The 55,376-nt window shown below is 61.8% G+C and carries 56 protein-coding genes and 4 tRNA genes (2 of these 60 running past the window's edge); 21 read left to right on the plus strand and 39 right to left on the minus strand.

Annotated features, from left to right (window positions below; genetic code table 11):
• The 3 genes from glpX to ACN0SC_RS12135 all read left to right on the plus strand — a co-directional run.
• Positions 1–129: the 3' end of a class II fructose-bisphosphatase gene (gene glpX, locus ACN0SC_RS12125; protein ID WP_417249939.1), read on the plus strand. 849 nt of this gene lie to the left of the window's left edge; only the last 129 of its 978 coding nucleotides appear in the window; the start codon falls outside the window, past its left edge; its stop codon occupies positions 127–129.
• Positions 130–269: 140 nt separating this feature from the next.
• Complete coding sequence (gene recJ / locus ACN0SC_RS12130) at positions 270–2,033, plus strand: single-stranded-DNA-specific exonuclease RecJ (protein ID WP_417249940.1); 1,764 nt, start codon at positions 270–272, stop codon at positions 2,031–2,033.
• 99 nt (positions 2,034–2,132) lie between these two features.
• Positions 2,133–2,207: transfer RNA gene (locus ACN0SC_RS12135), tRNA-Glu, on the plus strand.
• Between the two features lie 253 nt (positions 2,208–2,460).
• Here the strand turns inward: ACN0SC_RS12135 and ACN0SC_RS12140 are convergent.
• From ACN0SC_RS12140 to ACN0SC_RS12155, 4 genes are all read right to left on the minus strand, one after another.
• Positions 2,461–3,483, minus strand: coding sequence for a diguanylate cyclase (locus ACN0SC_RS12140; protein ID WP_417249941.1), 1,023 nt, complete (start codon positions 3,481–3,483; stop codon positions 2,461–2,463).
• Complete coding sequence (locus ACN0SC_RS12145; RefSeq protein WP_417249942.1) at positions 3,480–4,079, minus strand: heme NO-binding domain-containing protein; 600 nt, start codon at positions 4,077–4,079, stop codon at positions 3,480–3,482. Before ACN0SC_RS12145 ends, ACN0SC_RS12140 begins: the two co-directional genes overlap by 4 nt.
• A gap of 92 nt (positions 4,080–4,171) precedes the next feature.
• Entirely contained in the window at positions 4,172–4,867 is a 696-nt protein-coding gene (locus ACN0SC_RS12150) for an HAD family hydrolase (protein WP_417249943.1), read from the minus strand.
• Between the two features lie 4 nt (positions 4,868–4,871).
• Positions 4,872–5,153 (minus strand): DUF3572 domain-containing protein, encoded by a 282-nt coding sequence (locus ACN0SC_RS12155; protein WP_417249944.1) that lies wholly within the window; start codon positions 5,151–5,153, stop codon positions 4,872–4,874.
• Between the two features lie 238 nt (positions 5,154–5,391).
• On the opposite strand from ACN0SC_RS12155, the gene ACN0SC_RS12160 reads away from it, so the two are divergent.
• Positions 5,392–6,777, plus strand: coding sequence for a diguanylate cyclase (locus ACN0SC_RS12160; RefSeq protein WP_417249945.1), 1,386 nt, complete (start codon positions 5,392–5,394; stop codon positions 6,775–6,777).
• 67 nt (positions 6,778–6,844) lie between these two features.
• On the opposite strand, the gene ACN0SC_RS12165 is transcribed toward ACN0SC_RS12160, so the two are convergent.
• The 4 genes from ACN0SC_RS12165 to ACN0SC_RS12180 all read right to left on the minus strand — a co-directional run bounded on the left by ACN0SC_RS12165 (position 6,845) and on the right by ACN0SC_RS12180 (position 9,138).
• Complete coding sequence (locus ACN0SC_RS12165) at positions 6,845–7,420, minus strand: periplasmic heavy metal sensor (protein ID WP_417249946.1); 576 nt, start codon at positions 7,418–7,420, stop codon at positions 6,845–6,847.
• A 3-nt stretch (positions 7,421–7,423) separates the two neighbouring features.
• On the minus strand, positions 7,424–7,879 hold the full coding sequence (locus ACN0SC_RS12170; RefSeq protein WP_417249947.1) for a hypothetical protein: 456 nt from the start codon (positions 7,877–7,879) through the stop codon (positions 7,424–7,426).
• Between the two features lies 1 nt (position 7,880).
• Complete coding sequence (locus ACN0SC_RS12175; protein WP_417249948.1) at positions 7,881–8,456, minus strand: RNA polymerase sigma factor; 576 nt, start codon at positions 8,454–8,456, stop codon at positions 7,881–7,883.
• Between the two features lie 154 nt (positions 8,457–8,610).
• The gene (locus tag ACN0SC_RS12180; protein WP_417249949.1) at positions 8,611–9,138 is read right to left on the minus strand and encodes an EF-hand domain-containing protein; all 528 of its coding nucleotides are present in this window, start codon (positions 9,136–9,138) and stop codon (positions 8,611–8,613) included.
• 355 nt (positions 9,139–9,493) lie between these two features.
• Here ACN0SC_RS12180 and ACN0SC_RS12185 point away from each other — a divergent pair, with 355 nt between their 5' ends.
• Complete coding sequence (locus ACN0SC_RS12185; RefSeq protein ID WP_417249950.1) at positions 9,494–9,904, plus strand: DUF983 domain-containing protein; 411 nt, start codon at positions 9,494–9,496, stop codon at positions 9,902–9,904.
• 98 nt (positions 9,905–10,002) lie between these two features.
• Here the strand turns inward: ACN0SC_RS12185 and ppk2 are convergent, their stop codons facing one another.
• Positions 10,003–11,079, minus strand: coding sequence for a polyphosphate kinase 2 (gene ppk2 / locus ACN0SC_RS12190; RefSeq protein WP_417249951.1), 1,077 nt, complete (start codon positions 11,077–11,079; stop codon positions 10,003–10,005).
• Between the two features lie 130 nt (positions 11,080–11,209).
• Positions 11,210–11,728, minus strand: a complete 519-nt coding sequence (locus ACN0SC_RS12195) for a redoxin domain-containing protein (protein WP_417249952.1) — start codon at positions 11,726–11,728, stop codon at positions 11,210–11,212.
• A gap of 277 nt (positions 11,729–12,005) precedes the next feature.
• Between ACN0SC_RS12195 and ACN0SC_RS12200 the strand changes: the two genes are divergently transcribed.
• The 5 genes from ACN0SC_RS12200 (at position 12,006) to ACN0SC_RS12220 (ending at position 16,157) form a co-directional block, all read left to right on the plus strand.
• Positions 12,006–12,761, plus strand: coding sequence for a hypothetical protein (locus ACN0SC_RS12200; RefSeq protein WP_417249953.1), 756 nt, complete (start codon positions 12,006–12,008; stop codon positions 12,759–12,761).
• A gap of 111 nt (positions 12,762–12,872) precedes the next feature.
• Positions 12,873–14,828: a DNA topoisomerase IV subunit B gene (gene parE, locus ACN0SC_RS12205; RefSeq protein ID WP_417249954.1), complete on the plus strand. Its 1,956-nt coding sequence runs from the start codon at positions 12,873–12,875 to the stop codon at positions 14,826–14,828.
• 14 nt (positions 14,829–14,842) lie between these two features.
• Positions 14,843–15,232 (plus strand): hypothetical protein, encoded by a 390-nt coding sequence (locus tag ACN0SC_RS12210; RefSeq protein WP_417249955.1) that lies wholly within the window; start codon positions 14,843–14,845, stop codon positions 15,230–15,232.
• Positions 15,233–15,631: 399 nt separating this feature from the next.
• Positions 15,632–15,889 carry a hypothetical protein gene (locus ACN0SC_RS12215; protein WP_417249956.1) on the plus strand — a complete coding sequence of 86 codons (258 nt, stop codon included), beginning with the start codon at positions 15,632–15,634 and terminating at the stop codon, positions 15,887–15,889.
• A gap of 109 nt (positions 15,890–15,998) precedes the next feature.
• On the plus strand, positions 15,999–16,157 hold the full coding sequence (locus ACN0SC_RS12220) for a hypothetical protein (RefSeq protein WP_417249957.1): 159 nt from the start codon (positions 15,999–16,001) through the stop codon (positions 16,155–16,157).
• Between the two features lie 119 nt (positions 16,158–16,276).
• Here ACN0SC_RS12220 and ACN0SC_RS12225 read toward each other — a convergent pair whose 3' ends face one another.
• From ACN0SC_RS12225 to proS, 5 genes are all read right to left on the minus strand, one after another.
• Entirely contained in the window at positions 16,277–16,957 is a 681-nt protein-coding gene (locus ACN0SC_RS12225; protein WP_417249958.1) for an ABC transporter ATP-binding protein, read from the minus strand.
• A complete protein-coding gene (locus tag ACN0SC_RS12230) occupies positions 16,950–18,263 on the minus strand; it encodes a lipoprotein-releasing ABC transporter permease subunit (RefSeq protein WP_417249959.1) in 1,314 nt (437 codons plus the stop codon). The genes ACN0SC_RS12225 and ACN0SC_RS12230 overlap by 8 nt, the downstream gene beginning before the upstream one ends.
• A 171-nt stretch (positions 18,264–18,434) precedes the next feature.
• Positions 18,435–19,154, minus strand: coding sequence for a ThuA domain-containing protein (locus ACN0SC_RS12235; RefSeq protein WP_417249960.1), 720 nt, complete (start codon positions 19,152–19,154; stop codon positions 18,435–18,437).
• A gap of 164 nt (positions 19,155–19,318) precedes the next feature.
• Positions 19,319–19,831 carry a DUF2937 family protein gene (locus ACN0SC_RS12240; protein WP_417249961.1) on the minus strand — a complete coding sequence of 171 codons (513 nt, stop codon included), beginning with the start codon at positions 19,829–19,831 and terminating at the stop codon, positions 19,319–19,321.
• Between the two features lie 247 nt (positions 19,832–20,078).
• A complete protein-coding gene (gene proS / locus ACN0SC_RS12245) occupies positions 20,079–21,416 on the minus strand; it encodes a proline--tRNA ligase (protein ID WP_417249962.1) in 1,338 nt (445 codons plus the stop codon).
• Between the two features lie 144 nt (positions 21,417–21,560).
• Between proS and ACN0SC_RS12250 the strand changes: the two genes are divergently transcribed.
• From ACN0SC_RS12250 to ACN0SC_RS12275, 6 genes are all read left to right on the plus strand, one after another.
• Complete coding sequence (locus tag ACN0SC_RS12250; protein WP_417249963.1) at positions 21,561–21,866, plus strand: hypothetical protein; 306 nt, start codon at positions 21,561–21,563, stop codon at positions 21,864–21,866.
• Positions 21,859–23,592, plus strand: a complete 1,734-nt coding sequence (locus ACN0SC_RS12255; RefSeq protein ID WP_417249964.1) for a methyl-accepting chemotaxis protein — start codon at positions 21,859–21,861, stop codon at positions 23,590–23,592. The genes ACN0SC_RS12250 and ACN0SC_RS12255 overlap by 8 nt, the downstream gene beginning before the upstream one ends.
• 135 nt (positions 23,593–23,727) lie before the next feature.
• On the plus strand, positions 23,728–24,852 hold the full coding sequence (locus tag ACN0SC_RS12260; protein ID WP_417249965.1) for an AI-2E family transporter: 1,125 nt from the start codon (positions 23,728–23,730) through the stop codon (positions 24,850–24,852).
• Between the two features lies 1 nt (position 24,853).
• Positions 24,854–25,540 (plus strand): AAA family ATPase, encoded by a 687-nt coding sequence (locus ACN0SC_RS12265; protein ID WP_417249966.1) that lies wholly within the window; start codon positions 24,854–24,856, stop codon positions 25,538–25,540.
• 55 nt (positions 25,541–25,595) lie between these two features.
• The gene (locus ACN0SC_RS12270; RefSeq protein ID WP_417249967.1) at positions 25,596–27,773 is read left to right on the plus strand and encodes an RNA degradosome polyphosphate kinase; all 2,178 of its coding nucleotides are present in this window, start codon (positions 25,596–25,598) and stop codon (positions 27,771–27,773) included.
• Between the two features lie 89 nt (positions 27,774–27,862).
• Positions 27,863–29,446: an exopolyphosphatase gene (locus ACN0SC_RS12275; protein ID WP_417249968.1), complete on the plus strand. Its 1,584-nt coding sequence runs from the start codon at positions 27,863–27,865 to the stop codon at positions 29,444–29,446.
• Here ACN0SC_RS12275 and ACN0SC_RS12280 read toward each other — a convergent pair.
• The 5 genes from ACN0SC_RS12280 to scpA all read right to left on the minus strand — a co-directional run bounded on the left by ACN0SC_RS12280 (position 29,427) and on the right by scpA (position 34,761).
• Positions 29,427–30,509, minus strand: coding sequence for an endonuclease/exonuclease/phosphatase family protein (locus ACN0SC_RS12280; protein ID WP_417249969.1), 1,083 nt, complete (start codon positions 30,507–30,509; stop codon positions 29,427–29,429). The genes ACN0SC_RS12275 and ACN0SC_RS12280 overlap by 20 nt on opposite strands.
• Before the next feature lies 1 nt (position 30,510).
• On the minus strand, positions 30,511–31,194 hold the full coding sequence (locus ACN0SC_RS12285) for a TerB family tellurite resistance protein (RefSeq protein ID WP_417249970.1): 684 nt from the start codon (positions 31,192–31,194) through the stop codon (positions 30,511–30,513).
• Positions 31,195–31,271: 77 nt separating this feature from the next.
• Positions 31,272–31,763, minus strand: coding sequence for a GNAT family N-acetyltransferase (locus ACN0SC_RS12290; RefSeq protein ID WP_417249971.1), 492 nt, complete (start codon positions 31,761–31,763; stop codon positions 31,272–31,274).
• Positions 31,760–32,413, minus strand: coding sequence for a VOC family protein (locus ACN0SC_RS12295; RefSeq protein WP_417249972.1), 654 nt, complete (start codon positions 32,411–32,413; stop codon positions 31,760–31,762). The genes ACN0SC_RS12290 and ACN0SC_RS12295 overlap by 4 nt, the downstream gene beginning before the upstream one ends.
• 224 nt (positions 32,414–32,637) lie before the next feature.
• Positions 32,638–34,761, minus strand: coding sequence for a methylmalonyl-CoA mutase (gene scpA, locus ACN0SC_RS12300; RefSeq protein WP_417249973.1), 2,124 nt, complete (start codon positions 34,759–34,761; stop codon positions 32,638–32,640).
• Positions 34,762–34,863: 102 nt separating this feature from the next.
• Between scpA and ACN0SC_RS12305 the strand changes: the two genes are divergently transcribed.
• Complete coding sequence (locus ACN0SC_RS12305) at positions 34,864–35,388, plus strand: DUF4174 domain-containing protein (protein ID WP_417249974.1); 525 nt, start codon at positions 34,864–34,866, stop codon at positions 35,386–35,388.
• A gap of 62 nt (positions 35,389–35,450) precedes the next feature.
• On the opposite strand, the gene ACN0SC_RS12310 is transcribed toward ACN0SC_RS12305, so the two are convergent.
• The 7 genes from ACN0SC_RS12310 to ACN0SC_RS12340 form a co-directional block, all read right to left on the minus strand.
• Positions 35,451–37,448: an acetyl-CoA carboxylase biotin carboxylase subunit gene (locus ACN0SC_RS12310; RefSeq protein ID WP_417249975.1), complete on the minus strand. Its 1,998-nt coding sequence runs from the start codon at positions 37,446–37,448 to the stop codon at positions 35,451–35,453.
• Between the two features lie 200 nt (positions 37,449–37,648).
• On the minus strand, positions 37,649–37,843 hold the full coding sequence (locus tag ACN0SC_RS12315; RefSeq protein WP_417249976.1) for a hypothetical protein: 195 nt from the start codon (positions 37,841–37,843) through the stop codon (positions 37,649–37,651).
• A 357-nt stretch (positions 37,844–38,200) separates the two neighbouring features.
• Positions 38,201–38,599, minus strand: coding sequence for a hypothetical protein (locus ACN0SC_RS12320; RefSeq protein WP_417250058.1), 399 nt, complete (start codon positions 38,597–38,599; stop codon positions 38,201–38,203).
• Positions 38,600–38,614: 15 nt separating this feature from the next.
• Positions 38,615–39,022, minus strand: a complete 408-nt coding sequence (locus tag ACN0SC_RS12325) for a RidA family protein (RefSeq protein ID WP_417249977.1) — start codon at positions 39,020–39,022, stop codon at positions 38,615–38,617.
• Positions 39,022–39,441 carry a DUF6497 family protein gene (locus ACN0SC_RS12330; RefSeq protein WP_417249978.1) on the minus strand — a complete coding sequence of 140 codons (420 nt, stop codon included), beginning with the start codon at positions 39,439–39,441 and terminating at the stop codon, positions 39,022–39,024. The genes ACN0SC_RS12325 and ACN0SC_RS12330 overlap by 1 nt, the downstream gene beginning before the upstream one ends.
• A complete protein-coding gene (locus ACN0SC_RS12335; protein WP_417249979.1) occupies positions 39,434–39,796 on the minus strand; it encodes a hypothetical protein in 363 nt (120 codons plus the stop codon). Before ACN0SC_RS12335 ends, ACN0SC_RS12330 begins: the two co-directional genes overlap by 8 nt.
• Positions 39,797–39,815: 19 nt before the next feature.
• Positions 39,816–41,348, minus strand: a complete 1,533-nt coding sequence (locus ACN0SC_RS12340) for an acyl-CoA carboxylase subunit beta (protein ID WP_417249980.1) — start codon at positions 41,346–41,348, stop codon at positions 39,816–39,818.
• A 281-nt stretch (positions 41,349–41,629) separates the two neighbouring features.
• Between ACN0SC_RS12340 and ACN0SC_RS12345 the strand changes: the two genes are divergently transcribed.
• Positions 41,630–42,802, plus strand: a complete 1,173-nt coding sequence (locus ACN0SC_RS12345) for a multidrug effflux MFS transporter (RefSeq protein WP_417249981.1) — start codon at positions 41,630–41,632, stop codon at positions 42,800–42,802.
• 204 nt (positions 42,803–43,006) lie between these two features.
• Positions 43,007–44,407, plus strand: coding sequence for a helix-turn-helix domain-containing protein (locus ACN0SC_RS12350; RefSeq protein WP_417249982.1), 1,401 nt, complete (start codon positions 43,007–43,009; stop codon positions 44,405–44,407).
• 3 nt (positions 44,408–44,410) lie between these two features.
• Here ACN0SC_RS12350 and ACN0SC_RS12355 read toward each other — a convergent pair whose 3' ends face one another.
• From ACN0SC_RS12355 to ACN0SC_RS12370, 4 genes are all read right to left on the minus strand, one after another.
• A complete protein-coding gene (locus tag ACN0SC_RS12355) occupies positions 44,411–45,268 on the minus strand; it encodes a DMT family transporter (protein ID WP_417249983.1) in 858 nt (285 codons plus the stop codon).
• Positions 45,269–45,406: 138 nt separating this feature from the next.
• A tRNA-Asp gene (locus ACN0SC_RS12360) sits at positions 45,407–45,483 on the minus strand.
• A gap of 53 nt (positions 45,484–45,536) precedes the next feature.
• A tRNA-Asp gene (locus ACN0SC_RS12365) sits at positions 45,537–45,613 on the minus strand.
• A 104-nt stretch (positions 45,614–45,717) separates the two neighbouring features.
• On the minus strand, positions 45,718–46,197 hold the full coding sequence (locus ACN0SC_RS12370; protein ID WP_417249984.1) for a CoxG family protein: 480 nt from the start codon (positions 46,195–46,197) through the stop codon (positions 45,718–45,720).
• A 116-nt stretch (positions 46,198–46,313) separates the two neighbouring features.
• Between ACN0SC_RS12370 and ACN0SC_RS12375 the strand changes: the two genes are divergently transcribed.
• Positions 46,314–46,389: transfer RNA gene (locus tag ACN0SC_RS12375), tRNA-Val, on the plus strand.
• A 19-nt stretch (positions 46,390–46,408) separates the two neighbouring features.
• On the opposite strand, the gene ACN0SC_RS12380 is transcribed toward ACN0SC_RS12375, so the two are convergent.
• The 8 genes from ACN0SC_RS12380 to mgtE form a co-directional block, all read right to left on the minus strand.
• On the minus strand, positions 46,409–47,422 hold the full coding sequence (locus ACN0SC_RS12380; RefSeq protein WP_417249985.1) for a glycosyltransferase family 10 domain-containing protein: 1,014 nt from the start codon (positions 47,420–47,422) through the stop codon (positions 46,409–46,411).
• A 60-nt stretch (positions 47,423–47,482) separates the two neighbouring features.
• Positions 47,483–48,352 carry a DMT family transporter gene (locus ACN0SC_RS12385; RefSeq protein ID WP_417249986.1) on the minus strand — a complete coding sequence of 290 codons (870 nt, stop codon included), beginning with the start codon at positions 48,350–48,352 and terminating at the stop codon, positions 47,483–47,485.
• Positions 48,349–48,951: a LysE/ArgO family amino acid transporter gene (locus ACN0SC_RS12390; protein WP_417249987.1), complete on the minus strand. Its 603-nt coding sequence runs from the start codon at positions 48,949–48,951 to the stop codon at positions 48,349–48,351. The genes ACN0SC_RS12385 and ACN0SC_RS12390 overlap by 4 nt, the downstream gene beginning before the upstream one ends.
• A 91-nt stretch (positions 48,952–49,042) precedes the next feature.
• Positions 49,043–49,783, minus strand: coding sequence for a YebC/PmpR family DNA-binding transcriptional regulator (locus ACN0SC_RS12395; RefSeq protein WP_417249988.1), 741 nt, complete (start codon positions 49,781–49,783; stop codon positions 49,043–49,045).
• A 77-nt stretch (positions 49,784–49,860) separates the two neighbouring features.
• Positions 49,861–51,642: an SLC13 family permease gene (locus ACN0SC_RS12400; protein ID WP_417249989.1), complete on the minus strand. Its 1,782-nt coding sequence runs from the start codon at positions 51,640–51,642 to the stop codon at positions 49,861–49,863.
• A 145-nt stretch (positions 51,643–51,787) separates the two neighbouring features.
• On the minus strand, positions 51,788–52,600 hold the full coding sequence (locus ACN0SC_RS12405; protein ID WP_417249990.1) for a TIGR00282 family metallophosphoesterase: 813 nt from the start codon (positions 52,598–52,600) through the stop codon (positions 51,788–51,790).
• 52 nt (positions 52,601–52,652) lie between these two features.
• The gene (locus tag ACN0SC_RS12410; RefSeq protein WP_417249991.1) at positions 52,653–53,222 is read right to left on the minus strand and encodes a 5-formyltetrahydrofolate cyclo-ligase; all 570 of its coding nucleotides are present in this window, start codon (positions 53,220–53,222) and stop codon (positions 52,653–52,655) included.
• Positions 53,219–54,610 carry a magnesium transporter gene (gene mgtE / locus ACN0SC_RS12415; RefSeq protein WP_417249992.1) on the minus strand — a complete coding sequence of 464 codons (1,392 nt, stop codon included), beginning with the start codon at positions 54,608–54,610 and terminating at the stop codon, positions 53,219–53,221. Before mgtE ends, ACN0SC_RS12410 begins: the two co-directional genes overlap by 4 nt.
• Before the next feature lie 135 nt (positions 54,611–54,745).
• Here mgtE and guaD point away from each other — a divergent pair, with 135 nt between their 5' ends.
• Positions 54,746–55,376, plus strand: the 5' portion of a protein-coding gene (guaD, locus tag ACN0SC_RS12420) for a guanine deaminase (protein WP_417249993.1). It continues 662 nt past the right edge of the window; 631 of the gene's 1,293 nt are visible here — the first part of the coding sequence; the start codon lies at positions 54,746–54,748; its stop codon lies beyond the right edge, outside the window.

Genomic DNA, 55,376 nt, shown 5'->3' on the forward strand with positions numbered 1-55,376 from the left:
GGCTCCATCGTGCGCGGCATCGTCCGCACGCCCACGCATCTGACGACCGAAACCATCCTGATGCGCTCCAAAACGGGATCGGTGCGGCGCATGACCTACACCAACCCGATCGGTGGCTCCGCCGCCTAGGCGCAACACGCTTGCGAAAGACTACAAAGGCGGCCCCACGCGGGTCGCCTTTTTCTTTTGCCTCACCCCTCCGCGCGATCCTGCCCCGCGCGCAACATTCCGCGATTGCCCTCCCCCGCGCTGGCAGTCCATAAGAAGGCATGAGTGATTTTCTTGACGTCTCCGCCTCGCTGACGGGCCGCCGATGGGTCGGGCCTGCGGGCGAGATCATCCGCCATGCCGAAGCCATGGCCCAACTCACCGACCTGCCGCTTGCGCTGTGCCAGATCCTTGCGCGTCGTGGCATCGAGGCGCAGGACGCCGAGTCCTTCCTCGCGCCCACGCTCAAAGACTTGCTGCCCGATCCCGCCACGCTCAAGGACATGACCGCCGCGGCCACGCGATTCCTTGCGGCCTTCGAGCGGCGCGAACGTATTGCGGTCTTTGCCGATTACGACGTGGACGGGGCCACCTCCGCCGCGCTGCTGATCACATGGCTGCGCGAGATGGGCCATCGCGCCACGCTCTATATCCCCGACCGCATCGACGAGGGTTACGGCCCCAACGAACCTGCAATGGAGGCGCTCGCCCGCGACCACGACCTGATCGTCTGCGTCGACTGCGGCACGCTCAGCCACGGGCCGATAGCCGCAGCAACGGGCGCCCCCGATCCTGCCGATGTGATCGTCCTCGACCACCACTTGGGCGGCGAAACCCTGCCCGAATGCACCGCCGTGGTGAACCCCAACCGTCAGGACGAAACAGGCGATCTGGCGCATCTGTGCGCGGCGGGTGTGGTCTTCCTGATGCTGGTGGAGACGGGCCGCCAGTTGCGCGAAGCGGGCAAACGCGGCCCCGACCTTATGAGCTACCTTGACCTCGTTGCCTTGGGCACCGTGGCCGATGTCGCGCCCCTGATCGGCGTCAATCGCGCGCTGGTACGTCAGGGGCTGCGCGTTATGGCAGGGCGCAAACGGATCGGCATCGCCAAACTCGCCGATGTCGCCCGCATGGACGGGCTGCCCTCGGCCTACCACCTCGGCTTCCTCCTCGGCCCGCGCATCAACGCGGGCGGGCGGATCGGGGCGGCGGACCTCGGCGCACGGCTGCTGTCCACAACCGACCCGCACGAAGCCCAAGCCCTCGCCGAACGCCTCGACATGCTCAACACCGAGCGCCGCGAGATCGAGAATACCGTGCGCGATCTGGCCACCGAACAGGCGCAAGAACGCGGCCTCGACGGTCCTCTGGTCTGGGCCGCGGGCGATGGCTGGCACCCTGGTGTGGTGGGCATCGTCGCCTCCCGCCTCAAGGAATCCACCAACCGCCCCGCGATTGTGATCGGCTTTGACGAGGACGGCATCGGCAAGGGGTCGGGGCGTTCCATCACCGGCGTCGATCTCGGTGCCTCGATCCAGCGCCTCGCGGCCGAAGGGCTTTTGGAAAAGGGCGGTGGTCACAAAATGGCGGCAGGCCTGACCGTGACCCGCGACAAACTCGACGCAGCCATGGAACGCCTGTCCGAACTGCTCGCCAAGCAAGGCGCTGGTGAGGCTGGTCCTGCCGACCTCAAACTCGACGGGCTTCTCATGCCTGGTGCGGCCTCCGCCGACCTCATCGAACGGTTCGAAGCCGCGGGCCCCTATGGTGCCGCCGCCCCCGCGCCGCGCTTCGCTTTTCCCGATTGCGCCATCCACTTCGCCAAACAGGTCGGCGCGAACCACCTCAAACTCTCCTTTTCCGATGGTATGGGGCCACGGATCGACGCGATTTCCTTCGGCGCATTCGACGGCCCGCTCGGTTCTGCGCTGCAAAATCATGGCGGCGCGCGATTCCATTTGGCGGGTCGGCTGGAAATCAATCACTGGGGCGGGCGGAAATCGGTGCAATTGCGTCTCGACGATGCCGCCGAAAGCCGCGGCTGACAGGGTTTTTCGGGTCTGCAGAATTTTTTTTCATTTTCTTGCAGAATTCCTCTTGCGCCCGCCCGCCGCTTTTCTTAAACACCGCCACACGCCAAGCGCGGCCCGTTCGTCTATCGGTTAGGACGCCAGGTTTTCAACCTGGAAAGAGGGGTTCGATTCCCCTACGGGCTGCCACTTTTCCCGCACCTCTGCCCGCTTGTCGCACCGCCCCTCAGGGCCCGCGAGATCGCGACCGCATTCGCGGAATGAGCATTCAACCCAATCCCGATTTTGCCCTGCTCCGTTTCCCGCACGGTTAATTCTGCGCACTCCCTTCCGTGCTGAACCTCGTCGCAGGGAGTTTTTCCGCGAACAGTTTCATAGCGCTGACATGCGAAACGAGAGCACTGGCGCACGTGGCAAGCCTCCCGCACCCACACCACGCCTCCTAACCCGACATGCCATCCCCCACGGCAACACGCTGCGGCGGTGCTGCGTGAATTGCAGGGTCAAAGATCGTCGCCGTCGCGCGACCCGCGTGTTTGGAGGCGTAAAGCGCCAGATCGGCGTCGTGCATCATCTGGTCGGCATCAAGTGTTTCGTAGATTTCGCTCGTGGTGATCCCAATCGACCCCGAAATGCGGCACAGGACATCGTTAAAGGGCATCGGCTCCTCCAGACGCCCGATGATCCTGTAGGATATGCGCATGAGCCTCTCGTGGTCCACAAGGCGGCTGAACACCAGAATGAACTCATCCCCGCCCACACGCGCGACCATGTCCTCGTGGCGGGTCTCCTCAACGAGAATCGCCGCCACCCGTTCGAGCACCGCATCCCCCGCCGCGTGACCGTGGGTGTCATTGACCGACTTGAAAAAATCCAGATCGAGATGCATCAGCGAGAAGGGCACGCGGCCACGGATCATTCGCGCCATGATCTGATCCATCGCGCGACGGTTTTTCAGCCCCGTCAGCGTGTCGGTAAAGGCCTGCTCCTCCGCCGCCATTTTCGCACCTTGGAGGCGCAGGTTGAGCTGCTTGATCTCGTCGAGCACCGCCGATTTCGCCTCGACCAGATAAAGCATCTCGATAGCCAGATCGGTATGGGCGAAATCCGCAACAGACAGCCCGAATTCCGCCACCGCATCCACGACCGACAGGCCGAATGACAGGTTGAGCAACTCGCCGCTTCCATCGGCCAGCGGCACCGTAATCCCTTTGAGCGCGATTGGCGCGCCGTTTGTCAATGTCAGGAACAGCTTGGTAAAATGCGGCAAGGCACTGGCGGAATCGGCACGTCCCAACCCGTTGTCCCGTACATCGAAAACATCGCGCACATGGCGTCCGATCAACTCCTCGACCTTGAACATCTTGCCCAGTGTCGGACCGACATGGCGCACACGGCCCGCCGCGTCGAGGCGGACGTGCATCGGCATGACCAGATCCAGAGCACCTGTGTCCAAGGTCATCATGCCGTGGCCCCCTCGGTCTCCACCAGATTGAAGGCCCGCCCCTCGGAGAAGGCCGCCTCAAGCAGATGCACCTTGATCACCTCGTCGCCAGAATCCTTCCACCCCTGATGTTCGAGAAAGACCAAAGCGCCATAATCATCCGCCATCGCCCGTAACACGCCGAGCATGGCATAGCCGAACCCAGGCATGGCGTGCGAACAGGTCAGTTCGAACACGCCGTCGCCATCGGGCTTTACCGTCATACGCGGCAATTCCAGATCAGGCAGGGCCAGACGTGCCCGCCCCTGCAATTCGTTCAGCGAGAACAGGAACTCCGCAAAACTCTCTCCCCCGAATCGCAACAGCCGACGGATCGCCTCCACATTGGGATGGGATACGAGATAGGTGCCTAGATCTTCCAGAAGGCTCTCGACAGGCTTTCTGAAATGGCGCGCCGTGGCCGCCAGCACATCAAGGGTCACGGTGTCAGGATAGCCAAGCATGGCTTCAAAATTATCTAAGCCGAGCCCCGCTTCGTCCACGATGTCAGACCACGTTTGCGCGCCATAAGTATCGCGCAAAAAACACTGGATGGCGCGATTGATCATGCCATGCATTTCGGCCGCCCCTTTCATTCGTATGGGGCAGTGTTACGCAGACAATCTTAAAAAAGTGCCAATGCGCGTGGCGATTTATCGTCAGCGCACGCTCACAGCACCAGCCACGCGGGCAGACCCGCAATCGACGGCATCACCGTGTCGGCATGGGGGGTGAGGTTCTCGCGCCCCGCGATCCCCGTCAGCACGCCCACCGACACCATCCCCGCCGCGCGTGCGGCATGAAGATCGTGAAGCGTATCGCCCACCATCACCGTGTCCTCTGGCCGCGCGCCCAAGGCCCGTGCGGCGGCAAGGCAGCCGTCAGGCGCGGGTTTCGCACCGTGGCCGCTGTCGTAGCCGATCACCACATCAAAGGCCGACGCAATGCCCATTTCGGCCAGCTGCACCTCCGTTTGCGCCGCGAAGTCATTGGTCACGACACCGAGCCTGATCCCCGCCGCGCGCAGCCCGTCGAGGCATCGCTCCAGCCCCTCAACAGGCACGGGAACAACCACCCCCTCGGGTGGCGTCACACGGGCGATAATCTCTTTCGGTTCAAGATCGGGATAGTAGGTCGCAAGCACAGGCACGACCTCCTCGGGCGTCCCCGCAATCAGGGGGCTGTGCGGCTCGAACCGCGCCCCCGCCAGATCCAGCCCGAAAGACCGCGCGATCTCCTCGACCGCGTGCCCTGTCTCATCCGCCACGAGATGCGCGGCCTCAACGGACCACGGCCACCACGTCGCCTGAAAATCTACCAAAGTGCCGTCCTTGTCGAAGAGCACCGCTTTGATCTCGCCCGTCATCATCTCACGTCCAGTTCACTTGCGCCCCACCGGGCAGGGCCATGCGCGCTTCCATCGGTGCCGTTGGCGCGCCGCCCGTCTCCTCGGCCCAACGCAAAACCCACGCATCATCCATCGTCACGAAATCCAGCACCGCGGCCAGCACCTCCGCCTCGCCGGCGCGCTGCGCCAACTCCTGCGCCGACATGCCCGAACTGCCCATGAATATCGCGAACAAATCGTCATCTCCCGCCAGCCACGTCAGCACGTTGAGCGCGATTGTCTGGGCGGTCGCCTCGTTCATCATTTCTTCAACATCCTTATCGTCAGAAACGCTTTATTAACCAATCTCCAGCAAAGTGAACGCAATGAACACCCCCGAAACGGGCCCACGCCCCTGATCCGCGAAAAGCGGACCCTAGAAGGGGAGATCCATGACAGGCCCACCCCCATGGGCCGAAAGTGTAGACGGTTGAATTGCGTGCATTTTTGCTGACGGGAGTCGCCCCCGACCCGCACGCGCAACAGGAAGTCGAGGAACTCCAATGGCAGGACGCATTCTGCTCGCGGACACGGTGCCAACCAACCGCATCTCGCTCAAGGTCAAACTCTCCGCCGCACGCTACAGCGTCGAAATGGCCGCGGGCGGGAAGGATGCCATGGCCAAGGCCAAATCGTTCCAGCCCAACGTGATCCTGCTCGACGCGGAAATTGACGATGGCAAGGCCGCCGCCCTCTGTGCATCGTTGAAATCCGATCCTGATCTCGCCCATATCCCCGTCGTCATCATCGGCCACGATAACGCCGAAACCCGCCTGTCTGCTCTACGTGCGGGGGCCGAGGACTTCTGGCCCCGTCCAGTGGGCACCGAGGCGCTTGGCATCCGTATCCGCGCCCTTATGCGCACTGCGGCCACCGCCGAAGAACTGCTGCATCGCAAGGATACCGCCTGCGCCATCGGCATGGCCTCCGCCGATGGGCACCCGACCACCATCCCGCGCATCGTGCTTGCAGGGCGCGGGCTCGAAGAGGCGATGAAATGGCGCGCAGGGCTTTCGGGGCTGATCGGCGCGGAGTTCGAAATTGCGCGCCGCGCGTCGCTCGCGGAGACCCTGACGGGAGAGCGGCCTGCCGATGCCATCGTCATTGCCGCCGACCTTTCCGACATCGGGGAGACCGCACGCACGCTTTCGGAGTTGCGCTCCCGCGCGGGTGCGCGCTACGCCGCAATCCTCGTCCTCTACCCGCGCGGGCAGGAAACGAAGGCCCTGACAGCCCTCGACATGGGCGCAAGCGATGTGCTGGCACTGGGCGCCGACCCTGAGGAGCTGGCCCTGCGACTCACGACCCAGATCATGCGCAAACGCGAGGCCGACCGCCTGCGCGAGACCATCGACCACGGGCTGCGGCTGGCCTCCGTGGACAGCCTCACAGGCCTCTACAACCGCCGCTACGCCCTGCCCCATCTCGACGCCATCGCCACCCGCGCCGCCCGAAAGGGCGCGGCCTTCTGCGTGATGCTTGTGGATATCGACCAGTTCAAGGCGGTCAACGACACCTTCGGCCACGCCACGGGCGACGCCGTTCTGGTCGAAGTGGCCAAGCGGCTACGCAACAACCTGCGCGCGCGCGACATGGTGGCGCGCATTGGTGGCGAGGAGTTTCTAATCGCGCTTCCCGACACCTCGCTCGTGGAAGCCCGCAACGCCGCCGAACGGCTGCGCAGGGCGGTCTGCGCCAGCCCTGTGGCGCGTTCAAGCGAGGGAGCGCGTGTCTCCACGTCGATCTCAATTGGCATGGCTATGGGCGTGGGCGAGATGGCGGGCGAAAGCGGCGTGGTCGATCACCTCATCTCCATCGCCGATAATGCGCTCTACGCCTCGAAAGCCGAGGGGCGCAATCAGGTCACGCTTGGCTCACACGCGGCCTGAGGCATTGGCCCCAAACGAAAACGGGCCGCATAATGCGACCCGTCTCAATCCACTTGGCACAACGCCCTCACCGCTTGCGCGGGGGGCGCTGCAAAATCTGTTCCAGACGTTCCGCATAGGCGGCACGATCCTCCTCCGACATCTCCGCCACATGCTCCGCGAGAAGCTGCGCGCCGATCTCCTGACGGGCGGCCAGATCACGCTGACGCTCGGTAATCAACTCTGCAAAGGCAGCGGCGTCAAAGGGCTCGGCCCGAAGCGTGGAAACAACCTGTTCAAAATGCACCCGCACGCGTTCGCGTGCTGACTCCCGATCGCCCATCTGGCGCATGAATTCCAGCGCCAAGGCCCGCCGCCCCTTGCCCTCGATCGCGTCGATAAAGGGCGCAAAGCCGACGTCGCGGTTGCGCATTCCTTCGCCCTGCCCGTCGCGCGCTTCGGTCATCTCACCGCCATCGCGCGGGGTTGGACCCCTGTCAGGATGCCTCAGCGCCGTGCCAACAACCATCCCGACCACCGCCAGATTAAGCGCCAATGAAACCGCGAGGATCACACGGCTCCACCGCACACCGCCCTTGGCCGGCGCGGCCCCCGTGGCCCCCTCGTCAGTGGTGGTTTTCGGATCGTTGATCTCGTCACTCATGCCTTATCCTTCCAGTGCCAGATCGTAAAAGCTCGGCACCATGTCGTCGAGCGTATAGGTAATTTCGTCACTCGCAGTGTCCTGCACATCCCATGCGCCCGAGGTCAGCGCGGACACGGTCGTGGGTGAGGACAACCCCAGCGCCAACCCCGTCACCGCAGCCAGCCCCATGCCGCCCACCGAGCGCCAACCGCCCACCGCGCGGATCATCGCCTCGATCAGAGGATGACGGCTGCGCGGGACTGCCATACGTGCGGCACGTTCCTGTGCCGCCTGCGCGTCACGCTCGTCTGCCACCGCTTCGGCATCGCCCGCGATCCGCGTCATCAAGGCAATCATCGCCTCATCAGAGGCATCGGCCCGCACACGCGCCTGCGCAAACAGCCCGTCCAGCATCGCTTCCGCCTCCGCATCAAGCGGCTCGGGCGTGGTGTTCCATTTGTCTTTATCCGTGGTCATATCAGACCCCCAATTCATCGCGTCGGCCAGCAAGCCGCTTGGCCAGTGAGCGTTTGCCCCGTGCGGTCAGACTTTCGACCGCCTCTACCGAGACATCCAGAATGTCGGCGATTTCAGGGTTCGCCAACCCTTCGATATGGCGCAGCGTCACCGCCTGCCGTTGCCGTTCGGGCAATTCCGCCAAAGCGGCATCCAACGCATTGATCCGTTCACGCTCGATCATCCGTGCCTCGATACTTGGCGTATCATCGGCCAGCTCGGGTGCTTCGTCCAACCCCGTCCCGCGCCGCTTTCGCAGACGATCGGTGCAAAGGTTGGTCACAACACGGTAGAGCCACGTTGTTACCTTGGCCTCACCCTGCCGCCACTCGGGCGCGATGCGCCACAGCCGCAACATGGCCTCTTGCGCCACATCCTCGGCCTCTGCTCGATCCCCCAACAACCGTGTCGCATACCCCAATACCACAGGGGTCAACCGCACGGTCAAAGCCTGTGCGGAGGCGCGGTCGCCGTTGGCGAATGCGGTGAGCAGCGCCTCGTCGGGCACCTCGCTCAAGGCGTCATAGGGCATGGTCATCGTGCCTCATGAGTAGCCCGTCCCATCGCCGCGGTCCATCGGATAGCAGCAACAGGGGGGGGGCGGGCGGATTGGCGGGTGTCGAAATGTCAGACATCACGTCGTCCATCGCGTCAGGTGTCGGGCGGGAGCGAACCCCCGCCCAAGCCGTCACTTATTGCTTCTGGCCTTTCATGCCGCCCTTGCCACCCGGGCCGCGCTTACCACCGCGCTCCTGGAATTTCTCCATGGCAGCTTCCAGTTCCTCTTGCGAGATTGCACCGTCACCGTCGGTGTCGATACGCTCGAACAGGCTCACTTTGGGAGCGGGCGCAAACTCTTCCGCGCTCAGCACACCGTCGTCATTAGTGTCACGGCGGTCGATCATTTTCTGAACACCCTTGAGCTGGCGCTCTTCGCGCATCTTCTCGTGATGGGCCGCCATCTCGTCGGCATCAATCGAGCCGTCGGAGTTCGTGTCGATCTCGGCAAACTTTGCGGCGCGGAACGCTTCAAGCTCGGCGTCGGTCACTTTGCCATCGCCGTCCGTATCTACAGCGGCGAAATCAAGCTTCGGCCCGAAAGCCCCACCGCGCTGCATACGGTCGCCGTGGTCGTGGCCGTTGCCTGCTGCGTAGGCCGACAGCGACCCGCCCAGAATTGCGACCAGTGCGACAGCGGAGATCATTGCTTTACGTTTCATCGGTTATATCCTTTCCGTGTTCCATAACCCGCGGGCGGGGCGCGTCACTGCGCCGTTGTCTTGCTCGCGTTATGGATATCAAACGGGCCACCTCCGCCTTTCCGTCGCATAAAGTGAATTTTTTTCGCAACCCGCCCGAATGAGCGCCAATCAGGGGCAAGGGTCGCGCACGAAAGAGGAGACAGGCGGTCGCGCGACAACGGGACGCGGAGACAGGCGAATGCAATACGTATTATAAGCAATACTTCTTATAAGGAATACTTCTTGGTCGTCGCATAGAAATGCTAAAGAGCATCGGACAAATCCGAGCCGCGATCCAGATGCAAGAAACCATGCACGAAACAAGGACTGTTTTATGACCGATCTGTCCCATTCCGGGAGCGCAATCCGCCTGACCGATGGCGAGCGCGAACTGCGGCCTGCATTGATGCGCGGCTGGAAACGGCGCTGCCCGTCCTGTGGGAGCGGCCCGATGCTCAAAGGCTACCTCAAGGTGCGTGACGAATGCCCCGTATGCGGCGAACAGTTCCACCACCACCGTGCCGACGACGGCCCCGCCTATCTCACGATCCTGATCGTGGGACACCTGATGGCGCCGCTGATGGGCTGGTTCTTCCTCGAATTCCGCCCTGATCCGCTCTTTGCCACCGCCGTGTTCTCCACCGGCGCTGTGCTGGCCATGCTCTACCTGCTGCCACGGATCAAGGGCGCACTGGTGGCCTTCCAATGGGCCAAGCGGATGCACGGCTTTAGACAGGAAACCTGACGCGCCCGCGCGCACCAGCCCCCCTGCCCGACATGAAGACGCCGCACCCTTTCGGATGCGGCGTTTCTTTTTTGAGTATTTGACCTGCGAAGAAGACCTCAGGCGTTCTTGCCGCGCCGTGTGCTGGGATGCAGCGCCGTGCCGAGGATATGGTCGGACCTGTGAACCACGTGGCTCGCGTGCCCCACGATCAACGGATCGGGCGTCCCGACGATCTCGTGATCCTTGTCGGGATAGTCCACCGTCGAGAGGAAATGGCGCATACAGTTGATCCGCGCGCGCTTCTTGTCGTTGGATTTAACAATCGTCCAAGGCGCATCTGCCGTGTCGGTGTAGAAGAACATCGCCTCCTTCGCCTCGGTGTAGTCATCCCATTTATCGAGCGACGCCTTGTCGATGGGCGAGAGCTTCCACTGTTTGAGCGGATCGGTTTCACGCGCCTCGAAGCGGCGTTGCTGCTCGGCCTGCGTCACCGAGAACCAGTATTTGTAGAGTTTGATGCCAGATCGCGTCAGCATCCGTTCAAGCTCGGGCGTCTGGCGCATAAATTCGAGGTATTCGTTGGGCGTGCAAAACCCCATGACCCGCTCCACGCCGGCGCGGTTATACCACGAGCGGTCATAGAGCACGAATTCACCCTCCGTCGGCAGATGACGCAAGTAGCGTTGGAAGAACCACTGGCCGCGCTCCTCGTCGGTCGGTTTGTTCAGCGCCACCACACGGGCATGGCGCGGGTTGAGATGCTCCATGAACCGCTTGATCGTGCCACCCTTACCTGCCGCATCGCGCCCCTCGAAGATCAGGACGAACTTCTCCCCCTGTTCCTGCGCCCATAGCTGTGCCTTGAGCAACTCCGCCTGAAGTTTGCGCTTCTCGCTCTCATAATCGGTGCGCGACATCTTCTTCTTGTAGGGATAGGCACCTGTCTCGAAAGCCTGCGCGATACTGTCGGGCGTCACCTTGGGAAAGGCCGAAGGGTTGCCAAGATCAGTGGCGGCAGGCGCATCCCCGTCCTGTGTCACAGGGCGCGGGGTTATGTCGGGCTTTGCGGCCACTTCGGGTTTGGTCACTTCAGGCTTGGCCACGGGGGACTTGGGCGCGGTCTTGGGCGCGGCATCCGAGGCGGGCTGCGTATTGGCAGGGCGTGAGGCAGTCGGTTTGGCAGGTGCGGTCATAAAGGCAATACTCCAGAGTTGGCAAAACGCAATTGCGCTGTCTTGGAGATATTACACCGAAACCACCCCTGTTTCATTGATCTGGGGCAAGGTCGACGCCGAGCTTTTGACCTGCCCCAGCATCAGTGCCTTATACCAAACCTCGTGTCGGACGGTCGTTGGTCTTGTTGAACACCATCCCGTCGAACAGCTCCGCAAGATCGGGCCGCGCAGCAGGGCCGTTGGAAATCGCCACCACAATCAAAGAGCCATCGGGACGCAGCACAAACACGCCAGGCTCTGCGAAATTCCCGTCCGCCTCCGAAGGAGACAAGGGCGCGGTGACATAGACGCCGAGCTGCGCCATTTGCGCCTCGGTGAGACCATAGCCGAGATCGAAACCCCAACCGAAGGCATCCACATCCTCCTGCGCCTTGGCCGCGCTATCGGCCGAAACCACCGCCACATCAAAGCCCGCCGCGTCCCACTGGTCGCGCATTTCATTGAGCACATTGAGGTATTTCTTGCAGCGCGGACAATGCTTGCCACGATACACCACGATCAGGGACCAACGTTCGCGCGGCCCGCCAAGGGTCAAGACCCCGCCACCAAGTTTGGGCACTTCAATCGGGCCTAGGATTTCTTCGGGGACAGGTTTGGGGGTGGGCATGGGCGATTCCTTCATGAGGATGATTTTTAGCGATCGCTCAACATTAGTCGTGACGCGCCTCAAAGACAACGCGGGCCTACGCACACCCGATCCGCATTCCTCGGCGGAGGGCATCATCCCGCCCGTCCACGGAAACTGCCCCTAGGACCGCCAAGCACGACGCATAGTGCAACCAACCCGCCACAGACCGCGAAAAAATGTTGCGCCCCAACCTCTTCCCGTTGTTGCTCCCACGCCCCTCGCGGCATGAACGTTTGACCATATAAGGACACATCCCATGCTCGACGCTTCCGATCTCCGAGCCGCCCTGCGCATCCTCATGACCCTGATGTGCGCGGCAATCGTAAGCGTTGTCATCGCCACCCCAAGCGCAGCACAAAGCAGCGACACCGAGCGCGGCTTCTTCCTGCACGCCGAAAAGCCGTGGGGCGCCTGTGACGGCAATTGTTCGTGGACGATCATGGGCGGCAAACAGGTCACAACGACAATGGCGCAGCTCATTGGCGTGGCCGACTTTACCCAAGGCGAATTCGGCTTTATCCCCCGCATCCCCTTCTCCGAGTGGGAATGGGAGGAAAGCTATTACATTGGCGGCGCCCTATCCCGCCGTTTGCTGACCTTCGGCCATCACCGCGTCGGCGAGGTGATCTCGCTGGAAGGGGAAATCGGGCTGGCCAAACGTTTTGGCACGCAAACCGAGTTTGAGACATGGGGCGCGCTCTACGCCCGCTGGCATCTCTTCCCGTGGGGCCGATGGGTCAAAACCTCCGTCGGCGTCTCCACGGGCCTGAGCTACACGCCGAGCATTTCCGATTGGGAAGTCGACCGCTCAGGCAACGGCGAAGGCTCCCGCCTGCTTCACTACCTCTCGCCCGAGATGACCTTCTCGCTGCCCGACACCCCGAACCAGGAGCTTGTCTTCCGTCTGGCACACCGTTCGGGCGGCTCGGATATGTTCGGCCCCAACTCCATCTTCAACAACACCAGCGGCGGGGCGCAGTATTTCGTGGTCGGGATGCGCTACAAGTTCTGACCCACACGCGCCGCCGCCCCGCGCACCCCACAACACCTTGCGCCCGCTCCGCTCGAATGGTCTAATCCTAGGCCAACGAGCAAACCCCAAGAATCGAGCGAAAGCGCCACCATGTCCGACGATCTCCTTGCAGGAAACGACACCTCCTACGACGCCTCCTCCATCGAAATCCTCGAAGGGCTGGAACCCGTGCGCAAGCGACCGGGCATGTATATCGGCGGTACCGACGAGCGCGCGCTCCATCACCTCGTGGCCGAAATCCTCGACAACTCGATGGACGAGGCCGTTGCGGGCCACGCCAACCGTATCGAGCTGACCCTGCACGCCGATCACTCCATCACCGTCACCGATAACGGGCGCGGCATCCCGATCGACCCGCACCCGAAATTCCCCGACAAATCCGCACTCGAAGTGATCTTCTGCACGCTCCACGCGGGCGGCAAATTTTCGGGCGACGCCTACGCCACATCGGGCGGGCTGCACGGCGTGGGCTCCTCGGTGGTCAACGCCCTCTCCGACCGCCTCACCGTCCAAGTCGCCAAGAACAAAGAGCTTTTCGAGCAGACCTTCGCCCGCGGCATCCCGCAGGGTCCGATTGCCAAGATCGGCGCCGCCCCCAACCGCCGCGGCACCTCCGTCACCTTCCACGCTGACGCCGAAATCTTCGGTGCGCTCAAGTTCAAACCCAAGCGCCTCTTCACACTCGCCCGCTCCAAAGCCTACCTCTTCTCTGGCGTCGAAATCCGCTGGAAATCCGAGATCGACGATGGCGAGACACCCACCGAGGCCACCTTCCACTTCCCTGGCGGTCTGGCCGACTACCTCACCGAAACGCTCGGAAGCTCCGCCACCTACGCCGACAAACCCTTCTCGGGCACCGTCGACTTCCAGTCCCGCTTCGGCGTGCCGGGCAAAGTCGAATGGGCAATCAACTGGACCCCTGCCCGCGACGGCTACATCCAGTCCTACTGTAACACCGTGCCCACCCCCGAGGGCGGCACCCATGAGCAGGGCTTCTGGGCCGCGATCCTCAAAGGCGTCCGCGCTTACGGCGAACTCGTCGGCAACCGCAAGGCCAAGGACATCAACCGCGACGACCTCGTGACAGGCGGCTGCGCACTCGTGTCCTGCTTCATCCGCGAACCCGAATTCGTGGGCCAAACCAAGGACCGCCTCGCCACCTCCGAGGCCGCGCGCCTCGTCGAGAACTCCGTGCGCGACCACTTCGACAACTGGCTCGCCGCCGACACCAAAGCCGCAGGCGCCATCCTCGACTTCCTCGTGCTGCGCGCCGAAGAGCGCCTGCGCCGCCGTCAGGAAAAAGAGACACAACGCAAATCCGCGACCAAGAAACTCCGCCTGCCTGGCAAACTCACCGACTGCACGTCGAAAGACCGCAGCGGCACAGAACTCTTCATCGTCGAGGGCGACTCTGCGGGCGGCTCGGCCAAGGGCGCGCGCAAACGCGAGACCCAAGCCCTCCTGCCCCTGCGCGGGAAAGTCCTCAACGTCCTCGGCGCAGCCTCCAACAAGCTCTCGTCAAACAACGAGATCAACGACCTGTGCGAAGCCCTCGGCACAGGCATGGGCACGCGCTTCAACATCGACGATCTGCGCTATGACAAGATCATCATCATGACCGATGCGGACGTGGACGGCGCGCATATCGCCTCGCTGCTCATGACCTTCTTCTTCATCCAGATGCGGCCGCTGATCGACCAAGGCCACCTCTACCTCGCCTGCCCGCCGCTCTACCGCCTGACGCAGGGCGCGAAACGGGTCTACTGCCTTGACGAAGCCGAGCGTGACGCGTGGCTGGAAAAAGGTCTTGGCGGCAAAGGAAAAATCGACGTGAGCCGCTTCAAAGGTCTTGGCGAGATGGACGCCAAAGATCTGAAAGAAACCACGATGGACCCCAAAACCCGCAAACTGATCCGCGTGACAATCGACGAAGACGAACCTGGTGAAACAGGCGATCTGGTCGAGCGGCTGATGGGCAAAAAGCCCGAACTGCGCTTCCAGTATATCCAAGAGAACGCGCGGTTTGTTGAAGATGTCGATGTGTAAAAATGGAGTAGAAAATGCGTCAGATAATTATCCCAATTGTATCGTTACTTTCCCTTGCAGCTTGTATGCCAACTGTCGAAGGTTATCAGGCTCTTGTTGACGGTTGGAAAGGTGCCCCTGAAAGCCAATTGGTAGCGCAGTGGGGCATCCCAGATTCGGTTTATCAAACTGGCGGCGTAAAATATCTCAAATACCAATCTAATCGAACAGTGATAATTCCAGGAACTGCACCGACCTACACCACCACAATGATAGGCAATACGGCCTACACTAACTCTTATGGCGGCTCGGCGCCCTCCGCTGTGGCAATGTCTTGCGAAACAACTTTCATGTTGCAGAATGGAAAGATCGTGGGAACCACGTTCCGAGGAAATGATTGCAAGGCAATGCTGCCTGAAGCCTAGCCCGAACCACAAGGGTGGGCGTGTAAGCGTCCTCCCTTGGTAGATGATGGTGAGCCGTGCTGCCAGTGACAGCGCGAAAGCCGACCGAATGCAGGCTTTCGTGATTTGCGCCGCAAATCACTCTGGCAGAGTTCCCACGCACAATCCCGGCACAACGCCCCCAAAAGCAAAGACCCCGCCGAAGCGGGGCCTCACAGCACTGGCTACAGGAATGCTATCTCCAAATCAGCCAGCGGCCCTTGGTAGGGTCTTAATGCGGATGCAAAAGCAGTGCCGCCACGCCCCCTTCACCTGTTCATAAATATCCGAAAATCCCGACCATCTCCCCCCGCAACGGCAGTGCGGGGTTAACTCCCGCGCCCCATTGCCCCGCGCCACAGGCCGCATTACGCTGCCCCCATGCGCATTCTCTTTATTCTCTGCCTTCTCGCCTTCCTCGCCGCGCTGGCGTGGTATGTCGGTCTGCAAGGCTATGCCTGCGGCTTCTCCCCCACGGGCAGCGCCAACTGCCCGCTACGGATGCCGTGGGAATTGAGCGACGAGGATTTCGGGGTGATCGCCGTGCCTCTGATCGTCGCGGGTCTCGCCCTGATCGCGAGCGGTTACGCCGCCTTTTTCCGCACGTCTCCCGAATCCGACACCTCCGCCGACGACTGACCTGCGATCACGCAATCGTCACCCCTCCTCACATCCCCGCGCGTCACCTTGGAAGTGCGGGCGGGCGCCCCCTTATTCAAAACAGTCATAAGAAAAGGGAGACGCCCTCATGCAGAATTTCTTCAATTCCCTCGCCCTCACCCTCGCTGCCTTGATGGCCTCGCCGGCTTTGGCGGAATCGGATGATCCGCTGCACACGCCGCAGGTACGCGCGAGCCAAGAGGCCGCCGCGCCCGTGGCAGACCCCACAGAAAAGCAAACCGACTGATGTGAGCCACGTGATTTCGGGCATGGGACGCGGCAGGGCTGCGTCCTGTCTCGGCCACGCGCTGCCCGACACGTGCCCGACAGATGTCCGACACAAGTCCGACGGATAGCCGACACCGTTTAAGCGGCCACGATCCGCCCTTGGTCCAGACGCACCACGCGATCCATCTTCGCGGCCAGTTCCATGTTGTGCGTGGCAATGAGCGCACTTAGGCCCTCGTCGCGCACAACATCCATTAAGCCATTGAAAACAATATCAGAAGTTGCGGGGTCAAGGTTGCCCGTAGGCTCGTCAGCAAGCAGCAAAGCGGGGCGATTGGCCAGCGCACGGCAGAAGGCAACCCGTTGCTGCTCCCCGCCCGAAAGCGCCGCAGGACGGTGATCCGCCCGCGCCTTCATCCCGACTTTCTCCAGCAATTTCAATGCTCTAGACTCCGCATCCCGCGCGGAGACCCCATCGACCAGTTGCGGCAGGACCACGTTCTCAAGGGCGGTAAATTCGGGCAGAAGGTGGTGGAACTGGTAGATGAACCCAACGCCTTGCCTGCGCAGGACAGTCCGTTTTTTGTCCGATAAATCAGTGACTTCCACGCCGTCGATCTTCACCGAGCCGCGCGTTGCCACGTCCAGTGTCCCCGCGATATGCAAGAGCGTCGACTTCCCCGCCCCCGAAGGTGCGATCAGCCCCACGACCTCGCCCTTGGCCACCGCGAGATCCACCCCGCGCAAGACGTTGACTTCGTTGTGTTTTCCAGAGTTGTAGACCTTCGTCACGCCGTCCAGATGCAACATGTCACTCATAGCGCAGCGCCTCCACAGGGTTCATCCGCGCCGCCCGTCGCGCAGGGAAAATGGTCACGATGAACGACAGACCCAAGGACAGGCTAACCGCTTTAAATACATCAATAAATCGCAACTCCGCAGGCAGCGCATAGATGCCGCGGATGCTCGGATCCCACGCCCCGCCACCGTTGAGATAATTGACGAAGGCCATGATGCTGTCGATGTTGAGCGAAAACAGCGATCCCAAGGCCACACCGCACAGCGTCCCCATCACGCCCGTCACCGCACCACAGATGAAAAACACCCGCATTACAGAGGCTTGGCTCAATCCGATGGTGCGCAGGATGCCGATGTCGCGGCCCTTGTTCTTGACCAGCATGATCAGCCCCGAGACGATATTCATCGAAGCGATCAGCACCAGAACCGAGAGGATCACGAACATCACGTTGTCCTCGATATCGAGCGCCCGCAGGAAATTCCCCGCCGACTGCCGCCACGTCCAAAGAACCGCGCGATCCCCGACCGCCTCATAGAGCGGCATGGCAAGGTCATCGACCGCTTCGGGATCTTCGACCATGACCTCGATCTCGTCGGCGGCACCTTCGGAATTGAAGTAGCGCTGCGCCTCCTCGAACGGGAGGTAAGCTCTTGTTTTGTCGATATCATAGCGCCCCGCGGTGAAGATATAGACCACCTCGAAAGACGACACGCGCGGGCTGGTGCCAAAGGCCGTTTTGGCCCCGTCAGGCGAGATCAGTTTGAGCCTGTCACCCACCATGACGCCCAGTTCCCGCGCCACGCCCGAACCGATGGCGATGCCTTCGGAGAAGCGCGAAATATCGCCCCACGCCTCGTCGGGTGTCTGCGCCACGCGGGGAATGGTCATCAGGTCGGCCTCGGAGATGCCGTAGACCTCGACGCCTGCGTTGGAGCCACTATGGGAGGCCATGACCTGACCACGCACCAAGGGCGCGGCACGGGTCACACCAGGGATTGCGGCAATGGCGTCCCGCCATTCCTCATAGCTCGGAATGTCGCGGGCGGTTTGTCCATTTTCATCAATGTAAACAGAAGAATAGACTGTCACATGCGCGTTGGAGCCAAGGATCGTATCGACGAATTCGCTGCGAAATCCCGTGCGCACGGCCAGCGTGATGATGAGCGCCGCCACGGCCAGCGTGATGCCGATAAAGGAAATCCACGTCATCACCGACACGCCGCCCTCTTCGCGGCGCGCGCGCAGGTAGCGCCATGCGATCATCCACTCGAAGCGGGAAAAGGGGCGGGTCGCGCCAGTTTCTGCGCCTTGTTCGGGGTTGGCCATGTGGCTTGTGCACTCGCAATTGTTAAGCTGCCCGACACTCCCTTGCGCGCGCCGAAAGGTCAAGGCTGCGCAGGCGGGTCAGGGCTGCGGCTCACGCAGGCGTGCAGCCGCGCGATGTAGAAAGGGCGACCCGTCAGGCCGCCCCGTCACGCGATCCACCAAATCAGGGGATCAGTAGTTGTTCAGATCAGAGGCATAATCGGCATGGGACTCCCCTGCCGCCTTCGCCGCTGCTCGCCCTTCCATCGCCCAGAGCAAACCGCGACGGATCATCTCGCGCGCAGGCCCGTGGTCAATCACGTCGGCATGGTGGCCGAGTGCATTGTAATAGACCCGCCCGATGCCCCAGCGACGAGTCCACGCCACGGGCATGTCCACCGCGCCGTTGGGCGTGTGATACCAAGTCACGGTCGGGAAACGGGTCGTGGCGAGAACCTCGTTGGCGGGATCGGTGTGCAGGTAATACTGCTCGCTCTCGACCTCGAAATCCTTGATCCCCGCGTTGAGCGGCGAGGAGGAATTGGCAATGTTGACCGTGTATTTCACCCCGTCACCACCTGGGTGGCTGACCCAGTTTGCACCCGTCATGAACTGCCACAGGACTTGATCTCGAAAGGCGTCGCACATGCCGCCATGCACGCCCGCAAGCCCCGTTCCGCGCGCGACGGCCTCGGAGACATTGACGACGTAATCCTTCTCGATCGTGCTCATGGTCCAGATCGGCACGATCAGGTCCAGCTCTTCGAGTGCCGCCTGATCGGCGAAACAGTCCAGATGGTCGACAACCTCGCAGGAGACCCCTTCGGCCTCCAGAATTTCGCGGCACAATGCGGCCACCTTGTCAGGCTCATGTCCGTCCCAACCACCCCATGTTATCAATGCCTTGGCCATAGTGTCCTCCCTGTGAACCTTGTTGGTATACCAAACTCAACTTGGCCCGCAAGGTGGGACGCGCGCGCAGGAAGGTCAAGCGCGCGACTTCTGCATCCACGGACAGGCCACTTGCATGCGCGCAGCAAGTGTGTGCGGGAAAAAAGCGCCTTGGTCGCGCGGCGTCAGAACTGGAGTTTGGCTTTGCGACGACGCCCGCGGCGGAAGGGCCATGTAAGGAAATGCAGGAGTGCGGCAACCACCCCGTAACCCCCCAGAAATCCAGCGAGCGCCGAAATCCCGCCCTCGACCGAGATTGGCATGGCAGGCACAAAATCATCCCACGTGGCGCGCGCGGTCTCGGTATCAGCGACACGATGCGGCATGGTCAGGCGCTCCATCGGGGAGGCCGCGCGAAGTTCGGCCAGATCCTCGGTCAGTTTCTCATGGCGCGCGATGGTGCGGCGCATGTCACTGCGGCGGTTCTCCAGAAACACCGACCCGCCCAAGGATGCCAGTGCCTCCTCGCGCGTCATCTCGGCACGCTCCGCCGAGCGATCAAAATCGGCAATCACAGTATCGAGCGCCTCGACCTGCCCGCCCAGACGTTGCAGGTATTGTTGGGTAAACTCGGGGTATTGCGACACGGTGGCGGCTCCGAGGAGCCCACCGACAAGAGTGAGCGTTTTGACGATCATTGCGTATTCTCTGCCTCCTGCCCGTCTGACGCGGGCCTTCGACAAAAACCTAACGCAAGAGGCGGGGGAGCTTCAATGAAACCACGCGAGACATGGCGGAATCTCGCGCGGCGGGCGCCCACATCGTGCCACGGCAAACATTGAGGAAAGGTGAAGGCCCGCAGCACAGGTAACGAAAAAGCCCGCTGGATCACCAACGGGCTTTCAAGGTCAATGACCTGACTTTCAGTCGAGCAAAGCGGGCGGCTTAAAGCTCGGCGTAAATCTTCGCGATCTTTGCCACGGCCTCTTCGGGCGGTAGCTCCTCGCTCTCGCCCGTGCGGCGGCTGGTCACTTCGACCACGCCGTTCTTGAGCCCGCGCGGCCCCACCGTGATCCGCCACGGCAGACCGATGAGGTCCATCGTCGCGAACTTGCCCCCTGCCCGCTCCTTGCGATCGTCATAGAGCGGCTCAAGGCCGAGCGCCTCGAAGGACTTATAGAGCGCCTCGCAAGCCGCATCCGCCTCATCGTCACCCTGCTTGAGGTTGACGATGCCGACGTGGAACGGTGTAACCCCTTCGGGCCAGATGATGCCGTTCTCGTCGTGGCTGGCCTCGATGATCGCACCGAGAAGGCGCGAGACACCGATGCCGTGACTGCCCATGTGGACGGGCACAGGCTTGCCATCGGGCCCCTGAACCGTCGCGCCCATGGCCTCGGAATACTTCGTGCCGAAGTAGAAAATCTGACCGACTTCGATCCCGCGCGCGCGGCGTTGACGCTCGGCGGGCACCTTAGCGAACTCCGCCTCGTCATGGGTCTCGTCGGTGCGCGCGTAGCGGGAGGTAAACTCGTCCAGCACCGCTTGACATTGCTCCACGCTATCGAAGTCCACTTCGCGGTCGCCAAAGCTCAGATCGGTGATCTCGCTGTCGTAGAACACTTCGCTCTCGCCCGTTTCGGCCAGAACAAGGAACTCGTGCGTGTCGTCACCACCAATCGGTCCCGAATCCGCGCGCATCGGGATCGCTTGCAGCCCCATCCGCTCGTAGGTGCGCAGGTAGCTCACCAGATGGCGGTTATAGGCATGCATCGCGTCCTCATAGGACAGGTCGAAGTTATACCCGTCCTTCATCAGGAATTCGCGCCCGCGCATCACGCCGAAGCGCGGACGGATCTCGTCGCGGAACTTCCACTGTACGTGGTAGAGCGTCATGGGCAGGTCTTTGTAGGACTTGACGTAGGACCGGAAGATGTCGGTGATCATCTCCTCGTTCGTCGGGCCATAGAGCATGTCGCGGCCATGACGGTCGGTAATGCGCAGCATCTCCTCGCCGTAGTCGTCATACCGTCCGCTTTCACGCCACAGGTCCGCCGATTGCAGCGTGGGCATCAGCATCGGGATGTGGCCCGCACGCTGCTGCTCTTCATGAACGATACGCTCGACGTTTTTCAGCACCTTGTAGCCCAGCGGGAGCCACGAATAGATGCCCGCGGCCTGCTGACGGATCATGCCCGCACGCAACATCAAACGGTGTGAGACGATCTGCGCCTCGGATGGGGTTTCTTTGAGAACGGGAAGAAAATAGCGCGAAAGACGCATCGGGAAGCCTCGCAGCGGTGAACATTTCGTCCCGTCTATGCCATCGCGCGCGCGCGTACAAGACGGGGCCACAGGACGCCCCCTTAAGCAGATCGAAAGAATTCACCTTTAGATCAGGTCACAGAACAAAGGAATCGGGGGCCAATGTCCGTGAAAGACCGCGTGATAATCGCCAGCGTTGTGCTGGCCTGTCTGGCCATGGCGCCTCTTGCCGTGCTGAGCGCGCCCTATCGCGACGGCCCCGCACTGGCCGTGATTGCGCCGTGGAACAACATGGATGCCGTTCTGGTCGATGCAGGCCTGCGCGAGATTGCCCCGCTGCGTGCGCCTTTCGGCGCGCTGGTGCTCCCCGACCCCGATGACACGCGGGCCGACCTGAGGTCGCACGGCGTCTGGACGCTTCTGGATGGCGCCCTGATTGCCGCAATTTGTGGAGTAGACAATGCCTGACACCCCAGAAACCTTCGAGCAGTCGCGCGCGGATGCGACGCGCTACCTTGGATTGGTTAACGCGGCGATGGCATGTGCTATCGCGGCTTTTGTGACCGCCACAGGCGGCAACGCCATGCTGGCAAGCGCTGGCGGCGCCGTCTTTGCCGTGATCGGCCTTCTCGCGCCACGGCTCGCGCCACGCGCCTCGCGGATCGTCACCGCGCAGGCTCTCGTCGGCACGACGATTGTCTTCAACGCATCGCTGCTCGGCCACCCGATGCAAATCGACAGCCATATGCTCTATTTCGCCGCTCTCGCGATGATCGTGCTGATGTCGGGCATCCGCCCGCTTCTGGCGGCAGCGGGCACGATTGCCATTCACCACCTCGTCCTCACCTTCGCCATGCCCGCACTGGTCTACCCCTCTGGCGAGTTGGGTTTCAACATCATGCGCACGTCGGTTCATGCGCTGATCGTAGTCATGGAAACCGCCGTATTGGGCTACATGATCCATAAGCGGCACCAACTTAACGCCATAGTGGAAGAACAAAAAGTTCAGGCGCAGAAGGCCACAGAGGAAGTGCGCGCGGCACTTGAAGACGCCCGCCACGAGAAAGCCCGTGCCGAGGCCGCTCTTGCCGAGGCCCAAACCGCCTCCGCGCGCGCCGCCGAGGCCCAACGCACAGCGCAAAGCGCCCTGCGTGAGAACGAAGAAGCACAGCAGGAACGCGCCGAGGCCCGCGCTCGCGAGGAGGAAAAACGCGCCCTGCACGATGAGGCGCTCAAAAACCTGCTCGATATTTTCTCGGTCCACCTCGACCAGCTGTCCTCGGGCGATCTCAGCACCCGTATCACCGAAAACCTGCATCCTGACTACGAGAGCCTGCGCACGCTTTTCAACGAGACCGCCGAACGCCTTGGTGCCACCATGGCCGAGGTCCGCGCGCAATCGGCGGCCATGCAAACGCAATCGGGCGAGATTGCCGCCTCCGCCAACGATCTGGCCACGCGCACCGAACGCCAGTCCGCCGCTCTGGCCAATATCGCCGAGTCGGTGAAGGAGCTGAACACCTCCCTCGCCTCGGTCGTCGAGGACAGTTCGGACGCACGCAAACTTGCCGAAACCACATCGCGTGAGGCCGCCGAAGGATCGGAGATCATGGAACAGGCAGTCACCGCCATGCGCGGAATCGAAGACGGATCACGCGAGATCAACAAGATCACCACCGTGATCGACGACATCGCCTTCCAAACCAACCTTCTCGCACTCAACGCGGGTGTCGAGGCGGCACGCGCGGGCGAGGCGGGACGCGGCTTTGCCGTTGTCGCCTCCGAAGTGCGCGCTCTGGCGCAACGCTCTTCCGATGCGGCCCGCGAGATCAACCAGTTGATCGACCGCTCGACGCAGCAGATTTCGGATGGCGCAAATCTCGTCGACCGCACGGGTCAGGCGCTCGGCGGGATCAAGACCTCAATCGACCTGATCGCCACGCGGCTGTCCTCCTCGGCCACCGCGATGGAAGCACAGGCCAACCAGCTCTCCGACGTCAACACTTCGATTTCCGAGCTGGAAGGCGTCACCCAGCAGAATGCAGCCATGTTCGAGCAAACCAATGCCGCGAACACCCTGCTTTCCAACTCCGCCAAGGCGCTCAGCGATATGGTTGCCATCTTCGTCACGGATGCGGGGACGGCCACATATACGCAAGCACCCGACGAACCTCTGCTTGCCGAAGCCTCATAGGCACCCCCACGCCCGCTAGCCTCTCTAGCCGCACGCGAGCTAATCGTGCCTTGATCAATTCACCCGCAGGTGACGCGCGGCCTTGAAACCCCCGTCCGAACGGGCGATATGTTAGGGAAACATGAGAGGGGCAACATGGCACTGCCAGTCCGCGACCAAGTCAAATACTGGGGCGTCACCGCAGCCGTGTTCCTCGGCGCGCTCTATATCCTTGGCGATGTGATTCTCCCCTTCGTGCTGGCCATGGCGGTCGCCTATATGCTCGACCCCGTTGCCGACCGGCTTGAGACATGGGGCATGTCGCGTATCGGCGCCACGATCCTCATCACCGCCGCCGCCGCTGTCCTTTTCGTCGTTGCCATGCTCGCTATCGTCCCCACCTTGGTGCGACAGGCGACCGATCTCGTGGCCACAGCACCCGAACTTTTCCAACGTCTTCAAAGCTTTCTGACCGAGCGCTTCCCCGATCTGCTCGACGAAACCAGCCAGATCCGCCAGACCCTACTCAAGATCGGCGACACCATCCAGTCACGCGGCGGCGAGCTTTTGCAAACCGCGCTCGGCTCGGCCATGAGCCTGTTCAACGTGCTTATGCTCGTCGTCCTCGTGCCCGTGATCACCTTCTACCTGCTGATGGACTGGGACCGAATGGTTGCAAAGATCGACGGGCTTTTGCCGCGCGATCATGCGCCGGTGATCCGCAAGCTGGCGGGCGACATCGACCGCACGCTGGCCTCCTTCATCCGCGGGCAAGGCACTGTCTGCCTCATCCTCGGCACGTTTTACGCCGTTGCCCTCATGCTCGTTGGCCTCAATTTCGGCCTCGTCGCGGGCGCAATCGCGGGTGCGTTGACCTTCATTCCCTATGTCGGCGCGCTGGTGGGCGGCGCTCTTTCCATCGGGCTGGCGCTCTTCCAGTTCTGGGGCGAATGGCAGTGGATCGCCGCCGTGGTCGCGATCTTCGCCGTGGGCCAGTTCTTCGAGGGCAATATCCTGACCCCCAACCTCGTCGGCTCCTCCATTGGCCTGCACCCTGTCTGGTTGATCTTCTCGCTGACCGCCTTCGGCACGCTTTTCGGTTTTGTAGGGATGCTCGTCGCCGTCCCCGTGGCCGCCGCCATCGGCGTGCTCGCCCGCTTCAGCACAGAGCAATATCAAAACAGCCTGCTCTACCGTGGCCAGTCCCACCACAGCAGGCGGCCCGAACCACAAACAAACCCCGACGACACCTCCCCTGACACACCCGTCGGACCCAAGTGATATGACCGACCAACTCGCCTTTCATCTGCCTGCCCGCGAGGCGCTGGCCCGTGACAGTTTTTTCGTCGCGCCCTCCAATCGTATCGCCGTTGCGACGCTAGACAACTCCGACGGATGGCCCAGCGGGAAACTGGTGTTGGTCGGCCCCAAAGGCGCGGGCAAGACCCATCTCGCCCATGTCTGGGGTGCCGAACGTCAGGCGCAGATCATCTCATACGACGCACTCGCACAGGCCGATATCCCCGCGCTTGCCGCCGCACGTCACGTTGTGGTCGAGGACGCCGACCGCATTGGCACCCTGCCCAATCCGACCGCTGCGGAAGAGGCATTGTTCCACCTGCACAATATGGTTCTGGCCGAGGGCGGGCGGCTGCTCGTCACGGCCACCGCCGCGCCGAACCACTGGACGCTGGGCCTGCCCGATCTGGCCTCGCGGATGCAGGGCACAACGGTGGTCAAAATCAACGACCCCGACGACATGCTGCTTTCGGCCATGCTGATCAAACAATTCGACGACCGCCAGCTGGCCGTGCCCGCGGGCCTGATCCCCTATCTGGTCAAGCGCATCACCCGCTCGGCACAATCGGTGCGCGACGTTGTAGAGGCGCTCGACACAGCCGCGCTACAAGCGCGCAAACCAGTGTCACAAAAACTTGCCGCACAGGTGCTAGACAATCTGGAGCAATAGGCAAAGAATACGATCTAAGGACCTGATTGCGTCAACGAAAGGCCCGACTGATACCATGACATTGCCGACCGACTTCCTCGCCGCCGACTTCCCCGAACCGATTGCCCTGCCTGATGAAAAGGTCACGGGCCCTGGACGGTTTTTCAACCGCGAGCTGTCGTGGCTGGCCTTCAACTGGCGTGTTCTGGAAGAGGCCGACAACCCGCGCGTGCCGCTGCTCGAACGTCTTCGCTTCGTGTCGATTTCCGCGACCAATCTCGACGAGTTCTACACCGTGCGCGTCGCGGGCCTGCGTGAATTGGCCAAGGCGGGCAAGACCACACCTGCCGCAGATGGCCGCTCCCCCGCCGAGCAGATTTCGCTGATCTCCGACAATGCCCGCAATCTGATGCAGGCGCAAAACACCGCTTTCAACAGAATCCGTCGCGAGATGGAGGCCGAGGGCATCGCCATCTGTTCCCGTGACACGCTTCAGGACGGCGACTTTGAGCATCTCGAAGAGGCATTCCTCAGCCGCGTCTTCCCCGTGCTCTCACCGCTGGCGATTGACCCCGCGCACCCCTTCCCCTTCGTGCCGAACCTTGGGCTGGTTCTGGCACTGCAACTCGAACGGACACGCGACGGAAAGCCGTTGCAGGCGCTGCTGCCGATCCCCGCACAGATCGAACGCTTCGTCCGTCTGCCAGCAACCGAGAAACGCCCCGACCGCTTCCTCCCGCTCGAAGAGGTCGTTCTGATCTTCGTCGATCGGCTCTTCCCAGGCTATACGGCATCGGGTTCCTGCGTGTTCCGCGTGCTGCGCGATAGCGATCTGGAGGTCGAAGAAGAGGCCGAAGACCTCGTGCGCGAGTTTGAAACCGCCCTCAAACGCCGCCGCCGTGGCGAGGTGGTGCGCCTAAAAATCTCGCAAGGCGCCCCCGAAGCGCTGGCCTCCGTCATCAAGCGCGAATTGAAGGTATCTGGCGACGAAGTCATCGAAATGAGTGGCATGATCGGCCTGTCGCATGTCTCCGAACTGGTGCTGAAATCGCGCACCGATCTGCTTTGGCCAAGCTACACGCCGCGCATTCCAGAACGGGTGCAGGACCACGAGGGCGATATGTTCTCGGCGATCCGCCAGAAGGATATGCTGCTCCACCACCCATACGAGACTTTCGATCTGGTGATCCGCTTCCTGCAACAGGCGGCAAACGATCCTGATGTGGTGGCCATCAAGCAGACACTCTACAGGACCTCCGATGACAGCCCGATTGTGTCTGCGCTTTGCGAAGCCGCCGAAAATGGCAAGATGGTCACGGCGCTGGTTGAACTCAAAGCCCGCTTTGACGAGGCCGCCAACATTCGCCAGTCGCGCCGTCTGGAACGCGCGGGCGTGCATGTGATCTACGGGTTCACCAACTACAAAACCCACGCCAAAATCTCGACCGTGGTGCGGCGCGAGGGTGCCAAACTCGTCACCTACACCCACTTCGGCACCGGCAACTATCACCCCATCACCGCGCGGATTTATACCGACCTGAGCTTTTTCACCTGCGACGCCGCCCTTGGCCGCGACGCGACCAAGGTGTTCAATTACGTCGGCGGATATGCCGAACCCGAGGGGCTGGAGAACCTCGCCATCTCACCCCACGGGCTCAAGGCGCGCCTGCTCGAAGGGATCGCGCAGGAAGCGCAGAACGCGCGTGAGGGAAAGCCCGCCGAAATCTGGGCCAAGCTCAATTCACTGATCGAACCCGAAGTCATCGACGCGCTCTATGCCGCCTCCTGCGACGGGGTCAAAATCTCCCTCGTCATCCGCGGCATTTGCGGCGTGCGTCCGGGCGTCAAGGGGCTGTCGGAAAACATCCGCGTCAAATCCATCGTCGGGCGATTCCTTGAGCATTCGCGTATCGTGATGTTCGGCAATGGCAAATCGCTGCCCTCCAAGAAGGCGCGCGTCTACATGTCGTCTGCCGACTGGATGGGCCGCAACCTCAACCGCCGCGTCGAAACGCTGGTCGAAATCCACAACCCGACCGTCAAGGCACAGATCACCCGTCAGGTCATGGCCGCCAATATGGCCGATGTCGCGCAAAGCTGGGTGCTCTCGCCCACGGGCGAATGGCATCGTCCCGATTTGTCCGACGTCGAAAAGCCCTTCTCCTGCCACCAGTTCTTCATGCAGCACCCCTCGCTTTCGGGTCGCGGCTCGGCGGGGGTCAAGGATGTGCCCGAACTCACCCATGACGATTGAGGGCCGACGACGCGACGACAGCCCTTTGTGCGATTGACAGTGCAAAACCGCTCCGCCTAACCTGCATAAAGAAGCTCGGGGACCGACGCGTGACACACACCAACGACACCGCTGCCCATGCGGCTGCGACGGAGGCCGATCGCCTCGACTGGGGCAGGTTTGGCCGCCCCCTCTTTCTCGATGAAGAGGCGCGCGCGCTGTCTCGGGTGGGCGTGGTCGATATCGGATCGAACTCGGTGCGCCTTGTCGTCTTTGACGGCGCCGCCCGTTCCCCCGCCTATTTCTACAACGAAAAGATCCTCTGTGGCCTCGGTGCGGGGCTGCGCGAGACAGGGCGCCTGAACCCCGAGGGCAAGGTCCGCGCCATGTCCGCACTGCGCCGTTTCAGCCGTCTGGCCGAAAGCATGGACATCGCGCCGCTCACCAATGTGGCCACCGCCGCCATGCGGCTGGCCGAGGACGGCCCCGCCTTCTGCGAGGAGATCAAGGCCGAAACGGGCATGACGATCAACGTCATTGACGGCGAGGAGGAGGCCCGCCTCTCGGCACAGGGTGTGCTTCTGGGCTGGCCCGAAGCGGATGGTCTGGTGTGCGATATCGGCGGGTCGTCGATGGAACTGGCCGAAGTGTCAAAAGGCAAGATCGGCAAGCGCCTCACCTCCCCGCTCGGCGCGCTGGCGCTCGACGGGATCAAGGGCGGACGCGAAGGGCTGAAGTCCCACATCCGCCCGATCATGGACAATTTGCGCGCCGAATTAGGAAAAGATTACAAACGGATATACCTCGTCGGCGGCTCATGGCGCGCCATTGCACGTATCGACATGCACCGCCGCGACTACCCGCTCCACGTGCTGCACGAATACCGCATGCACACCCGCGCAGTCACCGACACGATCCGCTTCATCCGCAACAACGACCTCAACACGATCCGCCACGAAACTGGCACCTCGGCGGCACGGATGGCGCATGTGCCCAAGGCGGCGGAAGTCCTGCGACAACTGACCCGCGCATTCCGTCCCAAGGAGATTTGTGTCTCCTCCTACGGCATCCGCGAGGGGCTGCTCTATGAGCAAATGCCCGAAAGCGTGCGCCGCCGCGATCCTCTCGTGGAGGCCTGCCGCTTCGCCGAGCGCAAGGACGCGCGTCTGCCAGGTTTCGGCAAGCAACTTCACAGGTTCATTGAACCCGTGTTCCGCGCCCGCAAGTATGAACAGATGCGCATGGTGCGAGCCGCCTGCCTGCTCCATGACGTGACATGGCGCGCCCATCCCGACTACCGCGCCGAGGTCTGCTTCGACAACGCGACCCGCGCCAACCTTGGCGGGCTGAGCCACAAGGAACGCGTCTTTCTCGGCCTCGCCCTGCTCCACCGCTACAAGAATTCCCGCGCGGGAACCCCCTTCGAAAACCTCATTGCGCTGCTTTCCGAGAAGGAAATCCAGAACGCCGAGGTTCTGGGCAAGGCCATGCGGTTCGGCGCGATGTTCGCGCTCGACAAACCCGACAAGGTGGCCCGCCTCGATTTCCGTCCGAAGAAAAAGGAATTGATCCTGACGCTGGTGCCCGCAGCCGAGGATCTTTTTGGCGAAGTGGCCGAAGCCCGATTCCACGCCCTCGCCTCCGCATTGGGCGCGCAGGCCGAGATCAAACACGTCAAGAAGGCGCCGCGCTAACCTTCTCTTTTCCTGCGAAAACTTCGGGATCGAAGTCCACAGTCACGGGGAAGTGGTCCGAGGCCGTCAAAAGCGCCTCACGCAATTCGGGCGTCTCGAAGCAGCGCGGATCGTCGAAGGGATGCCAGATACGCCACGTCGCCCCCTGCGCCAGATCCTGTGACAACATGATGTAATCGAGCAGCGCCGAGAGGTAGCGTTTTTCCTTCTCGATGTAGAAACGCGCAGAGGTCGGCGCGGCTCCAAGACGACGCGAAAGCGCCTGGCGTGCGTGCGGCTCGATAAGACGCAAATCGGGCGGCACACCCTCCTCGCCTTCACCCAAGACGATTTCAATCCCCGAACGGCCAAAGAGCTTCTCGTATTCGTCGAGACCAGGCCCGTCATTGAAATCCCCCAGAACCATCAGCGGATCACCCGCGATCAAATGCCGCTCAACCCGCTCGCGCAGCCAGATGCATTGCGCCAGTTGCTTGCGGCGATTCTCGATGGAAATGCGCGTCACATCGCGGGCGTTGCGCGCGCCGTGCGGCGCCTTCGATTTAACGTGAACGCCGATCATCCGAAACGCCGCATCATTCTCGCGCACCTCCATCGCCAGTTCCAGCGGCGGCTTGGAAAAACGCACGGGATCGCGGTCACGATCTGTGTCGAGGTCGAGGTGATAGACCGAGTTGAAGGCGGGCGGCTCGCTGTCGTTACCCAGATCGGCGGGGGCGCCTTGGGGATCATGCCGCGCGCGCAGGACAAGCGGATCATACATCACCGCGATTTCCTGCTGCGTCTCGTTAACAAACCCCATTTCGACCGCCCGCGCACGGATGCCAGCCCAATCGGCGAACTGCTCCAGCGCCCGTACCGTATCGCGTTTGCGGTTGGTGTCGGGGGCCTCGATGACCATCACGGCGTCCGCATCCAAGGCATTGAAAACAATACCCAATGCATCCAGTTGATCGGCCCGCGTTACATTGTGGCGCGCCGACCAGCGTCCGTCATGCAGCGGCCTGCCGTTTCGCGAAAACAGCGCGTCGAACCATTCCACATTGTAGGTCGCAATCCGCATGTCACCCCGCGTGCACGGCCGAGATTTCTTCCCATGCCGCATTGATTTCGCCCATGCGGTCTGTGGCCAGTTTGATCGCCTCCTCAGGCACGCCGCGCGCGATCAGCACATCGGGATGGGTCTCGCGGACAAGTGCGCGATAGGCCAATTTGATTTCTTTAACAGGTGTGTCGGGATCGACGCCCAGCACCTCATAAGGGTCGCGCTCCGCCTCGGGCACGAAACGCGCGCGGATGATGCGGAAGCGGCGCGGGGACATCTCGAAAATCTCCGCCACGCGCGCCAGAAATCGGTCCTCGTTGGGATGATATTCCCCGTCGGCCATGGCGATGTGGAACAGCCCGTCGAGCAGGTCGAAAAGCGGCTGGCACTGGTCGCCATACATTGCCTTGACGCGGGTGGCGTAATCCTCGAACCCCGCCACGTCCTTACGCGCGAGATTGAACACGCGAGCGGCGGCGGCCTCGTCCTCAGGGGCGATATGGAACACTTCGCGGAAGGCCGTGACTTCGTCGCGCGTCACCTGCCCGTCCGCCTTGGCCATCTTGGCCCCGAGCGCGATCACCGCGATGGCGAAACCCACCCGTTTTTCAGGCTCCGAGCGCAGACGCGAAAACACCTCGGCAAGGCTTTCCCCTGCCGCGAGCGCCCCGATGGCGTCGAGTATGCGTTTCCAAATCGACATAGGCGCACCATAGCGGTGCGGGGCGGAACTGTCAGGCGACAAATCCGCCGCAGCGTCACATTCGCGTCAGGGCGATGTCACAGGAATTTCTGCATAAAGAGGACGTCGAGCCAGCGGTCGAACTTGTAACCCGCTTGCGGCAAACGTCCCGCCTCGGCATAGCCCAGAGCATCATGGAAGGCGATGGAATCGCGGTTGTCGGCGTCCACGGCGGCGATCATCGAGTGGTTGCCCGCCTCGCGCGCATGTTCCTCGATGGTGATCATGAGGATGCGGCCAAGCCCCTTCCCCTGCGCCCCGTCGCCCAGATAGACCGAATGCTCCATGGTGAAACGGTAGCCGTTGTTGCCTGGGCGGAACTGGTCATAGGTCGCATAGCCCACAACCTCACCGTCCACCTCGGCCACGTAAAAGGCCCGCCCGCGTGCAAGGCGGTCCTCGACCATCGCGGCCCATTCGACCTCGGAGCGCTCCTCCGAGGAAAAACTCGCCGTCGACGAGGCAATCACCGGTGCCATGATCGCCTTGAGGGCGGCGGCATCGTGTTTTGTGGCTTGGCGCAGCTTCATGAAATCCAGACCTCTCCTGATGGCGTGCCGATTTCCGCTTGGATCGCGGGGCGTGCGGCTTGCACGATTCCAACATTTTCGCGGCCCAGCACGAAAGGTGCAAGAGCCGATCGCAAGGCATCGGCCTGCGGGTGGGCCAGTTTGAGACGGCGCAGCGTGAACCCGTGTTGTGGCAGCGCGGGCGCGGGATGCTCCGAGTGCCACTCGATGATCGCAGGAAAGCAACCATCAAAGGGCAAAACGCCCGTTTCGGGGACGACCATCCGCCACGCATATGGCCCGCGCTCAAACTCCATGATCCGCCCCATATCCGCAGGCGCCAGCGCCAGCGCGACCTCAAGATCGGGCGTGTTGATCACCCAGTTGGTCAGGCGCGGAGGGCCGCTGAAGTTGTCCAAATCGAACCAACGCGGAAATTCGGGCGGCGTGGCGTCAGGGTCGCGGGCGATCACTTCGAAATAGGCCCCACGGTCGAGCGAGGCCAGATGGTTGTGCGTCCCCATGACCTCATGCACCCCGCGTTCGGTCAACGACACATCCAGAAGCGCTTGCGCATGGGCGCGCCCCGCCGCCAGATCCTCCGTCGCCATCACCAGATGATCGAGCGCACATGCAACACCTTGCACATTCTCGGTATTTTTCAGGGTCATTTTGCCTTCCGCTCCATTGGATTCGGGCCGTCCCGCCCTGCCTCTTCACCGTGAGCGCTACCTTGACAGGGGAGAGCGGGAAAAACCATGCCCCCACACAGACTTGAGTGATTTTTCGACGACAACGCCTCAGGCCTTCTGAAGCACGAAGCTCGCCATCACACCGCAACGAAAAAGGGCCGGAGGATCATCCTCCAGCCCTTTCTCATGTCTGACTTATGCGCTTACTTCGTCGCGATCAGGTCCAGAATGGCCCGCGCGGCGGCAGGGATATTTGTGCCAGGACCGAAGATGGCCTTCACCCCCGCTTTGTAGAGGAAATCATAGTCCTGCTGCGGGATCACCCCGCCACAGATTACGATGATATCCTCCGCGCCTTGCTCTTTCAGCGCCTCAATGAGCTTCGGCGCGAGCGTCTTGTGACCGGCGGCCTGAGACGAGATGCCGACGATATGCACATCGTTGTCGATGGCGTCCTGTGCGGCCTCTTCCGGCGTCTGGAAGAGCGGTCCAACGTCCACGTCAAAGCCGATATCGGCAAAGGCCGTGGCGATGACCTTCGCACCGCGGTCGTGGCCATCCTGACCCATCTTGACCACAAGCATCCGCGGGCGACGGCCCTCTTTCTCGGCAAAGGTTTCGACATCCTTCTGGATCTGGGCAAAGCCCTCGTCGCCTTCGTAAGCCGCGCCATAGACACCCGCGAGGGTTTTCACTTCGGCGCGGTGACGCCCGAATGCTTTCTCCATCGCCATTGAAATCTCTCCCACGGTTGCACGGGCACGGGCGGCTTCGACCGCCAGTGCGAGGAGGTTGCCCTCACCGGATTTCGCCGCCACTTCCAACGCGCCAAGGGTCTCTTCGACCTTCGCGGCGTCGCGGCTGGCCTTGATGCTCTCCAGACGGGCAATCTGGCTCTTGCGCACGGCTACATTGTCCACGTCGAGAATGTCGATCGGGTCTTCGTTGTCCTTGCGGTATTTGTTGACGCCGACGATCACCTCTTCGCCACGGTCGATCATCGCCTGACGTTTGGCCGCTGTTTCCTCGATGCGCAGCTTGGGCATGCCCGAGTTGACGGCCTTGGTCATGCCGCCCATCTCCTCGACTTCCTCCATCAGCGCCCATGCCTTTTCGGCGATCTCGTTGGTCAGGCTCTCGACGTAATAGGAGCCCGCGAGCGGATCGACGGTGCGGGTGATCTGTGTCTCTTCTTGCAAGATGAGCTGCGTGTTCCGCGCGATGCGGGCGGAGAACTCGGTGGGCAGCGCAATCGCCTCGTCCAGCGCATTGGTGTGCAGGCTTTGCGTGCCGCCCAAAGCCGCCGACATGGCCTCATAGGCCGTGCGGATCACGTTGTTATAGGGGTCTTGCTCCTGCAAGGACACGCCCGAGGTCTGGCAGTGGGTGCGCAGCATTTTGGACTTGGCCAGCTTCGGCTCGAATTCCTCCATCACGCGGCTCCACAGCAGACGCGCGGCCCGCAGCTTGGCAATCTCCATGAAGAAGTTCATGCCAATCGCGAAGAAGAACGACAGCCGCCCCGCGAATTTGTCCACGTCCATCCCCGCCTTGATCGCCGTGCGCACATATTCGCGCCCGTCAGCGAGTGTGAAGGCAAGCTCTTGGACGAGGTTCGCGCCCGCTTCCTGCATGTGGTAGCCCGAAATCGAAATCGAGTTGAATTTCGGCATCTCGTTGGCGGTGTATTCGATGATATCCGCAATGATTTTCATCGAAGGTTCAGGGGGATAGATATAGGTGTTGCGGACCATGAACTCTTTGAGAATGTCGTTTTGAATGGTCCCCGCAAGCACGGATTTATCGTGTCCCTGCTCCTCGCCCGTGACGATGAAACTGGCCAGAATCGGGATCACCGCGCCGTTCATGGTCATCGAGACCGACACCTTGTCGAGCGGAATACCGTCGAAGAGGATTTTCATGTCCTCAACCGAGTCAATCGCCACACCGGCCTTACCCACATCGCCCACAACGCGCGGGTGATCGCTGTCATAGCCGCGGTGCGTGGCCAGATCGAAGGCCACGGAGACCCCTTGCTGGCCCGCGTCCAGTGCCTTGCGATAGAAGGCGTTGGATTCTTCGGCGGTGGAGAAGCCCGCATATTGGCGGATCGTCCACGGGCGGCCCGTATACATGGTCGCACGCGGGCCACGGGTGAACGGCTCCACCCCTGGCGTATTGCCAAGGTGCGACAGCCCCTCCAGATCATCCTCCGCATAGAGCGGTTTGACCGTGATCCCTTCGAGCGTTTCCCACTCAAGGCTCTCGCGAGGCTTGCCGCGCAATTCCTTCTCGGCCAGCTCTTCCCAGCGTTTTCGGTCGGTCATCTCGCACCTCTCGTTTTGTCACGTCCCGCTTTCAGGCCAATTCGGCAGGACAAATCCTTGGTTTAGACGCTCCGCCGTCCTATATTGGGTAGGACGGGAGACATGATGAAAAAGATAGTCTTATCCGCGCTTTGCGCGACTGCACTTCTCACAGCGCCGCAGGCATGGGCGCAAACGGCAACCAGCGACACGCAGATCACACCAGATGCGGATGCAGCGGCCCAAGATGCGGACACGCCAGCGGCGGACGGTCTTGTGACCATGCCCACTGAGGGCGTGGCATTAGCCGATTTCCTGTGGGATGCGCGTGTGCTGGTGATCTTCGCCGACAACCCGCGCGACCCGTCGTTCCAGCGGCAGTTGGACCTGCTTGCCGAGCGGCCCGATACGCTGGAGGAGCGTGATGTGGTCGTGCTGACCGACACCGATCCCGCCATGGCAACGGAGGTGCGCACAAAATTGCGCCCGCGCGGCTTTACACTGGTGATCGTGGACAAGGACGGGCGCGTCATGCTGCGCAAACCGAGCCCGTGGGACATCCGCGAAATATCTCGGGCCATCGACAAAACACCCCTGCGCCAGCAGGAAATCAGCGAGGCAAAAGAGGCCGCACGGGCGGGCGGGTAAATCCGCCCCGCCACACGCGTGCACCCCAATGCCGCCGCGATATGTCGGCCCGCGATCATGGGTTATTCAAACTCCATGATCACTTCGTCCACCGCGAGGCTGTCGCCCGCGCTCGCGTTGATCTGGCTCACCACGCCCTTGCGTTCGGCGCGCAGGATGTTTTCCATCTTCATCGCCTCGATGGTGCACAGCGACTGACCTTCCTGCACCTCTTGGCCCACTTCCACGTCCACCTTCACAACCAGACCCGGCATCGGGCAGAGCAGCAGTTTCGACGTATCGGGGGCCACTTTCTCCAGCATGAACTTCGACAGTTCCGCCGCACGCGGCGAACGCACGTAGACCTTCATATCCGCGCCGCGATTGCGCAGACGGAAGCCACCGGGCAGCTTGCCGACTTTCAGCGTCAGCGGCCCGCCCTCCATGTCGATCACGGCGAGGCTCTGACCTGGCACCCAGTCGCTGGACAGGCGCATTTTCTTCCCGTCGATGGTGACGGTTGCGCCCTCTTTGTCGGCCTCGATGTGGGCGGGGAAATCGCGCCCGTCGATCTGAACCACCCAATCGTCGGGCACCACACGCTCGTGGTTGTCCATCCGCCCCGAAACCCGCGCACGCCGAATCTCGGTCACGCGATACATGGCAGCAGCGGCAGCAGCCACGCGCTCCAACTGGTCGTCAGGCAGGGTCACACCCGCGAACCCTTCGGGATATTCCTCCTCGATGAAGGCCGTGGTGATATCCCCCGACACGAAACGCGGGTGATCCATCACCGCCGACAGGAACGGCAGGTTGTGCCCGATCCCCTCAACCTCGAAACCGTCAAGCGCGTTGCGCATGTTTTCAATCGCGGTCGCCCGATCCTTGCCCCATGTGCACAGCTTGGCGATCATCGGGTCGTAATACATCGAAATCTCGCCACCCTCGTAGACACCCGTGTCATTGCGCACGATATCGTCCTCGGTGGCGACCTCGGCGGGCGGGCGATACTTGGACAGACGCCCGATGGAGGGCAGGAAGCCGCGATAGGGATCTTCGGCATAAAGGCGGCTCTCAATGGCCCAGCCGTTGATGCCGATGTCGTCCTGCGTCATCGTTAGCTTCTCGTCATTGGCCACGCGGATCATCTGCTCCACAAGGTCGATGCCCGTGATCAATTCGGTGACGGGATGTTCCACCTGAAGGCGGGTGTTCATCTCAAGGAAGTAGAAATTCTTGTCGCCGTCGACGATGAATTCCACCGTCCCCGCCGAACTGTAATCCACCGCCTGCGCCAGAGCGACAGCCTGCTCACCCATGGCCTTGCGCGTCTCCGCGTCGAGGAAGGGGCTCGGCGCCTCTTCGATCACCTTCTGGTTCCGACGCTGGATCGAGCATTCGCGCTCGTTGATCCAAAGCCCGTTGCCATGCTTGTCGCAAAGCACCTGAATTTCGATGTGACGCGGCTGGGTGACGAACTTCTCGATGAAGATACGGTCGTCGCCAAAGGAACTTGCCGCCTCGTTCTTCGACGCCTGAAAGCCCTCGCGCGCCTCCTCGTCATTCCACGCGATCCGCATCCCCTTGCCGCCGCCGCCAGCGGAAGCCTTGAGCATCACCGGATAGCCGATCTCGTTTGAAATCTTCACCGCCTCGTCGGCGTCCTCGATCAGCCCCATGTAACCAGGCACCGTGGACACACCCGCCTCGGCGGCGAGTTTTTTGGAGGTGATCTTGTCGCCCATGGCTTCAATCGCCTTGGTGGGCGGCCCGATGAAGGCCACGCCCTCGGCGGCCAGCGCCTCGGCGAACTTGGAGTTTTCAGACAGGAACCCGTAGCCCGGATGCACCGCCTGCGCACCCGTCTGGCGCACGGCATCCATGATCTTGTCGATCACGATATAGGACTGGTTGGAAGGGGGAGGACCGATATGCACCGCCTCATCCGCCATCTGCACATGCAGCGCGTGCTTGTCGGCATCAGAATAGACGGCGACCGTTTTGATCCCCATCTTCTGCGCGGTTTTGATCACACGGCAGGCGATCTCGCCGCGGTTTGCAATCAGGATCTTGTCAAACATGTCCTGTCCTTCCCTTCTAATAAGCACACTGATCCGACCGCACGATTTCGCGCGCGGACCGGATCGGTTCATGGCTGTTGTGAGGCACGAAAAAAGGCCCCCGTGCGCGAGTGGCGCGGGAACCTTTCGTCCGTATCAAAGCCCGATACGCGCCGCGAGGCGCAGCACTCAGGCCAAATGTCTGGTCACACCCGGAGGCGTTACAGGTCGTTGTAAAGCGCGCCGCCGAGGCCACCGACAACGGCGCCGTCGACACATTTGCCGTCGCGGATGATTTCGCCTGCGATACAACCGATACCTGCGCCGATTGCGGCGTTTTGCATGTCCTGGCTCTCCAAACAGCCCGAGAGGACGGTTGCTGCGAGGAAGGAAACGGCAATGATGGATTTACGCATTTTTCTGCTCTTTTCTGTGTAAGGTCTACGCCAAGTTTGCCCCAAACGGCCAGCGCGGCAAAGACAAAACCTTCACGCACGCCTTGCGCCCTGCCAATCGGCGGATTTTCGCGCACAATCGGGGCGGTTTTCGGAGCTGAAGGAGAAAAGTGGTGAGGTTCGTACGGGGGACGGACGAACCTCACCAAAGGGGAAGGGTAACGGTTTTCAGATCGCATCGGTGTGTTGCTGGTCACATTCGATGCACCACCACCATGCGCCTCGTCGTTCCGCCAAGCAACGGCACAGCCCGCACCCCCGCCACAAGCGGCAGGGTTTCGCGCAAATGCATGATATGCCAGCGGATTTCCGCGCATCCTAGCCAAAGTCCTCATCAGGTCCAAATCCGTCCGCGCCCAGTCCGCCCTCGTTATCGAAGACCTCGGGGAAGGTCGCGCGCGCGACGTCGAGATTGATTTTCAGCATCGCCTCGTAGGACGCGGGATCGAAATCCTCCTCGTCCGCAGGCACCACTTCGCGTCCGAACAGCCACGACAAACGCCCCGCATCGAGGTTGCCGCGCTCGAAAGGCTCGTCGCCGAAGTAAATCCACAGGCTCTCCAGAAACGCATGATCGGCGCGCTTGTCGACGGCCTTGCGATCCTTGTAGCGCTCCAGCCGCTTGAGCGGCGTCACCCCCTTGGGATTGGCGCGGCGGATCGTGAACTGGTAGTCCGAGCTTGGCAGGCGTCCGGGGAAGCCACGGTGTTTCGTCATATAGTCGCGAGCCATCTATCTATCCTCCTTGACGGGGCGGCGGGCGATGCAGTCGATCTCGACCAAGGCACCCACAGCCAACGCGGTAACGCCAACCGTCGTGCGCGCAGGCAAACGGTCGGCAGGAAAATAGCTCTTATAAGTCTCGTTAAACGTTTCATAGTCACGTTCGAACGCCGTGAGAAAACAACGGCATTGCACCACATGGCTCAGATCCAGCCCCAACTCGCCAAGGATCAGCGAGAGGTTGTCCATCACCCGCCGCGTCTGCGCCTCGATCCCTTCGGGCAAGGGCGCATCGGGGGCGTCGGGATCGGTGGGCATCTGACCCGTCAGGATCACCCAACCGTCATCCTCGACCGCATGTGAAAACGGCGCGACAGGGCGAGGGCCATTGCCGAAAAGGTGGAACTTCGGGGCCATCAGAACGCCTCCCATGCGCATGTGTCGCCATCGGGGCGGTAGGCTTCAAAAACCTCGACAACATCGGGGGCCGCGACACCGAACTCGGTCGGAGCCTCGGCCAATGAAATGACGATCTGGCTCGGCTCAGGCGCGGCAATGCGTGGCAGCGCATAGCCCTCGCAGAGCGCGAAGAGATCAGCCTCAAGCTCGTCGTAGCTCATCGCATCAATCCGCGTGCCAAGCTCGGGTGCGAGAAAGCGGAACCGCGCGGTCAGCCCCATGGCGGGACGGTCCAGCAGGCTCTCATGGAAGGCGACGGGCTGGCCTGACGGCACCTCGATCACCTCGGGTTCGACGGGCGACAGATCGGCCTGTGCCGAGGCAGCCACCGCGACCGCCATACCCAAGGCTGCAAGCGAGAAGAGAGGTTTACGCATCGCGCTTCTCCCCTGCTGCAAAGCGCACCCAACGAGCACGCCGAACGGGATCGGCCAGAAGGGCCGCCACCTGCGCCTCGCAATGCGCCTTGGGGAAGGCCCCCGCAACGGCACCGCCCGCGGTCACTTCGAGGTCATCGCCCACAGGTCGCACCGACACCGCGGGCATGAACCCACGCAACGATTGCAGCGCGCGCCACATATCCTGACGCACCTGACGCGCAATCCGCCCACGCCGCAGCCCTGCCCCGCCCGAAATCACGGAAGTCGCCGCGAAATCGAAACGCGCAGGCAGGGACCGCGCCAAGATCAGCGCGTCCCCCTCTTGCGTCATATGCCAGTTCTTGCGTGCCATAGGCCCCTCGCATCACCGCTTAGAGCGGGATGTTGTCGTGCTTCTTCCACGGGTTTTCGAGCTTCTTGTTCCGCAGCGCGGCAAAGGCGCGAGCCACCCGTTTGCGCGTCGAACGCGGCTGGATCACCTCGTCGATGAAGCCCCGCTCGGCGGCCACAAACGGATTGGCGAAACGGTCTTCGTAATCGGCCGTGTGCTGCGCGATTTTCTCCGCATCGCCAAGGTCGGCGCGATGGATGATCTCGGTCGCACCCTTCGCCCCCATCACCGCGATCTCCGCCGTGGGCCACGCATAGTTGAAATCGCCGCGCAGGTGCTTGGAACTCATCACGTCATAAGCCCCACCATAGGCCTTGCGCGTGATTACCGTCACCTTCGGCACCGTCGCCTCACCATAGGCAAAGAGCAGCTTCGCGCCGTGCTTGATCACGCCGCCATATTCCTGACCCGTCCCCGGAAGGAAGCCGGGCACATCCACCAGCGTCAGAACGGGGATGTTGAACGCATCGGAGAACCGCACGAACCGCGCCGCCTTCTTGGAACTGTCAATGTCGAGACACCCCGCCAGAACCATCGGCTGGTTGGCCACAACGCCCACGGTCTGCCCCTCAAGGCGAATGAAACCCGTGATGATGTTCTTGGCGTGATCTTCCTGAATCTCGTAGAAATCCCCCTCGTCCGCGATCTTGTGGATCACTTCCTTCATGTCATAGGGCGTGTTGGGATTGTCTGGGATGATCGTGTCGAGGCTCTCCTCGATCCGCGCAGGATCATCAAAGAAGGGCCGCGTCGGCGCCTTGTCACGGTTGTTAAGCGGCAGGAAGTCCACCAGACGCCGCACCTCGGTGAGCGCCTCCAGATCGTTCTCGAAGGCCCCGTCAGCCACGGAGGACTTCTTGGTATGGGTCGAGGCACCGCCAAGCTCTTCCGCCGTCACAACCTCGTTCGTCACCGTTTTCACCACATCGGGGCCGGTGACAAACATGTAAGACGTGTCTTTGACCATGAAGATGAAGTCGGTCATCGCAGGCGAGTAAACCGCCCCACCCGCGCAAGGGCCCATGATGACGGAGATCTGCGGCACCACACCCGAGGCCATGATGTTGCGCTGGAACACTTCGGCGTAGCCCGCAAGACTGTCCACACCTTCCTGAATCCGCGCACCACCCGAGTCGTTGAGGCCAATCACGGGCGCGCCGTTCTGCATCGCCATGTCCATGATCTTGCAGATCTTCTGCGCATGGGTCTCCGAAAGCGAGCCGCCAAACACGGTGAAATCCTGCGAGAACACATAGACCTGACGCCCGTTAATGGTCCCCCAGCCAGTGATGACACCATCACCGTAGGGTTTGCTCTGCTCCATGCCGAAATCGGTGCAGCGGTGCGTCTTGAACATATCGAACTCTTCGAAACTGTCCTCATCGAGCAACATCTCGATCCGCTCCCGCGCGGTCAGCTTGCCCTTGGCGTGCTGCGCGTCGATGCGGCGCTGGCCGCCCCCGAGCCGTGCATCCGCGCGGCGGTCGTGGAGTTCTTTGATGATATCTTTCACGGGTAGGCCTCCTCGTCAGTTCGGGGGCACCTTAGACCCCCGCTGCGCGCACTCAAAGAAGAGTCTGGCAGATTTGCAAATGATGCAAAGGCACTATGGAGCGAATTGCAAACTTGCGAATTGACCTCAATCAAAGGATCGCGGGGTCGCCGCCCTAATCGAGAGGCCCCCTGTGCGTTTGTGCGCAACCATAACCATGGACAGCCACGGATTTGCGCATATCCTCTCGCCCCATGTCCAAACAGTATTCCCGTTTCCTCGATAGAACGACCCCGCCGCACGTGGTCACACTTGTCCTCATGGCGGGTGTTTCGGCGATGTCGATGAATATGTTCCTGCCTGCGCTGCCCGCAATGTCCGAGTATTTCTCCACCGATTACAAGGTGATGCAGCTCTCGGTCGCAATTTTCCTCGCCGTCAACGCGGCGCTGCAACTGATTATCGGCCCGCTCTCCGACCGCTTCGGACGCAGGCCCGTGGTCTTGGCAGGCACGATCATTTTCATCCTTGCGAGTTTTGGCACGGTCCACGCGCCGACGGTGACGACATTTCTGGTTCTGCGCGCGGTTCAGGCCGCGATTGTGACGGGCATGGTGCTGTCGCGGGCCATCGTGCGGGACATCCATCCTGGTGATGATGCCGCCACGATGATCGCCTATGTCACCATGGGCATGTCCGTCGTCCCGATGATTGCGCCCTCCGTGGGCGGCGTTCTGACCTCCCACTTCGGCTGGCAGGCCAACTTCTGGGTGCTCACGGCAAGCGGAGTCGGGCTTCTCGCGCTGGTCTATTTCGATCTGGGCGAGACCGCACCGCCACAGGCCGACCGCTCGCTGCGCGCCATGTTCCGCGCCTTCCCCGAATTGCTCTCCTCGCCGCGCTTTCTGGGCTATGCGCTCTCCGCCGCTTTCGCCTCTGGCGCCTTCTTCGCCTATATCGGTGGCGCGCCCTTTGTGGGCACCACGCTCTTCGGCCTTTCCGAAGACGTGCTCGGCCTCCATATGGCCGCCCCCGCCGTGGGATATTTCTTCGGCAACTTCGCGGCGGGCCGCTACTCCGCGCGCTTTGGTGTGAACGTCATGGTCCTGATCGGGGCCTGTATCCTGATCGTCACCGTGGCGATCAACACCGCGACCTTCCTGATGGGCATCGCCACGGCGAAGAGCTTCTTCGGCCTGATGGTATTCCTAGGCTTCGGCAACGGTTTGCAACTGCCCAACTCCATCGCGGGATCGCTTTCGGTACGCCCGCAACTGGCAGGCACGGCCTCGGGCCTTGGCGGGGTGATGATGATTGGCGGCGGCGCGGCGCTTTCGGCAATCGCGGGATCAATGCTCTCGGTCGAGCGCGGCGCCTTGCCGCTCATGGAGATCATGCTGTTCTCCTCCATCGGCTCGCTCATCGCGATCCTTCTCGTCATGCGCCGCGAACGCCGCGTGACCACGGGTCTTTGATCGGCGGACAAGAGGAAACGGCGGAACAGCCTCCATCCCGATAGAACTCCCGCAGCCGCGCACGCGTGCCCGACGGATTTCCGACAGGTGTCCGACACATGTCCGACGCGGTGCAGACGGTGATTTCCTGCGACATCGCGGCGCTTGATCTGACGGGTTTGCACTGGCAAACTTCTCTTTGCAAATCGGTCAGGGAGGACAGACATGGCACAGCAGAAGCTCTACGCAGGCGCAAAACTGCGCGAAACGCGCACGCGGCTCGGCCTGACCCAACGTGCCTTCGCTGAGAAACTCGGCGTGTCCCTGCCCTATCTCAACCAGATGGAGAACAACAACCGCCCCGTCTCCACGGGTGTGGTTCTGGCGCTGGCGCAAGAGTTCGGCTTTGATGTCACGGAGCTATCCACGGGCGACGCCGAACGGCTCGTCACAGATATGCGCGAGGCACTGGCCGATCCCGTCTTTGCCGATGGCGGCGCACCGCCGCTGGCCGATCTGCGGCTTGCCGCCTCCAACGCGCCCGCGCTGGCGCGCTCCTTTCTTGAGCTTCACCGCGCCTATCGGCAGACGACCGAGCGGTTGGCCTCGATGGATGAGGCCCTTGATCGCGAAGACAGCCCAGCGCGCCCTTCACCTTGGGAAGAGGTTCGTGACTTTTTTCACTATTGTGACAACTACTTAGACGCCGTTGATCGCGCCGCCGAGAATTTCGCACGCCCCTCTGGCAAGACGCAGGACGTGACGAAAGCCGCCGTGGACCTGTTGGAACGGAACGGCATTTCGGTGCGGTTCGGTGATGTCGCGATGCGCAAATTTGATCGTGAGTCGGGGATCCTGACCATCTCCGCGCGCGCAGGTCGCGCCACGCAGACCTTTCAGATTCTCCATCAGGTCGCCCTTGTGACACAAGCGAAACTGCTCGACGCGACCCTCGATCTGGCGCGGTTTCACAGTGATGACAGCCGCGAGATCGCGCGGATCGGTTTGGCCAATTATTTCGCAGGGGCGGCGCTTTTGCCCTACAACGATTTCCTCGCCGCCGCGCAGGAAACCCGCCACGATCTCGAGATTCTGGCCGAACGTTTCGGCGCCTCCATCGAGCAGGTCGCGCATCGTCTCTCGACGCTCCAGCGCCCTGGTGCGAAGGGCATCCCCTTCTTCTTTGTGCGCGTCGATCAGGCGGGCACCATCACCAAGCGCCATTCCGCAACACGTTTGCAATTTGCAAGATACGGCGGCGCCTGCCCCCTGTGGAACGTCCACCAAGCCTTCGAACGCCCCGGCCACTTCCTGCGCCAACGCGCCGAAACCCCCGACGGCGTCCGCTACCTCTCGATCGCCCGTGACGTCTCCAAACCAGGCGGTGGTTTCCATGCCCCTGTAAGGCGCTATGCCATTGGAATCGGGTGCGAAGTTTCGCATGCTCCCGACCTCGTATATGCCGACGATCTCGACGTTTCCAAGCCCGCCGCCTTCGAGCCCATCGGGATCAGTTGCCGCATCTGCGAGCGTCAGGATTGCCACCAACGGTCGGTCCCGCCACTGGAACGCCGCCTGAGCATTGATCCCGACGAACGCGGCACCCTGCCCTACCGCATCACCTGAGCCCTATTTGCGCCCCGTGAGCGCGATCCCTGCAAGGATCAGCACCGAGGCCAGCGCAAGTCGCACCGTGATGGCTTCACCGAGCAGAGCCACACCGCCAAAGGCCGCGATCACTGGCACGCCAAGCTGCGCGCTTGCGGCAACGGGAGCAGGTAGATCGGGCAAGATGTGATACCACAGAACATATCCCAAGGCGGAGGCAACAACCCCAGAAGCAAGCCCCAAGGCCCAGCCAGCAGGCGTGAGAGCGGGCGCAGCTACCACCAACAGAACAAGCGCCAGCGGGGCCGCCCCGATGAAGTTGCGGGCCGTGCGGCCAATCGGATCGCGTGAACCCTGCCCCAGAAGGCTGTAGACGCCCCAAGCAACACCCGCCAAGCCCATGAGCGCAGCAGAGCCCAGTGGCGGCGCAGACAGTCCAGGCAGGAGCAGCCAGACGAGCCCCACCATCGCAAGCACAACGCCCGCAATCCCCGCCACGGGCAATCGCATCCCGCGCCACAGACCAACCGCCAGCATTGTCACCTGCACCAAGGCAAAGAGGACCAAGGCCCCCGTCGCGGCACTCATCTCGTTGTAAGCAAGCGAGAAGCCCAGAGCATAGACAAAGAGCGCCAGCACCGCAGGCACGTCCCGCCGCGTCACCCGCATGGAGCGCGAGGTGACGCCTGCAACCACCGCCAGACATATGGCCCCCGACACCAAGCGCACCGCCGTAAAGGACAGCGCATCATTGGCAGGATCAACCAGCGCCGCCCGCGTGAGCAACGAGTTGCCCGCAAAGGCCACCAACGTGAGCACCATCAACGCACTCAGGCGGATTAAATGCCGTGGCACAGGGGCTGGCACAGGTTGGGGCATTGACGTATCTCCAGATAAACTGACGTCCACTATGCGCCGCCCCCGCAGACAGCGACAACACGCATTGCATCGCGCGCAAGCACAAGCCTGTGAACCGCGAGGTTTCGCAAACTGGAAAATACGTAAAAAGGGGGGAAGTGGCGCGGTTGACGGGGCTCGAACCCGCGACCTCCGGCGTGACAGGCCGGCACTCTAACCAGCTGAGCTACAACCGCGCATTTTTGCCGAAAAACGGCGTGCCTTTGTCACAAGGCGGTATGGGCAGCGGTGGCGCGGTTGACGGGGCTCGAACCCGCGACCTCCGGCGTGACAGGCCGGCACTCTAACCAACTGAGCTACAACCGCTCGCTACCCGCTCGGGTGGTCGCCCGAACGTGAGGGGCGTTCTATGGCCGCCACGCGGGCGCGTCAAGCGGTCAATGCGGCTCGACGCGAAAAAAGTTGCCCGCTTATGCGGACGCGCCCTCTTCGTCCCCGTCCACCTCGGGCGCAACCCCTAGCCGAGCCGACAGGTTGTCGAAAAACGCATCCGCCATCTTGCGGGCGAAACTGTCGATCACGCGGCCGCCGAGTTGGGCAATCTTGCCCCCGACCTTGGCCTCCACCACGTAGGTAAGCCGCGTGCCCTCTGCCACGGTTTCAAGCGCCACATCCGCGCCACCCTTGGCAAAGCCTGCGACCCCGCCCGTTCCTTCGCCGACAATGCGGTAACTTTCGGGTGCGTTGACGTTTTCGAGCGTGACCCTGCCTTTGAACTTGGCGCGCACGGGGCCGACCTTTTGTTTGACCACCGCATCGAATCCCTCCTCGGGCGATCCCGTCAATTCCTCGCACCCAGGAATGCAGGCCATGAGCGTCTCGGCATCGTTGAGCGCGGCCCAGACCGTCACGCGGTCGGCGGCAATAATGCGATCACCCTGCAAGTCCATGTCGGCTCCTTTTCATCCGTTCACGCAACTCTGTCGTGCCCAAGACCCCGCATCAAGCGCAATTCCCGCAGGGAGGGCTTGCATGCCTCCACAGCATAGGCTAAATCGCGGCTAACGGGTCGTTAGCTCAGTTGGTAGAGCGCTTCGTTTACACCGAAGATGTCGGGAGTTCGAGCCTCTCACGACCCACCATATCCCAACAATTCTGGCCCTATTTCCGCGCGCGGCGTCCCAACAGGAACTCGCGCGTGGATCGGATGCGGCGGTTGCGGGCTTGGCGTCGGGTTTCTATGGCTGACATTCGCTTTCGCAATTTGAGGTAAAGCTTGGTGTTGCCATAGGTTGTCCGCCGCACGCGCTCCTCGGGCGAGCGGGTGCAGATATCACATAGGAATTCCCTCAGACGGGCGACATCGAGTTCATCAGGCACCCGTCCCCCAACGAAAACGGGTTCATTGAGATAGTCCAAAATCCGCTCCGGCTGCGCATTCAATTCTACCACGTAGCGCGCGCAATCCTCCAGCGAGGCAAAGTCGTGGGCGTTGATGAAAGACTTGGGGTTTATGTATCGAGACACGGTTGTGTCCCCCCAGTAAATCGGCACAGTCCCCGCGACATAGGCGTGGGCGATCTTCTCCGTGACATACCCTGGCTTTGACGAGTTTTCGAAGGCAATCGTGAAATTATACCGCGACTGGATCACAGCTTTTCCACTCGACCAATCACTCGAAAACCGTTTCGTGATGTCTGAGTCGGTGTTGTGCAGGTGGCGACCAAGGGAGGCAACAGGCTCCATCGCGTGCAAGATGTGAAAGAACCGATCTCGGACAGGGTCCGCCCCGCCATTACTATAAATGAAGTTGCAAAACTTGCGTTCTCGCACCTCTTCGACAGTTTTGGGACGATGCAGGCTCCGATCCAGATCAGCAAGTTTGGCCAATTCAGTCGGGAACCGTAAATAACGGTCCTCGAAGGTCATATGATCAAAGCCAACCGCATAGTCGCATAGGTTGAAATCGGGGGTAATGTTCTCTTCCGTGATGAAGATCTTCACACAATCATAATTCATGTGCGTCAACCCGTTGCAGGAATAGAGCAAAATCTCAGGGTTGTCAGCATCCATCACAAGGTCAAATTCCTCGTTCAGAAGGGCAAAGATTACGTCATTCTCAGGGACGAAATCGGGCCAGAAGTCGCAACAGTGTATACGCAGGGTCGTCTTCATCTTCGGCCTCATCTTTCGCTCGTTGTGCCCGACGATGATCGCGGACGTTTATCGCACGCCTCACACCTGTCGCTTCAACCGTGCCTCGCGCCATGCGATGAAAGACACCGCGGCGATGATCATCGCCCCACCGACGATAACCAGCGCATCGGGCGGCTCGTCGAACAGCGCCCAACCCAACAGCACCGACCAGACAAGCTGGACAAAGGTCACAGGTTGCAAAACACTTTGTGGTGCATGGGAAAAGGCACGAGTCATGCAATAGTGTCCCGCCGTCGCAAAGAGCGCCGTGAACACGAGCAAGATTGTCTCAGTGAGCGTTGGCGTGACCCAGTTGGCCAGTGCAAAGGGCGCCAACACGAAAGGCACGGTCGCCGACATCAGCACCACCACGGCGGACGCGGGCATCTCTTTCGACAAACGTCCTGCGATCAGGTAGGAGCCCGCAAAAAGCACCGCCGTGACCAGCATCGCAAAATGGCCGGGGTCCAGCTCGCGCATCCCCGGACGCAAGATTACCAGCGCGCCGAGAAAGGCCACCACCAGCGCCATGATGCGCGGCAGGCGGATCTTTTCTCCAAAGATCAACACAGCGCCGATAGTCACGTAAACGGGATTGAGAAAGTTCATCGCCGTGACTTCGGCCATCGGAATGCGGGTCATCGCGTAGAACCACGCGGTCATACCCAACCCGTGCAACACCGCCCGCAGCGCTGTCATCTTCCACAGGCGCGGCGTCATGGTCAGGCGACCCAGACTCTTCATTGCTGGGATCAGAAAAATCAGCCCGAAGAGAAAACGGAGAAAGGCGCTTTCAAAAATCGGAAGGGCATCCCCCACCGTCTTCACCAGTGCATTCACACCAATGAAGAACACGGTCGTGGCGATCATCCACGCAAAACCAGCAAGGGGACGCGGGGTAACAGTCATGTGCCGAACGCCAATTTCACAGCAATCGACCACATCACAAGCGCGATCACCCCATCAAGCACCCGCCACGCGGTCTCACGTGCAAAGACAGGCGCCAGCAGCCGCGCGCCGTACCCCAGAGAGAAGAAGAAGGTGAACGAGGCCGTGACCGCACCGATCGCAAACAGCCCGCGCTCTGCGCCAAAATCAGCGGAAATGGCGCCAAGCAACACCACTGTATCAAGGTAGACATGCGGATTGAGCCACGTCAGCGCAAGGCAGGTCAACAGCGCCGCGCCAAGCGTCTGGGTCTGGCCGTCTGCGGGATCGAGGTGCCCGCCTCCGCGCCACGCCGAAAGCGCAGCGCGCGCGCCATAAACGGTCAGGAAAGCCACCCCGCCCCATGTCATAAGCGGCAAGGCCCAAGGGAACACCGCCTCGACCCGCGCAGAGGCAAACACGCCCACAGTGACCAAGATGGCGTCCGACAGCGCACAGGCCAAAACCACCGCCAGCACATGCGCCCGCCGCAGCCCTTGGCGCAGCACAAAGGCATTCTGCGCCCCGATCGCGAGGATCAGGGAAAACCCCGTCAGAAAACCCGAAATCGCCGCGCCCATGCCAGACCAATCCTTAACACGCCCGCCACACGACGAGCGAAACAAAAGGCCCCGCCGTGGAGGGCGGGGCCTTCGCCGTCACAATAGTCGCTTAAAGCTGTTCCGCAACATCATCGGGGACGTCGAAATTCGCCGTTACCGATTGCACGTCGTCGTCATCTTCCAGAGCCTCAACCAGACGCATCAGCTTTTGCGCGGTTTCAAGGTCAACCTCGGTGCGATTCTGCGGCTTCCAGATCAGCTTGCTTTCCTTGGACTCGCCCAGCTCGGCTTCCAGCGCGTCGGAAACAACGGCCAGATCGCTATCGGCGCAATAGATCCAGTGCCCCTCGTCGTCGCTCTCGACATCCTCGGCACCTGCCTCGATCGCGGCCATCATGACCGTATCGGCATCGCCAACTGACGCGTCATAGGTGATCTCGCCCACGCGGTCGAACATGAAGGCCACGGAACCGGATGTGCCCAGATTGCCGCCCGATTTTGTGAAGATCGAACGCACGTTGGAGGCGGTGCGGTTCACGTTGTCAGTCATGGTCTCGACGATGAAGGCGATGCCGTTGGGGCCATACCCCTCGTAGCGGATCTCGTCATAGTTCTCCGCATCGCCGCCCATGGCCTTCTTGATCGCGCGGTCAATCACGTCCTTGGGGACGGATTGCGACTTCGCGGTTTTCACTGCCAGACGCAGGCGCGGGTTCTTTTCGGGATCGGGGTCGCCCATCTTCGCCGCCACGGTGATCTCCTTGGCGAGCTTGGAGAAAAGCTTCGAGCGTTGCGCATCCTGACGACCTTTACGGTGCTGGATGTTTGCCCATTTTGAGTGGCCTGCCATGAGGTCCTCCGGTTAGAGATTTTTTGCGATGCGCTTCTATACGACAACCACGCGGCAAGCTTCAAGCCGCGCGCCGCTTACAGCGGCCACAGGATCGGTATGAGCCATGAAGACAGAAGGCCGATCGAAATGTTGAGCGGAATGCCAACCTTCATGTAGTCGGTGAATTTATAGCCGCCTGGACTGTAGACCATTGTGTTCGTTTGATAGCCGATGGGTGTGGCGAAAGAGGCGGAGGCCGCGACCATCACCGCCACGACAAACCCGCGCGGATCAAGCCCCATGGTCTGCGCCAAACCGATGGCAATCGGCGTCACAACCACAGCCACCGCGTTGTTGGAAACCAGTTCGGTGAGCAGCGAGGTCAGCAGGTAAACCGCCCAGATAGCGAAGAAAACGGGCAGCCCGATAAGAAATGGCGCCAACAGATCCACGACCATTTGCACCGCGCCCGATGCCTCCAGCGCCGCCCCGATGGCGAGCATGGAGAAAATCAACGCCAGCAACCGCCCCTCGACAAACGAGAAAGCCTCCTCGGCGTCGATACAGCGCGTCACCAGAACGATGGCTACCGCGATCACCGCCAGCATCAGGATCGGCGCGACACCAAGCGCGGCCAGAGTGACGATGGACATCATCGCAACGATGGCGATCGGGGCGTGACTGCGATGAAAGGCGCGCTCGGTTGGTTTCGAGACGTCGCCGATATCCATATCATTGGCCAGTCTCTGGATGTCTTCGGGTGCCCCTTCGAGCAGGAGCGTATCGCCCACACGCACCACCACATCGTTGATCTTGCTGCCGAGGTTCTGGTTGCGGCGATGCACGGCGAGTGGATAGACGCCGTAGCGACGGCGCAGGCGCATGGAGCCCAGCGAGCGGCCTACCATCTTGCACCCGGGTGTCACCAGAACCTCGACGGTCGTTGTCTCGACGGCGGAGACCTGATCCACGCGCTTGAGCGACTTGTTGCGTTGCAGGCTCAGAAGTTCGGAGATTTGCGAACGCAAGATCACGCGGTCGCCCACTTCCAAGGTCACTCCCGAAAGGTCGTGGCGCAAGGAACGGTCGCCGCGCACCACGTCGATAAGCCGCACGCCCTCGCGCTTGAACAGTTGTACCCCTGTTACCTCGCGCCCGATCAGGTTGCTGTCGGGCGGGATCACGGCCTCGGTGAAGAACTTCATCTTCGAGCGCCCCGATGAGAGCATCGCCGACAGGCTAGTCCGCTCGGGCAGGAGATGCCGCCCGATGAAATAGAGATAGAGAAAGCCCCATGTGGTTATCGCCAGACCCAGCACCGAGACCTCGAAAATCGTGAAGGGCTCAAGCCCCTGCGCGCGCGCAACACCATCCACCAGCAGGTTCGTCGAGGTGCCGATCAGCGTGATCGTCCCGCCCATGATCGCGGCATAACTCAGCGGGATCAACAACTTGGACGCGGGCACGCCGAGCTTTGCCGACAGTTGCACAAAGACAGGGATCATCACCACGACCACGGGCGTATTGGCGACAAAGGCCGAAAGCACCACCACCACGAACAACAGCGCGGCAATCGCTATCGAGGGGTGGCTTTCGGCGTAGCGCCCCGCCTGCGCAGAGAACCATTCCAACGCACCCGTGCGCACCATGGCACCCATGACAATGAACATCGCGCCGATGGTCCATGGCGCAGGGTTCGACAGAACCGCCAGCCCCGCATCATAGGGCAGAATGCCCAGCACCATCATCAACGCCGCGCCAGCAATCGCGACCACTTCCGTGGGGAATACCTCGCGCACGAAGAGGACAAACATGAAGCCCACGACCAAAAGGGCGATCACCGCCTCTGTCGTCTGGTCGAATTGAAACAGCTCCATAAAGCCTCGCGCAATTGCCTCGTCCGGCGCAAGTATGCCCCCTAAGGCCACGCGATCACAAGCGCGAAAACATCGCACCCCTGCCCTTCAAATGGTCGATTTCAGGACGAAATTCCATGCGTCCCGACTGTGGCAGGACAGAGGCTTATGGCACCGATTGCTCCAGCCGCCCGCCCTCGCGGATCTGGCGCACTCGCGTGGCCAGCCCCGTGCGGTCATCGGTTTCGACATAAAACCCCGAGAGCGTTGCCTCGCCCTTGGCAGGCTGGAAGCGCCCCTTGGCCATGCCCGTCACGAAGCGGCGCAACGGTTCGGCCTTGTCCATGCCGATGACCGAATTGTAGTCGCCGCACATGCCCGCATCGGTGAGATAACCCGTGCCCGCGGGCAGGATCTGCGCATCGCCCGTGCAGACATGGGTATGCGTCCCCACCACCATCGAGGCGCGCCCGTCGAGGAAGTGGCCGATAGCCATCTTCTCGCTTGTCGCCTCGCAATGCACATCCACCAGCGCGGCTTGAATGGCTCCGCCGAGCTTATGCGTCATGAACACCTGATCGAGTGCGGAGAAGGGGTCGTCATAGGCGCGCTTCATGAACACCTGACCAAGCACCTGCGCCACAAGAATACGCCGCCCGCGACGATCTTCGAAGATACGGACCCCACGACCTGGTGCGGTTTTGGCGAAATTGATCGGACGGATGATCCGCGTCTCCGTCTCGCAAAACTGCATCATGTCTTTCTGGTCGAAGGAATGATCGCCCAGCGTCAGACAATCAACACCCGCGGTCAGAAGCTCTTTGGCATGATCGCCCGAAAGCCCCATGCCGTTGGTCGCATTCTCGCCGTTGACCACGACGAAATCCAATCCCCACGCCTCGCGCAGGGCGGGAACGCGCTCCAGCACGGCCTTGCGGCCCGCACTACCGACGATATCTCCGAGAAACAGTATTTTCATGGCAACTCCCTTAAGCCCCGCAGCACGACGAGGCAAGCCGAACGCCACGCAGCTAGAAAGTTATGACTTCGCTTTCGGTCACAAGCGCATCAAGCGGCGCATCCGTAGGGGCGACGGGAAAATCGCGCATCTCCTGCGCGGCATAGGCCAGCCCGACCGCCAGAACGTCACGTTCGGAGCGCAATGCCGCCAGCGTGCGATCGTAATATCCCCCGCCATAGCCCAGACGATGCCCGTCGCGATTGAAAGCCAACATTGGCACGATCACAACATCGGGCGTGACAGGATCGGAATGTGCTGGCACCTGCGCGCCATAGCGTCCCGCAACCATCTCTGTTTCAGGCCTCCAGCGATCAAACCGCAAGGGCGCGGCCTCGCGCTCGACCACGGGCACGGCAACGGGACCATGCGCAGTGAGCGCAGCCATGGCAACTCGCGGGTCGATCTCGCTCTGGATCGGCATGTATCCCGCCACCACCTTGCCGAAATGCGGCGTGAGAAACCCCAACAGAAGCCGCGCGGTCTGCGCCGTGACCGCCGCTCCGCGTCCCGCGTGCGCCTCAGCCCGTTGCGCGCGGGCATGGCGGCGCGCGTGGGCCTTGAGATCAACGGCGTCGCTCATAGGAGAACCATGGCCGCGAGACCGAGGAAGGCAAAGAAACCGACGACATCTGTAACCGTCGTCACAAAGGCACCCGAGGCCAGAGCGGGGTCGATTCCGAGGCGCTCCAACAGCACGGGCACGCCAACACCTGCCAACCCCGCAATCACTAAGTTAATCACCATCGACGCCGCAATCACCATGCCAAGCGCGGGCGAGCCGAACCACAAGACGCCAACGACCCCCATGATAACAGCAAACACCAAACCATTGGCCAGCCCCACCAACACCTCACGTCGGATCACACGCCAGACGTTCGCGCCAGTCAGGTCGCGCGTGGCAATCGCGCGCACGGCGACGGTCAGCGATTGCGTTCCCGCATTGCCGCCCATGGAGGCGACAATCGGCATCAGCACGGCCAGAGCGACGAACTGCGAAATCGTCGCCTCGAACTGCGCAATCACCAGCGAGGCGAGAATGGCCGTGACAAGGTTCACCGCGAGCCACGGAATACGCGCGCGCACTGTTTCGAAAACGCGGTCGGCAAGCGACCCCTCACCCACACCCGCCAGACGCAGGATGTCTTCCTCGTGTTCCTCGTCGAGCACGTTCATCGCGTCGTCGATGGTGATCACCCCGACAAGACGCCCCGCCTCGTCCACGACTGGCGCGGAGATCATGTGATACTGGTTGAAGGCATAGGCCACATCTGCCTCGCTCTCGTCCACGGAGAAGGTGCGGAACCCTGGCTCCATCAGCTCGTTGAGCTTTTGCCCACGCGGCGCGCCGAGGATCTTGCCCAGCGTGACATGACCGACGGGCCGCAGCCTCGGATCAACCAGAACCATGTGGTAGAAATCTTCGGGCAACTCCTGCGCCTCGCGCATGAAGTCGATGGCATGGCCCACGGTCCAATGCTCCGCACCCATCACCACTTCGCGCTGCATCATGCGGCCCGCGGAGAACTCCGGATAGGCCAGAGACTTCTCCACCGCCACACGGTCGGAGGCATGGAGCGAGGCCAGAACCGCCTCCTGCGCATCCCCCTCCAGATCCTCGACCAGATCGACCACGTCGTCCGATTCCAGATCACGCACAGCCTCGGCCAGCACCTGCGGATGCAGCACCGAGATCACGTCCTCGCGAACGCCCTCGTCGAGTTCGGAGAGAATATCCCCGTCAAAATCATGCCCGTAGAGCAGAATCAGGCGACGGCGATCGTAGGCGTTGACCTGCTCTAGAAGGTCGGCGATGTCGGCGGCGTGAAGCGGCTCGATCTCCTCGATCAGCGCATCACGGTCGCCGCGCTCCACCGCAAAAAGAATCGCCGCCAAACGCTTGGCGCTCAGCGAATAGACATCCTCGTGCCCGTCTTGTTCCAGTGTCGGGAGTGCGTGCTCTTCAACCATTTGCGGTCCGCTTCTTGTCTTCGCCCCGACTTTAGGACAGCTTGGGGTGGAGAAACAGGGGGCATCGCGCATTTCCCCCGCCCTTTTCGCGCTTTATGCCAACTGCGCGATCCGACCAGAACACACGAGGCACCGATGGACACCCTGATCGCAGGCCAGATCGTCACCTACCAAGGCGACCCGTTCGACATTCCCGCCGAAGAGGCCGTGCAAGTCCAAAGCGATGGCGCGATTCTTGTGCGCGACGGCAAGGTTGCCGCCATCGGCGAGCGCGACCAAATGCGCAGCCGCCACCCTGACGCGACCTTCCACGATCACGGCCGCGCCCTCGTCGTGCCCGGGTTTGTCGACGCCCATGCGCATTACCCGCAGACCGCCATCATCGCCTCATGGGGCAAGCGGCTGATCGACTGGCTCAACACCTATACCTTTCCCGAAGAGGCCAAATTCGGCGATCCCGCCTATGCCGAGGCCATAGCCAACACCTATCTCGACCTGCTGCTGGCAAGCGGCACGACCACTGTGACGAGTTTCTGCACCATCCATCCCGTCTCCGTCGACGCGCTTTTCGAGGCGGCCGAGCGGCGTGGGATGCGGATTGTGGCGGGCAAGACCTGCATGGATCGAGACACCACACCCGAAAACCTGCGGGACACCGCGCAATCCGCCTATGACGACAGCAAGGCACTGATCAACCGCTGGCACGGCAAGGGCCGCGCGACCTATGCGATCACGCCCCGCTTCTCCCCCACCTCGACGCCCGAAC

Source organism: Celeribacter sp. (assembly GCF_048261515.1).
Taxonomy (GTDB): Bacteria; Pseudomonadota; Alphaproteobacteria; order Rhodobacterales; family Rhodobacteraceae; genus Celeribacter.

Bases quoted from the DNA above. Each gene is read 5' to 3' on its own strand.
- recJ (WP_417249940.1), top strand. From the start codon at position 270: ATGAGTGATTTTCTTGACGTCTCCGCCTCGCTGACGGGCCGCCGATGG.
- ACN0SC_RS12140 (WP_417249941.1), bottom strand. From the start codon at position 3,483: ATGATGACCTTGGACACAGGTGCTCTGGATCTGGTCATGCCGATGCAC.
- ACN0SC_RS12145 (WP_417249942.1), bottom strand. From the start codon at position 4,079: ATGCATGGCATGATCAATCGCGCCATCCAGTGTTTTTTGCGCGATACT.
- ACN0SC_RS12150 (WP_417249943.1), bottom strand. From the start codon at position 4,867: ATGACGGGCGAGATCAAAGCGGTGCTCTTCGACAAGGACGGCACTTTG.
- ACN0SC_RS12155 (WP_417249944.1), bottom strand. From the start codon at position 5,153: ATGATGAACGAGGCGACCGCCCAGACAATCGCGCTCAACGTGCTGACG.
- ACN0SC_RS12160 (WP_417249945.1), top strand. From the start codon at position 5,392: ATGGCAGGACGCATTCTGCTCGCGGACACGGTGCCAACCAACCGCATC.
- ACN0SC_RS12165 (WP_417249946.1), bottom strand. From the start codon at position 7,420: ATGAGTGACGAGATCAACGATCCGAAAACCACCACTGACGAGGGGGCC.
- ACN0SC_RS12170 (WP_417249947.1), bottom strand. From the start codon at position 7,879: ATGACCACGGATAAAGACAAATGGAACACCACGCCCGAGCCGCTTGAT.
- ACN0SC_RS12175 (WP_417249948.1), bottom strand. From the start codon at position 8,456: ATGACCATGCCCTATGACGCCTTGAGCGAGGTGCCCGACGAGGCGCTG.
- ACN0SC_RS12180 (WP_417249949.1), bottom strand. From the start codon at position 9,138: ATGAAACGTAAAGCAATGATCTCCGCTGTCGCACTGGTCGCAATTCTG.
- ACN0SC_RS12185 (WP_417249950.1), top strand. From the start codon at position 9,494: ATGACCGATCTGTCCCATTCCGGGAGCGCAATCCGCCTGACCGATGGC.
- ppk2 (WP_417249951.1), bottom strand. From the start codon at position 11,079: ATGACCGCACCTGCCAAACCGACTGCCTCACGCCCTGCCAATACGCAG.
- ACN0SC_RS12195 (WP_417249952.1), bottom strand. From the start codon at position 11,728: ATGCCCACCCCCAAACCTGTCCCCGAAGAAATCCTAGGCCCGATTGAA.
- ACN0SC_RS12200 (WP_417249953.1), top strand. From the start codon at position 12,006: ATGCTCGACGCTTCCGATCTCCGAGCCGCCCTGCGCATCCTCATGACC.
- parE (WP_417249954.1), top strand. From the start codon at position 12,873: ATGTCCGACGATCTCCTTGCAGGAAACGACACCTCCTACGACGCCTCC.
- ACN0SC_RS12210 (WP_417249955.1), top strand. From the start codon at position 14,843: ATGCGTCAGATAATTATCCCAATTGTATCGTTACTTTCCCTTGCAGCT.
- ACN0SC_RS12215 (WP_417249956.1), top strand. From the start codon at position 15,632: ATGCGCATTCTCTTTATTCTCTGCCTTCTCGCCTTCCTCGCCGCGCTG.
- ACN0SC_RS12220 (WP_417249957.1), top strand. From the start codon at position 15,999: ATGCAGAATTTCTTCAATTCCCTCGCCCTCACCCTCGCTGCCTTGATG.
- ACN0SC_RS12225 (WP_417249958.1), bottom strand. From the start codon at position 16,957: ATGAGTGACATGTTGCATCTGGACGGCGTGACGAAGGTCTACAACTCT.
- ACN0SC_RS12230 (WP_417249959.1), bottom strand. From the start codon at position 18,263: ATGGCCAACCCCGAACAAGGCGCAGAAACTGGCGCGACCCGCCCCTTT.
- ACN0SC_RS12235 (WP_417249960.1), bottom strand. From the start codon at position 19,154: ATGGCCAAGGCATTGATAACATGGGGTGGTTGGGACGGACATGAGCCT.
- ACN0SC_RS12240 (WP_417249961.1), bottom strand. From the start codon at position 19,831: ATGATCGTCAAAACGCTCACTCTTGTCGGTGGGCTCCTCGGAGCCGCC.
- proS (WP_417249962.1), bottom strand. From the start codon at position 21,416: ATGCGTCTTTCGCGCTATTTTCTTCCCGTTCTCAAAGAAACCCCATCC.
- ACN0SC_RS12250 (WP_417249963.1), top strand. From the start codon at position 21,561: ATGTCCGTGAAAGACCGCGTGATAATCGCCAGCGTTGTGCTGGCCTGT.
- ACN0SC_RS12255 (WP_417249964.1), top strand. From the start codon at position 21,859: ATGCCTGACACCCCAGAAACCTTCGAGCAGTCGCGCGCGGATGCGACG.
- ACN0SC_RS12260 (WP_417249965.1), top strand. From the start codon at position 23,728: ATGGCACTGCCAGTCCGCGACCAAGTCAAATACTGGGGCGTCACCGCA.
- ACN0SC_RS12265 (WP_417249966.1), top strand. From the start codon at position 24,854: ATGACCGACCAACTCGCCTTTCATCTGCCTGCCCGCGAGGCGCTGGCC.
- ACN0SC_RS12270 (WP_417249967.1), top strand. From the start codon at position 25,596: ATGACATTGCCGACCGACTTCCTCGCCGCCGACTTCCCCGAACCGATT.
- ACN0SC_RS12280 (WP_417249969.1), bottom strand. From the start codon at position 30,509: ATGCGGATTGCGACCTACAATGTGGAATGGTTCGACGCGCTGTTTTCG.
- ACN0SC_RS12285 (WP_417249970.1), bottom strand. From the start codon at position 31,194: ATGTCGATTTGGAAACGCATACTCGACGCCATCGGGGCGCTCGCGGCA.
- ACN0SC_RS12290 (WP_417249971.1), bottom strand. From the start codon at position 31,763: ATGAAGCTGCGCCAAGCCACAAAACACGATGCCGCCGCCCTCAAGGCG.
- ACN0SC_RS12295 (WP_417249972.1), bottom strand. From the start codon at position 32,413: ATGACCCTGAAAAATACCGAGAATGTGCAAGGTGTTGCATGTGCGCTC.
- scpA (WP_417249973.1), bottom strand. From the start codon at position 34,761: ATGACCGACCGAAAACGCTGGGAAGAGCTGGCCGAGAAGGAATTGCGC.
- ACN0SC_RS12305 (WP_417249974.1), top strand. From the start codon at position 34,864: ATGATGAAAAAGATAGTCTTATCCGCGCTTTGCGCGACTGCACTTCTC.
- ACN0SC_RS12310 (WP_417249975.1), bottom strand. From the start codon at position 37,448: ATGTTTGACAAGATCCTGATTGCAAACCGCGGCGAGATCGCCTGCCGT.
- ACN0SC_RS12315 (WP_417249976.1), bottom strand. From the start codon at position 37,843: ATGCGTAAATCCATCATTGCCGTTTCCTTCCTCGCAGCAACCGTCCTC.
- ACN0SC_RS12320 (WP_417250058.1), bottom strand. From the start codon at position 38,599: ATGACGAAACACCGTGGCTTCCCCGGACGCCTGCCAAGCTCGGACTAC.
- ACN0SC_RS12325 (WP_417249977.1), bottom strand. From the start codon at position 39,022: ATGGCCCCGAAGTTCCACCTTTTCGGCAATGGCCCTCGCCCTGTCGCG.
- ACN0SC_RS12330 (WP_417249978.1), bottom strand. From the start codon at position 39,441: ATGCGTAAACCTCTCTTCTCGCTTGCAGCCTTGGGTATGGCGGTCGCG.
- ACN0SC_RS12335 (WP_417249979.1), bottom strand. From the start codon at position 39,796: ATGGCACGCAAGAACTGGCATATGACGCAAGAGGGGGACGCGCTGATC.
- ACN0SC_RS12350 (WP_417249982.1), top strand. From the start codon at position 43,007: ATGGCACAGCAGAAGCTCTACGCAGGCGCAAAACTGCGCGAAACGCGC.
- ACN0SC_RS12355 (WP_417249983.1), bottom strand. From the start codon at position 45,268: ATGCCCCAACCTGTGCCAGCCCCTGTGCCACGGCATTTAATCCGCCTG.
- ACN0SC_RS12370 (WP_417249984.1), bottom strand. From the start codon at position 46,197: ATGGACTTGCAGGGTGATCGCATTATTGCCGCCGACCGCGTGACGGTC.
- ACN0SC_RS12380 (WP_417249985.1), bottom strand. From the start codon at position 47,422: ATGAAGACGACCCTGCGTATACACTGTTGCGACTTCTGGCCCGATTTC.
- ACN0SC_RS12385 (WP_417249986.1), bottom strand. From the start codon at position 48,352: ATGACTGTTACCCCGCGTCCCCTTGCTGGTTTTGCGTGGATGATCGCC.
- ACN0SC_RS12390 (WP_417249987.1), bottom strand. From the start codon at position 48,951: ATGGGCGCGGCGATTTCGGGTTTTCTGACGGGGTTTTCCCTGATCCTC.
- ACN0SC_RS12395 (WP_417249988.1), bottom strand. From the start codon at position 49,783: ATGGCAGGCCACTCAAAATGGGCAAACATCCAGCACCGTAAAGGTCGT.
- ACN0SC_RS12400 (WP_417249989.1), bottom strand. From the start codon at position 51,642: ATGGAGCTGTTTCAATTCGACCAGACGACAGAGGCGGTGATCGCCCTT.
- ACN0SC_RS12405 (WP_417249990.1), bottom strand. From the start codon at position 52,600: ATGAAAATACTGTTTCTCGGAGATATCGTCGGTAGTGCGGGCCGCAAG.
- ACN0SC_RS12410 (WP_417249991.1), bottom strand. From the start codon at position 53,222: ATGAGCGACGCCGTTGATCTCAAGGCCCACGCGCGCCGCCATGCCCGC.
- mgtE (WP_417249992.1), bottom strand. From the start codon at position 54,610: ATGGTTGAAGAGCACGCACTCCCGACACTGGAACAAGACGGGCACGAG.